This is a genomic window from Blastococcus litoris (genome assembly GCF_003075095.1).
Taxonomy (GTDB): Bacteria; Actinomycetota; Actinomycetes; order Mycobacteriales; family Geodermatophilaceae; genus Blastococcus_B; species Blastococcus_B litoris.
In genome coordinates, this window is sequence record NZ_QCZF01000002.1 from 452,000 (window position 1) to 507,956 (window position 55,957).

At 73.7% G+C, this 55,957-nt stretch carries 57 protein-coding genes (2 of these 57 cut by a window edge); 36 read left to right on the forward strand and 21 right to left on the reverse strand.

All coding sequences use genetic code 11. The annotated features are described in order from the left end of the window. The 6 genes from pcaH to DCS98_RS06610 form a co-directional block, all read left to right on the forward strand. A protein-coding gene (gene pcaH / locus DCS98_RS06585; protein ID WP_116450538.1) for a protocatechuate 3,4-dioxygenase subunit beta crosses the window boundary here: on the forward strand, positions 1–455 show its 3' portion. The gene continues 292 nt to the left of window position 1, outside the view; the window shows 455 of its 747 coding nt (coding positions 293–747); the start codon falls outside the window, past its left edge; it ends in the stop codon at positions 453–455. After that, positions 452–1,102: a protocatechuate 3,4-dioxygenase subunit alpha gene (pcaG, locus tag DCS98_RS06590; RefSeq protein WP_116450539.1), complete on the forward strand. Its 651-nt coding sequence runs from the start codon at positions 452–454 to the stop codon at positions 1,100–1,102. Before pcaH ends, pcaG begins: the two co-directional genes overlap by 4 nt. 22 nt (positions 1,103–1,124) lie before the next feature. Next, positions 1,125–2,450 (forward strand): 3-carboxy-cis,cis-muconate cycloisomerase, encoded by a 1,326-nt coding sequence (gene pcaB / locus DCS98_RS06595; protein ID WP_116450540.1) that lies wholly within the window; start codon positions 1,125–1,127, stop codon positions 2,448–2,450. Then, the gene (gene pcaD, locus DCS98_RS06600; RefSeq protein WP_116450541.1) at positions 2,447–3,226 is read left to right on the forward strand and encodes a 3-oxoadipate enol-lactonase; all 780 of its coding nucleotides are present in this window, start codon (positions 2,447–2,449) and stop codon (positions 3,224–3,226) included. The genes pcaB and pcaD overlap by 4 nt, the downstream gene beginning before the upstream one ends. Then, positions 3,223–3,615: a 4-carboxymuconolactone decarboxylase gene (gene pcaC / locus DCS98_RS06605; protein WP_116450542.1), complete on the forward strand. Its 393-nt coding sequence runs from the start codon at positions 3,223–3,225 to the stop codon at positions 3,613–3,615. Before pcaD ends, pcaC begins: the two co-directional genes overlap by 4 nt. 81 nt (positions 3,616–3,696) lie before the next feature. Next, positions 3,697–5,385 (forward strand): CocE/NonD family hydrolase, encoded by a 1,689-nt coding sequence (locus DCS98_RS06610; protein ID WP_116450543.1) that lies wholly within the window; start codon positions 3,697–3,699, stop codon positions 5,383–5,385. Here DCS98_RS06610 and DCS98_RS06615 read toward each other — a convergent pair. Both DCS98_RS06615 and DCS98_RS06620 read right to left on the reverse strand, forming a co-directional pair. Further along, positions 5,372–6,583 (reverse strand): cytochrome P450, encoded by a 1,212-nt coding sequence (locus DCS98_RS06615; protein WP_116450544.1) that lies wholly within the window; start codon positions 6,581–6,583, stop codon positions 5,372–5,374. The genes DCS98_RS06610 and DCS98_RS06615 overlap by 14 nt on opposite strands. A 45-nt stretch (positions 6,584–6,628) precedes the next feature. After that, positions 6,629–7,606 carry a PDR/VanB family oxidoreductase gene (locus DCS98_RS06620; RefSeq protein WP_116450545.1) on the reverse strand — a complete coding sequence of 326 codons (978 nt, stop codon included), beginning with the start codon at positions 7,604–7,606 and terminating at the stop codon, positions 6,629–6,631. 79 nt (positions 7,607–7,685) lie between these two features. Here DCS98_RS06620 and DCS98_RS06625 point away from each other — a divergent pair, with 79 nt between their 5' ends. Both DCS98_RS06625 and DCS98_RS06630 read left to right on the forward strand, forming a co-directional pair. Next, the gene (locus DCS98_RS06625) at positions 7,686–8,459 is read left to right on the forward strand and encodes an IclR family transcriptional regulator (RefSeq protein ID WP_116450546.1); all 774 of its coding nucleotides are present in this window, start codon (positions 7,686–7,688) and stop codon (positions 8,457–8,459) included. Beyond that, positions 8,456–9,046, forward strand: coding sequence for a 5-formyltetrahydrofolate cyclo-ligase (locus tag DCS98_RS06630; protein WP_116450547.1), 591 nt, complete (start codon positions 8,456–8,458; stop codon positions 9,044–9,046). The genes DCS98_RS06625 and DCS98_RS06630 overlap by 4 nt, the downstream gene beginning before the upstream one ends. Here DCS98_RS06630 and DCS98_RS06635 read toward each other — a convergent pair. From DCS98_RS06635 to DCS98_RS06665, 7 genes are all read right to left on the reverse strand, one after another. Next, positions 9,033–9,899: an alpha/beta fold hydrolase gene (locus tag DCS98_RS06635; RefSeq protein WP_116450548.1), complete on the reverse strand. Its 867-nt coding sequence runs from the start codon at positions 9,897–9,899 to the stop codon at positions 9,033–9,035. The genes DCS98_RS06630 and DCS98_RS06635 overlap by 14 nt on opposite strands. A gap of 79 nt (positions 9,900–9,978) precedes the next feature. Next, entirely contained in the window at positions 9,979–11,475 is a 1,497-nt protein-coding gene (locus DCS98_RS06640) for an aldehyde dehydrogenase family protein (protein WP_116450678.1), read from the reverse strand. Continuing rightward, a complete protein-coding gene (folP, locus tag DCS98_RS06645) occupies positions 11,472–12,401 on the reverse strand; it encodes a dihydropteroate synthase (protein ID WP_241037269.1) in 930 nt (309 codons plus the stop codon). The genes DCS98_RS06640 and folP overlap by 4 nt, the downstream gene beginning before the upstream one ends. Continuing rightward, positions 12,398–13,036 (reverse strand): cyclodeaminase/cyclohydrolase family protein, encoded by a 639-nt coding sequence (locus DCS98_RS06650; RefSeq protein ID WP_116450549.1) that lies wholly within the window; start codon positions 13,034–13,036, stop codon positions 12,398–12,400. Before DCS98_RS06650 ends, folP begins: the two co-directional genes overlap by 4 nt. Then, positions 13,033–14,862, reverse strand: coding sequence for an aminodeoxychorismate synthase component I (gene pabB, locus DCS98_RS06655; RefSeq protein WP_241037272.1), 1,830 nt, complete (start codon positions 14,860–14,862; stop codon positions 13,033–13,035). The genes DCS98_RS06650 and pabB overlap by 4 nt, the downstream gene beginning before the upstream one ends. Continuing rightward, entirely contained in the window at positions 14,852–15,712 is an 861-nt protein-coding gene (folD, locus tag DCS98_RS06660) for a bifunctional methylenetetrahydrofolate dehydrogenase/methenyltetrahydrofolate cyclohydrolase FolD (RefSeq protein WP_116450550.1), read from the reverse strand. The genes pabB and folD overlap by 11 nt, the downstream gene beginning before the upstream one ends. Positions 15,713–15,754: 42 nt before the next feature. Beyond that, a complete protein-coding gene (locus DCS98_RS06665; RefSeq protein ID WP_116450551.1) occupies positions 15,755–16,618 on the reverse strand; it encodes a methylenetetrahydrofolate reductase in 864 nt (287 codons plus the stop codon). A gap of 334 nt (positions 16,619–16,952) precedes the next feature. On the opposite strand from DCS98_RS06665, the gene DCS98_RS06670 reads away from it, so the two are divergent. From DCS98_RS06670 to DCS98_RS06695, 6 genes are all read left to right on the forward strand, one after another. After that, a complete protein-coding gene (locus tag DCS98_RS06670; RefSeq protein ID WP_116450552.1) occupies positions 16,953–18,530 on the forward strand; it encodes a PAS domain-containing sensor histidine kinase in 1,578 nt (525 codons plus the stop codon). Further along, on the forward strand, positions 18,530–19,189 hold the full coding sequence (locus tag DCS98_RS06675) for a response regulator (protein WP_116450681.1): 660 nt from the start codon (positions 18,530–18,532) through the stop codon (positions 19,187–19,189). Before DCS98_RS06670 ends, DCS98_RS06675 begins: the two co-directional genes overlap by 1 nt. A gap of 165 nt (positions 19,190–19,354) precedes the next feature. After that, entirely contained in the window at positions 19,355–20,089 is a 735-nt protein-coding gene (locus tag DCS98_RS06680) for an alpha/beta hydrolase (protein ID WP_116450553.1), read from the forward strand. A gap of 1 nt (position 20,090) precedes the next feature. Continuing rightward, a complete protein-coding gene (locus tag DCS98_RS06685) occupies positions 20,091–20,372 on the forward strand; it encodes a muconolactone Delta-isomerase family protein (RefSeq protein WP_116450554.1) in 282 nt (93 codons plus the stop codon). Continuing rightward, a complete protein-coding gene (gene ligA, locus DCS98_RS06690; RefSeq protein ID WP_206340123.1) occupies positions 20,369–20,725 on the forward strand; it encodes a protocatechuate 4,5-dioxygenase subunit alpha in 357 nt (118 codons plus the stop codon). Before DCS98_RS06685 ends, ligA begins: the two co-directional genes overlap by 4 nt. A gap of 8 nt (positions 20,726–20,733) precedes the next feature. Then, on the forward strand, positions 20,734–21,576 hold the full coding sequence (locus DCS98_RS06695) for a class III extradiol dioxygenase family protein (RefSeq protein ID WP_116450555.1): 843 nt from the start codon (positions 20,734–20,736) through the stop codon (positions 21,574–21,576). Positions 21,577–21,624: 48 nt separating this feature from the next. Here DCS98_RS06695 and DCS98_RS06700 read toward each other — a convergent pair whose 3' ends face one another. Then, complete coding sequence (locus DCS98_RS06700) at positions 21,625–22,983, reverse strand: aminomethyltransferase family protein (RefSeq protein ID WP_116450556.1); 1,359 nt, start codon at positions 22,981–22,983, stop codon at positions 21,625–21,627. Between the two features lie 13 nt (positions 22,984–22,996). Next, positions 22,997–24,262: an MFS transporter gene (locus DCS98_RS06705; RefSeq protein ID WP_116450557.1), complete on the reverse strand. Its 1,266-nt coding sequence runs from the start codon at positions 24,260–24,262 to the stop codon at positions 22,997–22,999. A 343-nt stretch (positions 24,263–24,605) separates the two neighbouring features. Here DCS98_RS06705 and ligM point away from each other — a divergent pair, with 343 nt between their 5' ends. The 12 genes from ligM (at position 24,606) to DCS98_RS06765 (ending at position 36,357) form a co-directional block, all read left to right on the forward strand. Further along, positions 24,606–26,006 (forward strand): vanillate/3-O-methylgallate O-demethylase, encoded by a 1,401-nt coding sequence (gene ligM / locus DCS98_RS06710; RefSeq protein WP_116450558.1) that lies wholly within the window; start codon positions 24,606–24,608, stop codon positions 26,004–26,006. A 280-nt stretch (positions 26,007–26,286) separates the two neighbouring features. Next, positions 26,287–27,042 (forward strand): ABC transporter ATP-binding protein, encoded by a 756-nt coding sequence (locus DCS98_RS06715; RefSeq protein ID WP_206340124.1) that lies wholly within the window; start codon positions 26,287–26,289, stop codon positions 27,040–27,042. Beyond that, positions 27,029–27,739, forward strand: coding sequence for an ABC transporter ATP-binding protein (locus DCS98_RS06720; RefSeq protein WP_116450560.1), 711 nt, complete (start codon positions 27,029–27,031; stop codon positions 27,737–27,739). The genes DCS98_RS06715 and DCS98_RS06720 overlap by 14 nt, the downstream gene beginning before the upstream one ends. 3 nt (positions 27,740–27,742) lie before the next feature. Beyond that, the gene (locus tag DCS98_RS06725; RefSeq protein WP_116450561.1) at positions 27,743–28,624 is read left to right on the forward strand and encodes a branched-chain amino acid ABC transporter permease; all 882 of its coding nucleotides are present in this window, start codon (positions 27,743–27,745) and stop codon (positions 28,622–28,624) included. Beyond that, positions 28,624–29,757, forward strand: coding sequence for a branched-chain amino acid ABC transporter permease (locus tag DCS98_RS06730; protein ID WP_116450683.1), 1,134 nt, complete (start codon positions 28,624–28,626; stop codon positions 29,755–29,757). Before DCS98_RS06725 ends, DCS98_RS06730 begins: the two co-directional genes overlap by 1 nt. Beyond that, positions 29,754–31,016 (forward strand): ABC transporter substrate-binding protein, encoded by a 1,263-nt coding sequence (locus DCS98_RS06735; RefSeq protein WP_116450562.1) that lies wholly within the window; start codon positions 29,754–29,756, stop codon positions 31,014–31,016. The genes DCS98_RS06730 and DCS98_RS06735 overlap by 4 nt, the downstream gene beginning before the upstream one ends. A gap of 118 nt (positions 31,017–31,134) precedes the next feature. After that, entirely contained in the window at positions 31,135–31,776 is a 642-nt protein-coding gene (locus DCS98_RS06740) for a GntR family transcriptional regulator (protein WP_116450563.1), read from the forward strand. A gap of 8 nt (positions 31,777–31,784) precedes the next feature. Further along, entirely contained in the window at positions 31,785–32,486 is a 702-nt protein-coding gene (locus DCS98_RS06745; RefSeq protein WP_116450564.1) for a 4-carboxy-4-hydroxy-2-oxoadipate aldolase/oxaloacetate decarboxylase, read from the forward strand. Beyond that, positions 32,483–33,562 carry a 4-oxalomesaconate tautomerase gene (locus tag DCS98_RS06750; protein ID WP_116450565.1) on the forward strand — a complete coding sequence of 360 codons (1,080 nt, stop codon included), beginning with the start codon at positions 32,483–32,485 and terminating at the stop codon, positions 33,560–33,562. Before DCS98_RS06745 ends, DCS98_RS06750 begins: the two co-directional genes overlap by 4 nt. Before the next feature lie 25 nt (positions 33,563–33,587). Continuing rightward, positions 33,588–34,538: a VOC family protein gene (locus tag DCS98_RS06755; RefSeq protein WP_116450566.1), complete on the forward strand. Its 951-nt coding sequence runs from the start codon at positions 33,588–33,590 to the stop codon at positions 34,536–34,538. After that, positions 34,535–35,314, forward strand: a complete 780-nt coding sequence (locus DCS98_RS06760) for a DUF1932 domain-containing protein (RefSeq protein ID WP_116450567.1) — start codon at positions 34,535–34,537, stop codon at positions 35,312–35,314. Before DCS98_RS06755 ends, DCS98_RS06760 begins: the two co-directional genes overlap by 4 nt. Continuing rightward, the gene (locus DCS98_RS06765) at positions 35,311–36,357 is read left to right on the forward strand and encodes an amidohydrolase family protein (protein ID WP_116450568.1); all 1,047 of its coding nucleotides are present in this window, start codon (positions 35,311–35,313) and stop codon (positions 36,355–36,357) included. Before DCS98_RS06760 ends, DCS98_RS06765 begins: the two co-directional genes overlap by 4 nt. Positions 36,358–36,370: 13 nt before the next feature. Here DCS98_RS06765 and DCS98_RS06770 read toward each other — a convergent pair whose 3' ends face one another. Beyond that, a complete protein-coding gene (locus DCS98_RS06770) occupies positions 36,371–36,991 on the reverse strand; it encodes a putative quinol monooxygenase (protein ID WP_116450684.1) in 621 nt (206 codons plus the stop codon). A 231-nt stretch (positions 36,992–37,222) separates the two neighbouring features. On the opposite strand from DCS98_RS06770, the gene purU reads away from it, so the two are divergent. Further along, positions 37,223–38,095 (forward strand): formyltetrahydrofolate deformylase, encoded by an 873-nt coding sequence (gene purU / locus DCS98_RS06775; RefSeq protein ID WP_116450569.1) that lies wholly within the window; start codon positions 37,223–37,225, stop codon positions 38,093–38,095. Next, positions 38,092–39,303 (forward strand): MFS transporter, encoded by a 1,212-nt coding sequence (locus DCS98_RS06780; protein WP_164704428.1) that lies wholly within the window; start codon positions 38,092–38,094, stop codon positions 39,301–39,303. Before purU ends, DCS98_RS06780 begins: the two co-directional genes overlap by 4 nt. Here DCS98_RS06780 and DCS98_RS06785 read toward each other — a convergent pair. The 4 genes from DCS98_RS06785 to DCS98_RS06800 are packed head-to-tail and all read right to left on the reverse strand — an operon-like array spanning position 39,294 to position 43,073. Further along, positions 39,294–39,752 carry a MaoC family dehydratase gene (locus DCS98_RS06785; RefSeq protein ID WP_116450571.1) on the reverse strand — a complete coding sequence of 153 codons (459 nt, stop codon included), beginning with the start codon at positions 39,750–39,752 and terminating at the stop codon, positions 39,294–39,296. The two genes, DCS98_RS06780 and DCS98_RS06785, sit on opposite strands and share 10 nt — an antisense overlap. After that, complete coding sequence (locus DCS98_RS06790) at positions 39,749–41,296, reverse strand: acyl-CoA synthetase (protein WP_116450572.1); 1,548 nt, start codon at positions 41,294–41,296, stop codon at positions 39,749–39,751. Before DCS98_RS06790 ends, DCS98_RS06785 begins: the two co-directional genes overlap by 4 nt. Further along, the gene (locus DCS98_RS06795; protein ID WP_116450685.1) at positions 41,293–42,156 is read right to left on the reverse strand and encodes an amidohydrolase family protein; all 864 of its coding nucleotides are present in this window, start codon (positions 42,154–42,156) and stop codon (positions 41,293–41,295) included. Before DCS98_RS06795 ends, DCS98_RS06790 begins: the two co-directional genes overlap by 4 nt. A gap of 8 nt (positions 42,157–42,164) precedes the next feature. Beyond that, entirely contained in the window at positions 42,165–43,073 is a 909-nt protein-coding gene (locus tag DCS98_RS06800; protein WP_116450573.1) for an SDR family NAD(P)-dependent oxidoreductase, read from the reverse strand. Between the two features lie 75 nt (positions 43,074–43,148). Here DCS98_RS06800 and DCS98_RS06805 point away from each other — a divergent pair, with 75 nt between their 5' ends. Next, complete coding sequence (locus tag DCS98_RS06805) at positions 43,149–43,577, forward strand: MarR family winged helix-turn-helix transcriptional regulator (protein WP_206340125.1); 429 nt, start codon at positions 43,149–43,151, stop codon at positions 43,575–43,577. Positions 43,578–43,615: 38 nt separating this feature from the next. On the opposite strand, the gene DCS98_RS06810 is transcribed toward DCS98_RS06805, so the two are convergent. Beyond that, a complete protein-coding gene (locus DCS98_RS06810; protein WP_116450686.1) occupies positions 43,616–44,479 on the reverse strand; it encodes a PaaX family transcriptional regulator in 864 nt (287 codons plus the stop codon). Positions 44,480–44,628: 149 nt separating this feature from the next. Between DCS98_RS06810 and DCS98_RS24160 the strand changes: the two genes are divergently transcribed. Genes DCS98_RS24160 through DCS98_RS06840 form a run of 6 tightly spaced genes read left to right on the forward strand, consistent with a single transcriptional unit; the run spans position 44,629 to position 52,568 of the window. Continuing rightward, positions 44,629–46,191: an ATP-binding cassette domain-containing protein gene (locus tag DCS98_RS24160; RefSeq protein ID WP_116450575.1), complete on the forward strand. Its 1,563-nt coding sequence runs from the start codon at positions 44,629–44,631 to the stop codon at positions 46,189–46,191. After that, a complete protein-coding gene (locus tag DCS98_RS06820; protein ID WP_116450576.1) occupies positions 46,188–47,078 on the forward strand; it encodes a branched-chain amino acid ABC transporter permease in 891 nt (296 codons plus the stop codon). Before DCS98_RS24160 ends, DCS98_RS06820 begins: the two co-directional genes overlap by 4 nt. Continuing rightward, entirely contained in the window at positions 47,071–48,219 is a 1,149-nt protein-coding gene (locus DCS98_RS06825) for a branched-chain amino acid ABC transporter permease (protein WP_116450577.1), read from the forward strand. Before DCS98_RS06820 ends, DCS98_RS06825 begins: the two co-directional genes overlap by 8 nt. Beyond that, the gene (locus DCS98_RS06830; RefSeq protein ID WP_116450578.1) at positions 48,216–49,469 is read left to right on the forward strand and encodes an ABC transporter substrate-binding protein; all 1,254 of its coding nucleotides are present in this window, start codon (positions 48,216–48,218) and stop codon (positions 49,467–49,469) included. Before DCS98_RS06825 ends, DCS98_RS06830 begins: the two co-directional genes overlap by 4 nt. Positions 49,470–49,474: 5 nt before the next feature. Next, positions 49,475–51,055, forward strand: a complete 1,581-nt coding sequence (locus tag DCS98_RS06835; RefSeq protein ID WP_116450579.1) for a class I adenylate-forming enzyme family protein — start codon at positions 49,475–49,477, stop codon at positions 51,053–51,055. Positions 51,056–51,107: 52 nt separating this feature from the next. Continuing rightward, a complete protein-coding gene (locus DCS98_RS06840; protein ID WP_116450687.1) occupies positions 51,108–52,568 on the forward strand; it encodes a benzaldehyde dehydrogenase in 1,461 nt (486 codons plus the stop codon). Between the two features lie 98 nt (positions 52,569–52,666). Here DCS98_RS06840 and DCS98_RS06845 read toward each other — a convergent pair whose 3' ends face one another. Next, a complete protein-coding gene (locus DCS98_RS06845; RefSeq protein WP_116450580.1) occupies positions 52,667–53,335 on the reverse strand; it encodes a CoA transferase subunit B in 669 nt (222 codons plus the stop codon). Next, on the reverse strand, positions 53,335–54,120 hold the full coding sequence (locus DCS98_RS06850; RefSeq protein WP_241037275.1) for a CoA transferase subunit A: 786 nt from the start codon (positions 54,118–54,120) through the stop codon (positions 53,335–53,337). Before DCS98_RS06850 ends, DCS98_RS06845 begins: the two co-directional genes overlap by 1 nt. A gap of 134 nt (positions 54,121–54,254) precedes the next feature. Between DCS98_RS06850 and DCS98_RS06855 the strand changes: the two genes are divergently transcribed. Further along, positions 54,255–54,593, forward strand: a complete 339-nt coding sequence (locus DCS98_RS06855; protein ID WP_116450581.1) for a TFIIB-type zinc ribbon-containing protein — start codon at positions 54,255–54,257, stop codon at positions 54,591–54,593. 26 nt (positions 54,594–54,619) lie between these two features. Here DCS98_RS06855 and DCS98_RS06860 read toward each other — a convergent pair whose 3' ends face one another. Further along, on the reverse strand, positions 54,620–55,609 hold the full coding sequence (locus DCS98_RS06860) for a sensor histidine kinase (protein WP_116450582.1): 990 nt from the start codon (positions 55,607–55,609) through the stop codon (positions 54,620–54,622). An 89-nt stretch (positions 55,610–55,698) separates the two neighbouring features. Continuing rightward, positions 55,699–55,957, reverse strand: the final stretch of a protein-coding gene (locus tag DCS98_RS06865; protein ID WP_206340126.1) for an amino acid permease. 1,214 nt of this gene lie beyond the right edge of the window; 259 of the gene's 1,473 nt are visible here — the last part of the coding sequence; the start codon falls outside the window, past its right edge — the gene reads right to left on this strand; its stop codon occupies positions 55,699–55,701.

The following is a 55,957-nucleotide window of genomic DNA, read 5'->3' on the forward strand; positions in this document are numbered from 1 at the left end:
CCGACGCCCTCGTCGAGGTGTGGCAGGCCAACGCCGGTGGGCGCTACCGGCACGTCGTCGACGTGTTCCCCGCGCCGCTGGACCCGCACTTCGACGGGCTGGGCCGGGTGGTCACCGACAGCCTCGGCCGGTACGAGTTCATGACGATCAAGCCCGGGGCCTACCCGTGGGGCAACCACCACAACGCCTGGCGGCCGGCGCACATCCACTTCAGCCTCTTCGGCCGTGCGTTCACCCAGCGGCTGGTCACCCAGATGTACTTCCCGGACGACCCGCTGTTCGGCCAGGACCCGATCTTCAACTCGATCCCGGCCGCGGCGCGCCACCGCGCGATCAGCCAGTTCAGCCTCGAGCGCACCGTGGACAACTGGGCGCTGGCCTTCGAGTGGAACATCGTGCTGCGCGGCACCGACCAGACCCCGTTCGAGACCGAGGACGACGGAGACGTGGCGTGACCACCAACCCCCTGGACGTCCCCGACGTCACCGAGCCCTACCAGCCGCTCCCGGGCCGGAGCCGCACCACCGGCTTCCTCGAGGGGCCGTTGCGGCTGGGCACCAGCCCGAGCGCGACCGTCGGCCCCTACCTGGCCATCGGCCTCAGCTGGCCCGACGGCGAGCTGGCGGCCGCCGAGGGCACCCCGGGTGCCTTCTGGATCCGCGGGCGGATCTTCGACGGCGCCGGCGCGGTCGTCCCCGACGCGATGGTCGAGACGTGGCAGGCCGACCCCGACGGCGGGTTCCCGTCGCCGATGGACCCGCGCGGCGCGGCGTCCTACGAAGGCTTCCGCGGGTATGCGCGGGCGCAGACCAGCACCGGCGAGTACGCCGTGCACACGCTCAAGCCGGGCCGGGTGCCCGACGGCGAGGGCGGCCTGCAGGCCCCGCACATCGACGTCTCGGTGTTCGCCCGGGGACTGCTGGACCGGGTGGTCACGCGGATCTACTTCGCCGACGAGGCCGAGGCCAACGCGGAGGACGTCGTCCTGCGCGGGCTCGACGAGGGGCAGCGCGCCACCCTGCTCGCGGACAAGTCGGACGACGGCTACCGGTTCGACATCTACCTGCAGGGGGACCGGGAGACGGTCTTCTTCGCCGTATGAGCGGGTCCGGTAGGAAGGGCGCGTGAGCGGACTCTTCGACGGCACCTTCGCCCGCGGAGGAGCCTCCGCGGCCGTCTCCGACCCGGCCTGGCTCGACGCCCTGCTCGACGTCGAGGCGGCCCTGGCACGGGCGGCCGCCCGCACGGGGCTGGTGTCCACCACCGCGGCGGACGCCGTCACCGCGGTGTGCGCGGAGCCGGCGGGGCTGGACCTGGCGCGGGTGTTCGCGCAGGCGGCCGACGCCGGCAACCCCGTGCCGCCGCTGGTCCGGGTGCTGCAGGACGCCGTCGGCCCCGACGCCACACGGGCGGTGCACGTCGGCGCGACCAGCCAGGACGTCCTCGACACCGCGATGATGCTGGTCGCCCGCCGCGCCTTGGCCGCGATCGACCGCGACCTCGCGGTCGCCGCCGAGGCCGCAGCCGGCCTGGCGCGCACCCACCGGGACGACGTCGTCATGGGGCGCACGCTCATGCAGCAGGCGCTGCCCACCACGTTCGGCCTCAAGGCGGCCGGCTGGCTGGAGGGGCTCGAGGGGGCCCGTGCCCGTCTGATCGCCGTCGACGACTCCCTGCCGGTCCAGTACGGAGGCGCTGTCGGCACGCTGGCCGCCAGCGACGGGTCGGGCACCGACCTGCGCGCCGCCCTGGCCACCGAGCTCGGGTTCACCACCACACCGGTCGCGTGGCACACGGTCCGCCTGCCGATCGCCGACCTCGCCGGGGCCCTCGGAGCGACGGCGGGCGTGCTCGCCACCGTCGCGCTCGACGTCGTCCTGATGGCGCAGACCGAGGTCGGCGAGGTCAGCGAGGGGGCCGAGGGCCGGGGCGGGTCGTCGGCGATGCCGCACAAGCACAACCCGGTCGCCGCCATCTCCGCCCGCGCCTGCGCCCGCCGTGCGCCCGGGCTGGTGGGCACCCTCTTCGCCGCCATGGAGCAGGAGCACGAACGCTCCGCCGGGGCGTGGCACAGCGAGTGGCCCACCCTCGGTGAGCTGCTGACCGTCGTCGGCTCGGCGGCGGCGTGGCTGGCCGAGTGCCTGACCGGCCTGCGGGTCGACGTCGCCCGGATGGCCGCGGCCGTCGAGGCGGCCGGCGACCCCGAGCTGGCCGGCGCGCTCGCCGACGCCCTCACGCCGTCCCTGGGCCGCGGCGCGGCGCACGACGCCGCCGCGGAGGCGGTTCGCGAGGCCCAGCGCTCGGGTCGGCCGCTCGCCGAGGTGGTCGCGCAGCGGCCGGACGTCGACGTGACCGGACTGCTCAGCGGCGGGCCGGACGTCGGCGAGGCCGCCGAGCAGGTCGACGCCGTCCTCGCCGCCTACGACGCCCGCACCGGAGGAGCCGCATGACCGCCGTCGAGGTCTCGTACACCGAGGACGGCCCGGCCGACGCGCCGCTCGTCGTCCTCTCCAACTCCCTGGGCGCGACCCGGGCGATGTGGGACCCGCAGGTGCCGGCGCTGGCCGAGCGGTTCCGGGTGGTCACCTACGACACCCGCGGGCACGGGGAGTCCCCGGCGCCCGCGGGCCCCTACGACCTCGACGACCTGGTGGACGACGTCGTCGCGCTGCTGGACCGGCTCGGCGTCGACCGGGCGCACGTCGCCGGGCTCTCGCTCGGCGGGATGACGGCGATGCGGCTGGCCGCCCGCGAGCCCAGCCGGGTGCAGAGCCTCGCCGTCCTGTGCAGCTCGGCCAAGGCCGATCCGCAGGGCTTCCTCGACCGCGCGGTCGCCGCGCGGGCGGGAGGCACGGCCCAGTTCGCGCCGACCGTGGTGGAGCGCTGGCTGACCCCGGCGTACGCCGCGGAGCACCCCGACCTGGTCGCCCGGCTCGTCGCGATGATCGAGGGCGCCGACGACGAGGGCTACGCCGCCTGCTGCGAGGTGGTGGCAGGGCTCGACCTGCGCGAGGACCTCGGCCGGATCACCGCGCCGACCCTCGTCGTATCCGGCGCCGAGGACCCGGCCCTGCCGCCCGAGCACCAGCGGCTGATCGCCGACGGCATCCCGGGCGCCGAGCTGCTGACCCTGAGCCCGGCCGCCCACCTGGCCAACCTCGAGCGCACGCTGGAGACCACCGGCGCGCTGCTCGGCCACCTCGACTCGGCAGGAGCGCCCGCATGAGCACGGACGACGAACGGCGCGAAGCGGGCATGCGGACCCGGCGGGAGGTGCTGGGCGACGCCCACGTCGACCGCGCCGTGGCCGCCACGACGCCCTTCACCGCCGACTTCCAGGACTTCATCACCCGCACCGCCTGGGGTGACCTCTGGCAGCGCCCGGGGCTGGCCCGCCGGGACCGCAGCCTGATGACGCTGTCGATCACCATCGCGCTCCGGCACTGGGAGGAGTTCGCGCTGCACGTGCGGGCGGCCAAGAACAACGGCCTGACCGACGAGGAGATCGGCGAGGTCATCCAGCACGCCGCGATCTACGCCGGCGTCCCGGCGGCCAACCACGCCTTCAAGGTGGCGGCGCCGATCCTCGAGGAACTGCGCGGCACCTCCGGCTGACCCGTCGGGTCATTTGTCGCCTGTCAGCCCCGCAGCGGGCTGGCTAGCGTCGAGGGCATCCGACCCTCGACGAGGAGAGCCGTGCCGTCCGACGACGTCGACCTCATCTTCCGCGCACCCCGCAGCACGCCGGAGTCCCGGGCGGGCCGCCCGCCGGAGCACCGGGTCGAGCGCCGTCCGGGCATGCTGATCGAGCGGGACATCGCCGTGCCCTACGGGCCGGACGGCCTCGTCCTGTACGTGGACGTGTACCGGCCCGACACCGAGGAGCCGGCGGCGCCGCTGATCAGCTGGTCGCCCTACGGCAAGCACAACCCCGCGCCGATCGGCGTCATCTACCCGGCGGCGGGGGTGAAGCCGGAGCACACCGGTGAGCTGACCACGTTCGAGGCGCCCGACCCGGAGTACTGGGTGCCGCACGGCTACGCCATCGTGCTCGCCGACATCCCGGGCACCTGGTACTCGGAGGGGCGGGCGACGTACTGCTCCCCGCAGGAGGCGCGGGCCTTCGCCGACCTCGTCGAGTGGGCCGGCACCCAGCCGTGGAGCGCCGGCAAGGTCGGCCTGTCCGGCGTCTCCTACCTGACCGTCTCGCAGTGGCGGGTCGCGGAGCTGAACCCGCCGCACCTGGCGGCCATCAACCCCTGGGAGGGCTGGAGCGACACCTACCGCGAGGTGGCCCGGCACGGCGGCATCCCCGAGACCTCGTTCTGGCCCTACATCTGGGAACGCTGGGGGGCAAGCACCACTGAGGTCGAGGACCTCGAGACCGAGACGGCGGAGCACCCGTTCTACGACTCGTTCTGGGCGTCGAAGAGCGCGCGGCTGGAGGCGGTCGAGGTCCCCGCGTTCGTGGTGGCCAGCTGGTCGGACCAGGGCCTGCACAGCCGCGGGACGCTGGAGGGCTTCCGGCGGATCTCGTCGCCGCAGAAGTGGCTCGAGGTCCACGGGCGGAAGAAGTGGGCCTACTACTACGAGCCCGAGATGGTCGAACGGCAGCGGGCCTTCTTCGACCACTTCCTGCTCGGCCGGGACACCGGCGTCCAGGACTGGCCGCGGGTGCGCGTCGAGGTGCGCGAGGCCTACGACCAGGGCACCTTCCGGACCGCCCGCGAATGGCCGTTGGAGGACGTCGAGTACCGGCGGCTCTACCTGCGGGCCGGGGACGGCTCCCTCGGCTGGGAAGCGCCGGCGGAGGAGGAGTCAGCGGCGTACTCCGGTCTGGGCAGCGGCCTGGCCCCGCGGCGCGCCACCTTCGAGATGCGCTTCGACGAGCCCGTCGAGCTGGTCGGGCACATCACGGCCGCCCTCCACGTGTCGACGACGGAGGGGGACGACATGGACGTGTTCGTCGCGCTCTTCAAGCTCGACGCCGACGGCCGGCAGGTCGGCTTCCCGTACTACGCGCAGTTCGAGGACGGCCCCGTCGCCGTCGGCTGGCAGCGCGCCTCGCACCGCGAGCTGGACCCGGAGCTGTCGACGGACTTCCTGCCCGTCCTCGCGCACCGGCGCGCGCTCCCGGTCGAGCCCGGGGAGCGCGCGCGGCTCGACGTCGAGGTGTGGCCGTCGGGCACCCGGTTCGAGGCCGGCGAGCGCCTGCTGCTGGTCGTGCAGGGCAGCGACATCATGCGGTACCCGAAGCCGCTGACCTACGCCCGTCACGAGGAGACGGTCAACCGCGGGACGCACCGGGTGCACACCGGCGGGCGGTTCGACTCCCACCTGCTGGTGCCCGTGGTCCCACGGGGGGACGACGTCAGTCGAGCGTGATCCGCACCGGGATGCTCTCCCAGGCGCGCAGCGTGTTGTTGTGGTGCCGCTTCGTCGGGCCGTCGAGCTCGATCGTCCGCACCCGACGGGCCAGCGCGGTCACCAGGGTCGCCGCCTCCAGGCGCGCCACGTGCTGGCCGACGCACTGGTGGATGCCCATGCCGAACCCGACGTGGCCCGACGGGTCCCGCGACAGGTCGAAGGCGTCCGGGTCCGCCCAGCGCCGCGGATCGCGGTTGGCGGCGGCCAGGAACATCAGGATCTTGCGGCCCTCGGGAACCACGACGTCGCCGACGCGGACGTCGGTGGTGGCCGTCCGGAAGAAGGTCTGCACCGGCGACTCCCAGCGCACCGCCTCGTCGAAGGCGACCCGGGCCAGGCCCGGGTCCTCGCGCACGCGCTGCCACTGGTCGGGGTTGGTCGCGAAGGCGTAGAGGACGGCGGAGATGCCGTGCACCGTCGTGTCGACGCCGGCGGTGAGCAGCGACCGCACGGCGAGCGGGGCCTGCTCCGGGGTGATGTCGCCGCGGTCGGACGCCGCCCAGATGTCCGCACCGAAACCGGTGGGGTTCAGCACGTCCCGCTGGCACTGCGTGTTCACCCAGGCCGAGAGCTCGGCGACCCTCGGCGCGCCCTTCTGCACGAGGTCGTTGTCCGGCCCGAAGGCGTTGAAGGCGTGGTCGCCGTAGGGGAGCAGGTTCTCCCGCCCCGTCTTCTGGATCCCCACCGCGTCGGGGAAGACGCGCAGCGGGAACGTGGCGGCCAGGTCCGCGACGGCGTCCAGCGTCGTCCCGCGGGCGAGGACCTCGTCGACCAGCGCATCGGCGTCGGCCGCCCAGCCGTCGTGCAGCCGGCGCAGGGCGCGCGGGCCGAGCACCTTCTGCAGCACCCGGCGGGGCGCGTCGTGCTTGGGCGGGTCGGCCTCCAGGACGATGCTCGGCGGCCGCCACGGCTTCTCGTAGCGGAAGTTGGACATCCCGACGCCCGCCGCCGACTGGAAGGCCTGCCAGTCGACCAGCGCCGCGTACGTCTCGTCGTAGCGGGCCACGGCGAAGATGTCGTAGCGGTTCAGGTAGACGACCGGCCCGGCCTCGCGCAGTTCCTCGTGCATCGGGAGGGGGTCCTCGAGCACCTCGTGGCTGAACGGGTCGACGTCGCTCGTCGGCACCGCGGTGGGCGCCTGGGCAGTGGCGGTCATGTTTCCTCCCGGAGGAGGGACTTCCCGTACAGGAAGTCCCGTGGGTCAGAGGTCGAGGACGAGGCGCTCGTCGCGCGAGCGGGAGACGCAGACGTACATGCAGTCGTCGGCCTCGCGCTCGTCGTCGTCGAGCAGGGCGTCGCGGTGATCGGGCCGGCCGGCGAGGACCGTGGTCTCGCAGGTGCCGCAGACGCCGCGGCGGCACGAGGAGAGGACCTCCACGCCCACCCGGTTGAGCGCCTCCAGCACGGTCAGGTCGGGGGTCACCGTCACGGTCGTGCCCGACCGCGCCAGCTCGACCTCGAACGGCGCGGTCCGCACCGGCGCACCGGCCTCCTCCGCGACGAACCGCTCGGTGCGCAGCGTGTGCGGCGGCCAGCCGGTGCAGGTCCGCTCCATGGCCGCGAGCAGGGGCCCGGGTCCGCAGGCGTAGATGCGGACGCCGTCCCGCGGTCCGCCGAGGAAGCCGGCCAGGTCCAGCAGGCCGTGCTCGTCCTCGGGCCGCACCAGGACCCGGTCCCCGTAGCCCTCGAGCTCCCCGAGGAAGGCCATCGAGCCGCGTCGCCGCCCGCCGTAGAGCAGCTGCCAGTCGGCGCCGAGCATCTCTGCCTGCCGCACCATCGGCAGGATCGGCGTGATGCCGATGCCCCCGGCCACGAACAGGTAGCGCTGCGAGGGCACGAGCGGGAAGTTGTTCCGCGGGCCGCCGACGCCCACGAGGTCGCCCACCTGCAGGGAGTCGTGGACGTAGCTCGAGCCCCCGCGGCCGGCCGGCTCCAGCAGCACGCCCACGCGGTAGGTGAGCGGGTCCCACCGGTCGCCGCACAGCGAGTACTGCCGGGTCATGCCGTTGGGCAGGACGAGGTCGATGTGCGAGCCCGGCGTCCAGTCGCGCAGCCGCCCGCCGGACGGCGCGGCGAGGTCGAGGGTGAGCACCCCCTCGGCCTGCATCGTCTTGGCCGTCACGCGCAGCATGGCGACGTCGGCGCCCACCGGGGTCGGAGCGGGGGAGACGGCGGTCATGGGGACCACGGTGGCCCGTCGGAGTGTGATCCGGGAAACATGCTCTCAATGGATGGGAGACCCGTGCCACACTGCTCCCGTGCCTCGTGTCGCGACGGGAGAGACGTCCCTGGCGCGCGCCGTCCGGATCCTCGAGTCGTTCACGCCCGACGAGCCCGAGCTCACCGTGACCGAGCTGGCCCGCCGGGCGGGGCTGCACCTCGCGACGGCCTCGCGCATCGTGGGCCAGCTCGTCGACCACGGCCTGCTCAGCCGGGGCCCGGACCGCGAGGTCCGCGTGGGCATCCGGATGTGGGAGCTGGCCTCGCGTGCCGCGCCCACCCGCTCGCTGCGCGACGCCGCGATGCCCTACCTCGAGGACCTGCACGCCGTGGTGGGCCACCACGCCCAGCTGGCGGTGCTGCACGGCGACGAGGTGATCTTCCTCGAGCGGCTGTCCGCGCGGGACGCCGTCGTCAACTACTCGCGGGTCGCCGGCCGGCTGCCGCTGCACATCTCGTCGTCCGGCGTCGTCCTCATGGCCTACGGCCCGGCCGGGCTGCAGGAGCGGGTGCTCGCCCGGCCGCTCGAGAGCCGGACCCCGGCGACGATCACCGACCCGGCCCGGCTGCGGGCCCTGCTCGACCAGGTGCGGCGCACCGGGTACGCGCTGCTGCCCGGCCACGTGCACCCGGACGCCGCCGGCATCGCGGTGCCGGTCCGGGACGGCCTCGGGGAGGTGGTGGCCGCGCTGTCGGTGATCGTCCCGAACGACGCCGGCGCCGTGTCCGCGGTGCCGGCCCTGCTGGCCGCCGCCCGCGGGATCGGGCGTGCGCTGCGCGCGGCGGGGTCGGTCCCTACGCTGCCGGGATGACCTCCCCCGAGAACCCGGTCGTGGTCAAGGACGAGCTCCGCGAGGGGCTGCTGTTCCGCCGGCGGTCGCGCCCGGCCGCCGAGCGCGCCGCCGCGGCGGAGGCGGTGGCCGCCGCGCTGCTGGCGGGGTTGCGGGGTGCGGGCACGCTGGCCGCCTTCGTCCCCGACCCCTCCGAGCCCGGGGCCGGCACGTTGCCCGACGCCTACGCCGACCTGGGCGCGCGCGTCCTGCTGCCGGTCATCCCCGCGCAGGGGCGCATCCTCGACTGGGCGGTGCACGCCGGCGTGCTGGAGGAGGGCCGGTTCGGCCTGTCCCAGCCGGTCGGCCCACGGCTCGGTCCCACCGCCATCGCCGAGGCCGACGCCGTCGTCGTCCCCGCGCTGGCCGTGGACCGTCACGGCATCCGGCTGGGCCGCGGCGGTGGCTACTACGACCGCGCGCTGGTGCACGCCCGGCCGGACGCCGTCCTCGTCACGGTGGTGTTCGACGACGAGCGGGTCGACGAGCTGCCGCGCGAGGCGCACGACCGCCCGGTGCGCGCGGTGGTGACGCCGTCGGGCGGCTGGCAGGAGCTCAGCGGCCGCTGAGCGCCTCCCGGACGGCCGCGGCGAACGCCTCGGGTTCCTCCAGCGGCACGAAGTGCCCGGAGTCCGGGAGGTGCGTCAGCGTCACGTCGGTGAAGAACTCGTCCAGCCGGTCGGACCACTCGACGGGGAAGAGCGGGTCGTGCGCCGGCCAGAGGGCGTGCGTCGGGACGGGAAGCCTCGCGTCCGGGGCCGGCGCCTGCTCGCCCAGCCCGCGGACCAGGATGCCCGGGCCCTGCCGGTACCAGCCGATCGACGCGGTGAAGGCCCCGGGCGCGGCGTAGGTCTCCGCCAGCCGGTCGAGGTCCTCGGCGGCCGGCGTGTACGCCGGGCCCGACCAGTGGGTCCAGAAGTGCTCGAGGTAGCTGCGCACCGCGTCCCGGTCGCCGTCGAGCAGCTGCTCGGCGAGGTCGAGGCGGTGGAAGTGCTGGTACCAGAACTCGCGGTGGACGTCGGGGCCGAGCAGCCGCTGCCCTGCGCCCGGCAGCGGCGGGGCCACCACCAGTGCACGCACGCGGCCGGGGGACTGCGCCGCGACGACCTGGGCGATGCGACTGCCGATGTCGTAGCCGGCCAGGACGACGTCCTCGAGGCCGAGCTCGTCGAGCAGCGCGGTGACGCTGCGCGCCTGGGCGGCGCCGGTGTACGCCTCGTCCGGATCGACGAGGTGCTTGTCGGACTCCCCGAAACCGCGCAGGTCGGGGACGACGACGTCGGCGGCGCCGGCCAGCAGCGGCCCCACCAGGCGGTAGTCGGAGCGGCCGCCGGGCCAGCCGTGCAGGAGCACGACCGGCGGCCCGTCACCGGTCCGGTCGTAGGCGAGCGAGAAACCGTCGACGGGCGAGCTGCGAGGCATGGGGCACCCAGGGGTTCGAGGGACGGGGACGGACCGTCCGGGCCGGCGGGGGAGCACCCCGCCGGCCCGGACGAGGCGATCAGTGCGCGGAGGCGGCGAGCGCGGCCGCGTCCAGGTGGGCGATCGAGCGGGTGTCCTGGAACGCGCGGATCCCCTCGATGCCCTGCTCGCGGCCCATGCCGGACTGCTTCATCCCGCCGAACGGGGCCCGCAGGTCCAGGCGTGTGGCCCCGTGGTCGTTGACCCAGACGTAGCCGCACGCCAGCTGTGCGCCCAGCCGGGTGGCGGCCTCGGTGTCCGCCGTCCAGACCGAGCCGCACAGCCCGCCCCACGTGTCGTTCGCCTGCCGCACGGCGTCGGCGTCGTCGTCGTAGGGGAGAACCGGGATCACCGGGCCGAACTGCTCCTGCGTGACGACCCGGAGCGACGGGTCGGGGTCGACGACGATGGCCGGGCGCAGGAAGTTGCCCTGGGCGAACTCGCCCTCGGGCAGGTCCCCGAACTCGAGCACGGTCGCGCCGGCGTCCTTGGCCTCCTCGATGATCTCGGAGACGAACGCCTTCTGGGCGCTCTGGTGCAGCGGGCCCATGGTCGTGCCCTCTGCCAGCCCGTGACCCAGGACGACCTTCTCCAACCGCGCCGAGAGCCCGGCCACGACCTCGTCCATGCGCGACCGGTGCGCGTAGATGCGCTTGGCCGCCATGCAGATCTGGCCGGTGGTGTCGAAGATCCCGGCGAACAGGCGGTCGAGGTGCTCGTCGTCGAGGACGGCGTCCTCGCGGATGATCGCCGCGTCGTTGCCGCCCAGCTCCAGGGTGACCCGGGTGAGGTTGCGGGAGGCCATCTCCATCATCCGCTTGCCGCCGTTGACGCTGCCGGTGAAGCAGACCTTGGCGATGTCGGGGTTGTCGATCAGGCCGGCCATCTCGCTGTCCCGGCCGGTCACCACGTTGAGCACGCCCGGGGGCAGCTTCTCGGCGACCCGCTGCACCAGCCGGGTGGTGGCCAGCGGCGTCGTGGGCGGGGGCTTGACGATCGCGGTGTTGCCGGCCAGCAGCGCGTGCGGGAGGGCCGCGCCGAGGATCGCGATCGGCCAGTTGAACGGCACGATGACCGTCACGACGCCGAGCGGCTGGTGGGCGACGGTCGTCTCGACGGGGATGCCCGGGGCCGGGGAGAGGACCTTGGTGGCGTCGACCTCCTCCGCGAGGGAGAGGGCCAGCTGCCACCGGATCTCGAACACCAGCGCGTCCACCCACGCCTCGTGGACGATCTTGCCGTTCTCCAGCGAGAGGATCCGGGCGTCCTCGTCGCGCTCGTCGGCGAGACCCTGGATCGCCGCGGCCATCTGCGCCGCGCGCTCGGTGGCCGGCAGCGCCGCCCACGCCGGGAACGCGGCCTTCGCCGCGGCGACGGCGTCGCTCACGTCCTGGGTCGACGCGGCCGCCGCGTGCCCCACGACGACACCCGGGCGCGCCGGGTCCACGACCTCGAGCGAGTCGTCGGTGGAGCGCACCTCCCCGCCGATGTAGAGCCCCGTCGTCACCGGAGCCGCCGTGTCCAACGTGCTCGTCATGCGGATCGCCACCTCTCTGTGTGTCCTTCGCGGGTGGGGATGCGCAGGCTGGCATCCCCGTCCGGCGCCCTGGGCGCCGAAGTCTGCGGGCGGGGCACCGGTGCCCCCGCGCCGACGGCGGCCACGACGCGCAGGGCGTCGGCGCTGCCGGTCACGTCGTGCACGCGCACTCCCCACGCGCCGGCGCGTGCGGCGAGGACCGACGTCGCCAGGGTCGCGCTGTCACGTGCGGCGGGCGGCCGGGGCGCACCGCCCGGGCCGGCCAGCACGGCGCCGAGGAACCGCTTCCGGGAGGCGCCGACCAGGACCGGGAAGCCGAGGTCGACGATCCGATCCAGGCCGGCCAGCAGGGCCAGGTCGTGCTCGGGCTGCTTCGCGAACCCGAGCCCCGGGTCGACGACGATGCGGTCGGCCGCCACGCCTGCGGTCAGCGCGGCGTCCACCCGCCGGCAGAGCTCCCGGCGCACGTCGGTCACGACGTCGTCGTACACGGCCCTGACGTCCATGTCGCGGCTCTCGCCCCGTCGGTGCATGAGCACCCAGGGCACACCGGCCGCGGCGACGAGCGGAGCCATGCCGGGATCGGCCGTCCCGCCGCTGACGTCGTTCACCATCACCGCACCCGCTGCGAGCGCGGCCCGTGCGACCACCGCCCTGGTGGTGTCGATGCTGACCGCGATCCCCAGCCGGGCCAGTTCCGCGACCACGGGCAGCACCCGCCGGCACTCCTCCTCGGGGGCCACCCGGCCGGCACCGGGCCGCGTCGACTCCCCGCCGACGTCGACGTAGTCCGCGCCTGCGGCCGCCATCCCCGCGCCGTGCGCGACGGCGGCCCCGAGGCCCTCGTGCAGACCGCCGTCGGAGAACGAGTCGGGGGTGACGTTGAGGATCCCCATCACGACGCAGCGGCCCGGCCGGCGGATCACGGGGCGGCCTCCGACCGCATCCTGGCGCGCACCCCGGCCTCGACGTCGTCGGCCCGGCGCGCCAGGTCCTCGACGGCCGCGACGGCCGACACCAGGCGGGCGCGCGCCTCCTCGTCCCGGATGCCGGGCAGGTTGGCCTCGACCGCCAGACGCGCCGTCGTGGCGGCCGCCCGGGCCGCGGCGGTCGCCGCGGCCACGTCGCTGACCAGGTTCGGGTTGGCCACCGGCAGCACCCGCGCCGCCAGCGACATCAGCTCGGCGGCCGCCTCCAGGACGGCCAGCGGCGGGCGGGTCGCGGCCAGCTGCACCTCGGAGAGGCGGCGGGACCGCGCCGCCTTCTCGTCGTCCGTTCCGCGGGGCAGCTTCATCGCCTCGGCCACCGCGGCGAACGCCGCCTCGTCATCGGCGGCCGACCGCAGGCACACGTCACGGAGCCCGTCCGCGGTCGCCACGATCTCGCCGACGACCTCCGCGTGCTCCTCGTCCCTGGTGAACCGGCCCACCATGGCGACCAGCGAGGCCGACAGCGCCGCCTCGACGGCGGCCGTGGCACCGGCGCCCGGCGCGGAGATGCGGGCGGCCAGCTGACCGAGGAAGTCGCCGATCGACTGGCCGTCGAGCTCGTCGCGGCTCACGGGCCACCCACCGGCGCGGGTGCGACCGCGGCCCGGGCCCGGTCGTGCCCGCGGAGGAGCCGTGCCCGCCGCCGGCCGCGCAGCGAGTTGAGCACCACCACCTCCTGGGCGCGGTACAGGTCGGCCACCGTGAGCACGCGCTCGTGCAGCCGGCCGCTCTCGAGCAGCCGCGCCCGCTCGACACCGGGCAGGCAGCCCGACGTCGTGGGCGGCGTCCACCACCGGCCCCCGATGCGCAGGGCCAGGTTCGCCGTGGTCGTCTCGGTCAGCTCGCCGTCCTGGTTCACAAGGATCACGTCGTCGGCCTCCGGGTGCCGGAGGGCTCGCGTCAGGTAGACCTCGCGGCGGGTGGTCTTGTGCTGCAGCCAGGGGCTCGCGGCGTCGACGGGGTCGTCGTCCACGGCGAGGCGGACCGGCCGGGCGACCACGGGCGGCATCGCCTGCAGGTCGACCTCGACCGCACCGGAACGGGACAGCAGGACCCGGACGCGGGCCGGCTCGGTCCGTCCGGCGACCGACCGCTCCAGGCGGGCCAGGACCTCCGCGCGGTCGCAGCGGAAGCCGGCCCAGTCGGCCGAGTCGGCCATCCGCGCGAGGTGCCGGTCGACGTGCCGCAGCCCCTCCCCGGGGACGAACGCCAGCGTCTCGAGGAGCCGGTGCTCGGCCGGGTCGTGCGCCAGCACCGCCGCCTTGGTGCGCAGCTCCGCGCGCTCGTGCGCCGCCTGGGACCCCCACGTGATGCCGCCGCCGGCCCCGTAGACGGCGCTCCCGGTGGCCCGGTGGACGACGGCGGTGCGGATGGCGACGTTGAAGCGGGCCCGGAACGGGGCGGTCGGGGGAGCGACCAGCCCGACGGCGCCGCAGTAGACGCCGCGGGGGGTCGGCTCCAGGTCGGCGATCAGCTGCATCGTGCGGCGCTTGGGGGCGCCGGTGACCGATCCGCAGGGGAACAGCGCGCGGAACAGGTCGAGCAGGCCGGTCCCCGGCCGAACGCGGGCGCTCACCTGCGACGTCATCTGCCACACGGTGGGGTACCGCTCGAGGGCGAACAGGTCGTCGACCGCCACGCTGCCGACCTCGGCCACCCGGCCGAGGTCGTTGCGGAGCAGGTCGACGATCATGAGGTTCTCGGCCTGCTCCTTGGCGCTGGAGCGCAGGCGGCGGCTCTGCTCGCCGTCCTCGGTGGTCGTGCGGCCGCGCGCGGCGGTGCCCTTCATCGGCCGGGTCCGGACGACGTCGCCCGCCCACTCGAAGAACAGCTCGGGGCTGGCGCTGGCCACCACGTGGCGGCCGAGGTCGAGGTAGGCGTTGTACGCACCGCGCTGGGCCAGCGCCAGGCGCGCGTACAGCTCCTCGGGGTCCCCGGCCGCGGACGTGCGCAGCCGGTCGGTGAGGTTGCACTGGTAGGTCTCGCCGGCGGCGATGTGCTCGCGCACCCGGGCGACGGCACGGGCGTGCTCGTCGTCGCTCCAGTCGGCCGGCCACGGGGCCGGCGGCTCGCCGAGCCCCTCCGGAGCCGTCACCGGCTCGACCGCGGTGGGCTCGCCGCACAGGCCGAACCACACCAGCGGCGGCCCGTCGGGCGAGGAGGGCCCGCCGGGCAGCAGCGGGTCCAGACCCGAGGCCGCCTCGTAGGCCACGTGGCCGAAGGCCCAGCTGCCGGCCTCCGTCGCGTCGTGGACGCGCTGCAGCACGTCCGCGACCTCGTCCGGCCGCACCGCCGTCAGGACCTCGCTCGGCGGGGGGCAGAGCAGTGCCGTCCCGGCACGGAGGTCGTCGAACCGAGCCCACGGCCGGGGCACCAGGCCCCCGCCGTCAGTCGCCACGGCCCTGCTGGGCCCTCGCCGCGGTGAGGGTGTTGGCCAGCAGCATCGCGATCGTCATCGGGCCGACACCGCCCGGTACGGGCGTGATCGCCCCCGCGACCTCGACGACGTCGTCGAACTCGACGTCGCCGCGCAGGCCGTTCTCCCCGCGGTGGATGCCGACGTCGATGACCGTCGCCCCGGGCTTCACGGCGTCCGCGCCGACGATGCCCGGGATCCCCGCCGCCACCACCAGCACGTCGGCGCGCCGGCACACCTCCGCGAGGTCGCGGGTGCGCGAGTGGCACACGGTCACCGTCGCGTTCTCGGCCAGGAGCAGCTGGGCCATCGGCTTGCCCACGAGCACCGAGCGGCCGACGACGACCGCCTCGGCGCCCGGGAGCGGGACGTCGTACTCCTCGAGCAGCGTCATGACACCCGCCGGCGTGCACGGGCGCAGCCCGGGCCGGCCCTGCGCCAGCAGGCCGGCGTTGGCGGTGGTGAGCCCGTCGACGTCCTTCTCGGCGGGGATCCGGGCGACCAGCGCGTCGGAGTCCAGGTGCTTCGGCGTCGGCAGCTGCAGCAGGATCCCGGACACCGCCGGGTCGGCGGCCAGCTCGTCGATCAGCGCGGCCGCCGTCTCCTGGTCGACGTCCCCGGGCAGGTGCCGGTGGAGGTCCTGCATCCCCGCCTCGACGGACAGGCGCCGCTTGTTGCGGACGTAGACCTCCGACGCGGGGTCGTCGCCGACGAGCACGGTCGCCAGCCCCGGCGCGGTCCCGCCGGCCGAGACGAGCTCCTGCACGCCGCGGCCGACCTCCTCGCGCACGCGGCGGGCCACGGCGGTGCCGTCGATCAGGCGTGCGGTCACCGGGGACTCCAGGGGCGGCTCAGGATCTCGGGCAGGGTCGTGTCAGGCAAGGTCGCTCAGCATCTGCTGCCGCCACGCCTCGGTCGGGCCGAGGTCGTTGAACGTGAAGACGTGGAAGCCCTCGATGTTGTTGTCCGGCTGGCCCATGTGCGGGGCCAGCCCCTTGATGATCTTGTTCGGACTGTAGCCGCCGGGCACGAAGAACCGCCAGAACAGGTTCTGCTGCTTCTTGAGGAACTTCGCCGACTCGCCGATGCCCAGCCCGCCCGAGACCCGCAGCAGCTTCTGGCGGTGGACGGCGCCCGGGACGCCGACGTGCACCGGCAGGTCGATGCCGCGGTTCTTCAGCTCGCGGGCCCACCGCAGGATGACGGCGGGGTCGAAGACGATCTGGGTCTTGATGTGGGTGGCCAGGGGGGCCTTGTCCTTGAGCGCCTGGAAGAGCGTGTCCTCCGATGCGACCGGGTGGCCCTCCGGGTGGCCGCCGATGCCGATCTCGGTGAACCCGTGGTCGAGCTCGTGCAGCGCCACGAGCAGGTCGTGTGCGTGGCGGAACTCCGTGGGGTCGTCGGTCGGGTCGCCGCCCACGACGAAGACCTCGGTGATGCCGGCCTCCCGGCAGCGGGCCACGACGTCGGCCAGGTGGGCCCGGTCGCGCACCTGCTGCGCCGACAGGTGGGGGGCCACGTTGTACCCGTGACCGACCAGGGCGACGGTCAGGTCGATGGTGGCGTCCTGCCCCTTGGCGGGGGAGGCGGTGACCGTCAGCCGCACGTCCTTCGGGACGTTGTCGAGCACGGCCTGCTCGGTCTTCTTGAACGGGATCACCTCGTAGCCGAGGTGGTCGAACGCCCGCCTCATCGAGGTCCGGCTCGCTGCGTCCCGGAAGGTCAGCGCGCGCTTCACATGGGTCTCCTCTGCACGGGCCGGACGGGGGACCCCCCGCGACGGCCGTCGGTGGCACCCCGCCGGGCCGCCCCGCGGGGCAGGGGCCGGGCGGTGGTCCGCATACCCACCATGGTGACCGGCATCACCCGGTGCTGGGCACGGAGATATGGCCCCGCCGCTCACGCCGGATCGGTCGTCGTCCCTGCGTCAATCGTCGCGGTGTGGTCGACCGGTCCCACCCCGGCCGGGTGGACCGGCCCCTCCGCCCCGCACCGGGCGGCCCCGGCGTGTCAGCATCTGTCCAGGGTGACCGGGACCACCGGTCCGGGGATCGAGCGCCGAGGAGGGCCGGGTGGAACCACGAGGACGGGTCGCCGTGGCCCCGTCGGCCACCTCGGACGACGACGTCGTGCGGCACGCCCCGGACGGCCTCGCGGTCATCGACTCGGGCGGGCGCTTCGTCGAGGCCAACCCCGCCGCCGCCCACCTGTGCGGGCTGGACCCGGCCTCGGTCGCGGGCATCCCCTCGCCGTTCCCCGCTCCGGACCTCTCGGACGCGCAGCGGACCGGTGAGCAGACCGTCACCTGGCGGGAGCCTGTGACCGGCCGGCGGCGCGAGTTCGCCTACGTCCTCGCCTCGGTCCCGGGCACGACGCGGTGGATCGCGTCCTTCCGCGACGTGACCGTGGGCCGGTTGCGGGAGCGGCGGCTGGCGGCGATCGCGAAGGCCGCCTCCGACGTCGCCTCGAAGCGCTCCCTGATCGGCACGCTCGAGGCGCTGGCCCAGGAGGTGGCGCGCACCGACGGGCTCGCCGGCGTCCAGGTCCTGACCGTGAACTCGACCGGGGACCGGCTGCACGTGATGGGCTCCTCCGGCTTCGGCCGCGGGTCGGAGTTCTTCGACAAGCTCATGGCCTGCCGGGCCCGGGGTGCCCGGCTGCTCATGCTCGAGGCGCTCGAGACGCGGGAGCCGCTCATCGCGGCGAACCGGTACGACGCGGTCATGCAGGACCCTGCCTGGGAACCGCTGCACGACGTCATGGGCTCGCCCCTGTGGGACTGGTTCGCCAGCGTGCCCCTCCTCGCCCGCGGGGAGCCGGTCGGCATCCTCAACGCCTTCTTCACACCCGGTCAGGAGGTCGGTGAGAGCGAGCTGGAGTTCCTGCTGGCCATGGCCGAGCAGGCCGCGATGGCCGTCGACCACGCCGCCCTGCTGGAGCGGGAGCGCGACGTCGCCCGCCGCGAGGAGCGCCAGAAGCTGGCCCGCGACCTGCACGACTCGGTCGTGCAGCAGGTCTTCTCGATGATGATGCAGGCCCGGTCGCTGGGGGTGCTCGTCGCCCGCGGGCTGCCGCCCACGCCGGAGAAGGTGGCCCAGGTCGCCGACGACCTGAGCGGCAGCGCCGAGGCCGTGCTCGCGGACCTGCGCGGCATGGTGGTGGAGCTGCGGCCGGCGGCGACCACGGCGAGCGGGTTGTCCTCGGCCCTGCGCTCGCTTGTGGAGACGACCTCCGCCCGCACGGGGATCGACGTCTCCCTCGAGATGGAGGACCCGGCCGACGACCTGTCGGGCCTGGACGCCGACCTGCTCGAGGACGTCTACCGGGTCCTGGCCGAGGCCCTGCACAACAGCGTGAAGCACGCGGGTGCGTCGAGGATCCGCCTCCGGCTCGCCGTGACCGCCCGCGGCCGCCGGGGCCGGCTCGCGGCCGAGGTCACCGACGACGGCCGGGGCATGGGAGCCGAGAGCGTCGCCGGGCCCTCCGGCGGCTCGGGGTCGAGCGGGATGGGGATGAGCGTGATGCGCGAGCGCGCGGCCCGGTGGGGCGGCGTCGTCCAGGTGCGGCAGCCGGCGCGTGGCGGGACGACGGTCCGCATGAGCCTGCCCCTGCCCACCTCGTTGCCGGCCCGGCCGGGAGCGCCGTCGTGATGCCCTCCGGTCCGATCAGGGTGCTGGTGGTGGACGACCACGCCGTCGTCCGCCGCGGCGTCGTCGCCTACCTGGAGGCGCTCGAGGACGTCGAGGTCGCCGGCGAGGCCGGGGACGGCCAGGAGGCGCTGGACCGGCTCGCGAAGGGGGCCGCCCTCGGCGAGCTGCCCGACGTCGTCCTCATGGACCTGCAGATGCCCGGCATGGACGGCGTCACCGCGACAGCGGAGGTGCTGCGCCGGTTCCCCGAGCTCAAGGTGGTCATCCTCACCAGCTTCGGCGAGGCCGAGCGGGTGCACGCGGCGCTGGAGAACGGGGCGTCGGGCTATCTGCTCAAGGACGCCGGCCCGGCGGAGGTGGACGCCGCGCTGCGTGCGGCGGTCCGCGACGAGGTCTTCCTCGACGCGGCGGTGACCCGCCGGCTCGCGCAGGAGATCCGGGCGCCGCGCTCGGGCCTCGGCGTCCTCACCACGCGCGAGCGGGAGGTCCTCGTCCTGGTCGCGGAGGGCCGGTCCAACAAGGACATCGCCCGGCACCTGCTGATCAGCGAGCGGACCGCCCGGTCGCACGTCAGCCACCTGCTCACGAAGATGGGGCTCACCTCGCGGACCCAGGCGGCGCTGCTCGCCGTCAAGGAGGGCCTCGTCCAGCCCCGCTGACGCCCGCGCCGCGGCACGGCCACGACGGATGACGCGGCCGGTTCCTGCCGCTTCGGTGGCGCCGTCGTGACATCGGGCCGATCCCGTCCGCCGTCGGCGTGCCTACGGTGGCGGGGGAGTGGGCACAGGTGTGCCCGGAGGTCCCCGGCGTCGGAGGAGGAGTGCATGACCGCGTTCGTGCTCGTGCACGGCGCCTGGCACGGCGGCTGGTGCTGGGACCGGGTGGCCCCGCTGCTGCGCGCGGCCGGGCACGAGGTGCACGCGCCCACCCTCACCGGGCTCTCGGAGCGGGCGCACCTGCTCTCGCCGCTGGTCGGGTTGGAGACGCACGTCGAGGACGTCGTCCGGGTGGTCGACACCTTCGGGCTCACCGACGTCGTCCTGGTCGGCCACAGCTACGCCGGGCAGGTCGTCACCGCCGTCGCGGACCGCCGTCCCGGCGCCGTCGCGCAGCGCGTGTACCTCGACGCGTTCGTCGGCTCCGACGGCGAGGCGGCCCGCGACCTCCTGCCCGAGACCGTCGAGCACCACTGGGCGGAGTCGGCCGCCGAGCAGGGCTTCGGCTGGCTCGTGCCGGTGCGCAAGCTGTCGGTCCTCGGCGTGACCGAGCAGGCGGACGTCGACTGGCTGACCCCGAGGCTCACCCCGCACCCGTGGAAGACCTACACCGACCCGCTGCGGCTGACCGGTGCGGTCGACGAGGTCCCCGCGGCGTTCGTCGAGTGCGTGAGCTGGATGCGCGTCTTCGCGGGCCAGGCCGACCGCGCCCGCGCGCACGGCTGGCCGGTGCACGAGCTGGAGACCGGCCACGAGGCGATGGTCACCGCGCCGCAGGAGCTGGCCCGCGTGCTGGTCGGGATCGCCGGGACGATCGAGTCGTCCGAGAAGGAAGGTGTCTGACGTGGAGTTCCTCGTCCGGTCGGAGAACCGGCTGCCGGTGGACACCCCGCCGGAGCGGCGGGAGGAGCTGCGGGCGGGTGAGCGCGCCCGGGCGATGGAGCTGCGCGCCGCCGGGATCCTGAAGCGGCTGTGGCGGGTCCCCGGCCGCAACGCGACCGTCGGTCTCTACGAGGCCGAGGACCCGGCCGCCCTGCACGACGCGCTGATGTCGCTGCCGATGGCCCCGTGGCTCGACGTGCACGTCGAGGCGCTGGCCACCCACCCGCAGGAGCGGCAGTCGTGACGGCGGGCCGCCGGGACCTGCCGGGCACCCCCATCTTCGACGGCGACAGCAGCCGGCGGGGGCTGCGCATGAACAAGCTGTTCATGAGCCTGCGCGACGCCGCCGCCCGGGAGCGCTTCCTCGCCGACGAGGCCGCCTACTGCCAGGAGTTCGGGCTCACGGCCGAGCAGCAGCAGGCGGTGCTGGACCGCGACTGGCAGGCGATGATCGACCTCGGCGGCAGCATCTTCTACGTGTACAAGCTGGCGATGATGGACGGCCGGTCGATGCAGTACCTCGGCGGTGTGTTCACGGGCATGGGCGAGGAGGACTTCCTCGCCGCGATGCGAGCGGGAGGACGCAGGGATGGCTGAGGTGTCTCGTGGCTGAGGTGATCTGGGGTCTGGCGACCTCGCACGTGCCGTCGATCGGCGCGGCGATGGACCGCGGCAAGACCGACGACCCGAACTGGAAGGCGCTGTTCGACGGCTACGCGCCCGCGCGGGCCTGGCTGGCCGAGCACCGGCCGGACGTGGCGATCGTCGTCTACAACGACCACGCCAACGGCATCGACCTCGACTTCGTGCCCACCTTCGGGCTGGGCACCGCCGAGCGGTACGAGGTCGCCGACGAGGGCTTCGGGCGCCGTCCCGTGCCCGACGTGGTCGGCCACCCCGAGCTCTCCCTGCACCTGGTCGAGAGCCTGATCGACGAGGAGTTCGACCTCACCGTCTTCCAGGAGCTGCACGTCGACCACGGCTTCACCGTCCCGCTGTCGGTGTGGACCCCCGACCCCGGGGACTCCTGGCCGTGCCCGGTCGTCCCCCTGCTGGTCAACGTCATCCAGTACCCGCAGCCCACGGCGGCCCGCTGCTGGGCGCTCGGCCAGGCCCTCGGGCGGGCCATCCGCAGCTTCCCGGAGGACATCACGGTCGGCGTGCTCGGCACCGGCGGCATGTCGCACCAGCTGGCAGGGGCGCGGGCGGGCTTCATCAACCCCGACTTCGACCACATGTGGATGGAGACCATCCAGACCGACCCGGCGAAGCTGGCCGCGCTCTCCCGCGAGGAGCTGATCACCCAGGCGGGCTCGGAGGGGATCGAGCTCATCATGTGGCTGGTCATGCGCGGGGCGATGAACGACCAGATCACCAAGGTGCACTCGGACTACTTCGTGCCCGCGTCCAACACCGCGGCCGGCATCGCCCTGTTCGACAACCGCTAGGAGGAACCCCCGGACGGGTCGTCCGGGGGCCCTTCCTGCGTCCGCGGGTCAGCCGGCCCGGTAGGTGTCCCGCGCGTCGTAGGGCGCGGGGGCGACCACGGCGCGGATCTGCACCTGCACGTGCGGCTCGACCGCCGGCTTCGCCGACACCGGGTCCTCGCCCCACACGACGGTGACCTCGGTGCCCGGCTCGGCCAGCGCCGTGTCGACGGTCGCGAGGGAGACCATCTGGCGCTCGTTGGCCAGGTACCCGCAGTCCAGCGAGATGCCGACCCGCTGCCCGTCCACGAGCACCTCGTCCTCGTGGTGGGTGGCGTACCGGGCCTTGGGCATCTCGATGTACTTGGCGCCCGGGCCCGGCCGGTAGAGCGAGCCGACGGCGGCGGTGACGTCGTCGGCGTCCCAGACGAGGGTGACCTTGGTGCGCGGCGGCGCGCTCCGCCCCATCTCCTCGAGGGCCGCGCGGCCGACGAAGTCGTGGTCGAACCTGATCGTCTTGCCGTAGCCGACGTCGTAGGGGGTCAGGTAGTAGTCGGCGATGTCGGGGGAGCCGAGGCTGCCGCCGAGGGAGCCGACCTTCCCGAGGGGCAGCCAGTCGCGGTACTCGGCCAGCAGCGGGTCGTCGCCGAAGATGGCCGGCAGGGGCGCCGGCACCCAGCCGGAGCCGAGGTTCGCCGTCGAGTAGGCCTTGGCGCCGACGCGGACGAGCCCGTGGTCGGCTCCGGCCCCGACCAGCGCGTCGAGCACCGCCTCGCCGTCCTCCCAGGGCCCGAACAGCTCGAAGCCGGGCTGGCCGGCCATGCCGTGCCGCAGGGCCCGGGCCCGCCGTCCGGCGATGGTGAACTCGGCCATGCTGAAGAACCGCGCGTCCGGGACGGGGGATCCGGAGACCTGCTCGAGGAGGGCGAGGGACGTCGGCCCCTGCAGCTCGTAGCGGTAGAGCTTCGGCGGACCGGACCGCCGGACGATGGAGTTGTCGTCGCGCTCGGCGCGCGCGTCGTAGCCGCCCCGCTCGAGGTGGAAGGTCACCCAGTCGATCGCCATGGGGTGGCCGACGAGGTCGAACGACCCCTCGTCGAGGTGGAAGAGGATCGCGTCGCCGATGAGGTGGCCGTCGGGGCCGACGGCGACGAACTGCTTGGCCTTGCCCGGGCCGAAGCCGGCGAAGGTGTTGACGGCGAGGTCGCTGAACAGCCGCAGTGCGTCCGGCCCCTCGACGAAGAGGTCGGTCATGTGGTGCGACTGGTCGAGCAGCGCGCAGCTCTCCAGCCACGCCCGCTGCTCCGACCGCCAGTTGGTGAACTCGGGCCTGACCGGGAAGGTGCTCGGCGGGAAGGCGAGGTTCCGGAGGAGCTCCACCGGGCTGCCGGCACGGGCGAGGGCCGAGGCCAGGCTCTCGGAGGACATGTCGGACGACCTTTCATCGGAGGGGCGGACCGGCAGGCGCGCTGCCGGGAGACGAGGGCCGGCCGGCGCGCGCGGCCCGGGGGAGGAGCACGGCCCCGGTCGCGACGAGCCCGGTGGCGCACACCAGCAGGGCCGACTGCGGGGTTCCCCGTGCGAGGGCCGCCCCCACGGCGACCACCACGGGCGGACCCAGCAGCTGGCCGACGGCCGAGCCCTGGGTCACCAGGCCGATCGACGCACCGGCCTTGTCCGTGCCCGCCGAGACCGCGGCCAGGGCGGCGAAGAGGGCGGACGGGACCAGCCCGGCCACGAACGAGAAGGCCACGGCCGACGCGACCCGCACCCCGAGGGGGAGCGCCGGGTCGAGCACCCCCCACACGGTCACGGCCATGCCGGCGCACCCGGTGAGGATCACCCGCCGCAACGGCGCCCCGCGGTGCAGCAGGTAGGCGCCGAGCAGGTTGGCGGGCGCGTTCACCAGGAAGACGACGGCGCCGATCACCCCCGCCGTGGCGACCGACAGCCCGTCGTCGGCGACCAGGGCGGCGGGCAGCAGGCCGACGACGGCGAGGTACTGGGCCGCGTAGAGGGCGAACACCACCGTGATGACGACGACGGACGGCGTGCGGAACGCGCCCACCAGCCCCTGCACCGACGGGCGCCGGCGCGCGGAGGCCGACGGCACCCAGCGGAGGACGACGAGGAGGACCGCCGCGGCGAGGCAGGCGTCGGCGACCGACGCGCCCCGCCAGCCGACGAGGCCGATCGCGGCGGGCACGAGCAGCGCTGCCAGCCCCGAGCCGACGGGCATGTACGCGCCCCACGCGCCGGCGACGAGCCGCCGGTGGGCCGGGCCGGACACCTCGGAGAGCAGCGGTGGCGCCGCGAGGATCACCATCACCAGGCCGACGCCCTCGCCGACCCGGGCGACCAGGAGACCCGCCAGGGAGTCCACGGCCGCGCCGCCCAGGTCGGCCAGGACGATAGCGGCCAGGCCGAGCCGCACCTGGCGGCCGAAGCCGACCGTCTGGCCCAGCCACCCGAGCAGCACGCCGCCGATCGCGCCGAGGGCGCTCACCGTCGAGAGGTACCAGGCGGCGGTGCCCGGGCTCAGCCCGAACTCCTCCCGCAGGACCGGCAGCGCGGCCGCGGCGCCCCCGATCTGGGCCGCGGCGACCACCCCGGCACCCATGAGGCCGGCGACGGCGCCCCACGACGTCGCGCCGGGGGAGACCGGGGTCCGGGCAGGGGACGTCGAGCCTCCCGGCCGACGCGCCATCGGCTGCCCCCTCTCGCGGTCGCGACCCCGCCACTCTGTCCGATGCCCAGGCCGTCCCGGAACGCGTCAAATGACCCGGAGAGGCCGTCATCCGACGCACGCCGAGCGGCCGGAACGGTGTGCGCAGGGTGACGGATGCCCGTGTGCCGGAGCACATCCGCCGCTCTACGCTGCAATCGACGATGTGGCGTGGGCCACTGGACAGGGCACGTCCGTGGTCTGCCGCGCACGACGGCGGAAACCGGCCTCCTGGGCCGGCCCGCCGCCGCGCGGCGGCCACCGGTCAGGCCACGGACCGGCTCCGCCGGCCCGCGGAAGGAACACCCGACGAGAACGGACGGACATGACTGCCAAGAACCTCCAGGAACTGCTCGACCAGACCGGCGACACCGTCGGCCTCCTGCGCAACTCCCAGCTGGGTGCGTACATCTACCCGGTCGTCCCGTCGGAGTTCACCAACTTCCGCCGGGAGCAGAAGGCATGGCAGGAGACCGCCGTGCTCTTCGACCAGACGCACCACATGTTCAACCTGTTCATGAAGGGTCCCGACGCCCTCAAGCTGATCTCGGACACGGGCATCAACAGCGTGGCCAACTTCCCGGTGGACATGGCCAAGCAGTTCGTCCCGGTCACCCCTGCCGGCAACGTCATCGGTGACGGCATCCTCTTCCACCTCGCCGAGGACGAGTACGTCTACGTCGGCCGCGCGCCGGGTGCGAACTGGCTGCAGTTCAAGGGCGAGACCGGCGGCTACGACGTCGAGATCCGCAACGACCCGCGCTCGCCGTCGCGGCCCTACGGCAAGGCCGTCACCCGCGACCTGTGGCGCTTCCAGATCCAGGGCCCGAACGCCTGGCCGATCATCGAGAAGCTGCACGGCGGCGACCTCGAGCAGCTCAAGTTCTTCCGCATGAGCACGATGAACATCGCGGGGGAGACCGTCCGCACGCTGCGCCACGGCATGGCGGGCGCGCCCGGCCTGGAGATCTGGGGCCCGTACGAGAGCTACGACCGGATCCGCGAGGCGATCCTCGAGGCCGGCCGCGAGTTCGGCCTGGAGCCGGTGGGCTCGCGCGCCTACTCCACCAACACCCTCGAGTCCGGGTGGATCCCCTCGCCCCTGCCGGCCATCTACACCGGCGAGGAGCTCCGCCCCTACCGCGAGTGGCTCGGTGCCGACAGCTACGAGGCGACCAACGCGATCGCCGGCAGCTTCGTGTCCGACGACATCGAGGACTACTACACCAACCCGTGGGACCTCGGGTACGGCTCGTTCGTGAAGTTCGACCACGACTTCATCGGCCGGGACGCCCTCGAGGCCCTCGACAAGGACGCGCAGCGGCGCAAGGTCACCCTGGAGTGGAACTCAGAGGACCTCGCGAAGCTGCTGTCCTCCCCGGTCGAGGGGGCGAAGTACCAGTTCTTCGACCTTCCCAACGCCAACTACGGCTCGTCCAACTTCGACAAGGTCATCGACGCCGACGGCACGGTCCTCGGCGTGTCCATGTTCACCGGCATCTCGGCGAACGAGAAGAAGGGCCTGTCGCTGGCCACCATCAGCCCCGACGTGCCCCACGGCGCCGAGGTCCGCGTGGTCTGGGGCGAGCCCGACGGCGGGAGCAAGAAGACCACCGTCGAGCCGCACGAGCAGTTCGAGGTCCGCGCGATCGTGAGCCCGGTCCCCTACGCGAAGATGGCGCGGGAGACCTACCAGGGCGGCTGGCGGACCGTCGGCAAGGCCTGACAGGGCGGGAGCTGTGGCCGGGCGACGCACGCTCGTCGCCCGGCCACAGCTGCGTCCGTCCCGGGACGCCGGGTTCGGGTGTATCGCCGGCCCGCGCGGCCGATGACCGAACGGCGGCCTCCGACCGGCCGTTGATGACGGTCGCGCAACTTTCCCACCAAAATCGTCGACAATCTGTGACGCGCTGCATAGGTTCCCCCGGGCGGGCAGCGGCCCGGTCACCCGAGCAACGGAGCAACGGGAGTGGCAGTCCATGGCGGCTGAACTGACCTTGCAGGACGTGAGCCTGCAGTTCGGTGGCATCAAGGTGCTGCAGGAGGTGAGCTTCTCCGTCGAGCCCGGCCAGATCTTCGGCCTGGTCGGCCCGAACGGAGCCGGCAAGACCTCGCTCTTCAACTGCATCAGCGGGCACTACAAGCCGACCTCCGGCACCGTGCGGATCGACGGCACCGAAGTCCAGGGTGCGCGTCCGGCCACCCTCGCCAAGCACGGCCTGGCCCGGACGTTCCAGCACCCGGCGCTGCAGCTGCACGCGACGGTGCTGGAGAACGTCCTGCTCGGGGCCCACACCCGGCTGCCCGGCGGCGCGCTCGAGTGGGCGGTGCGGACGCCGCGCACGCGGCGCAGCGAGAAGCAGCTGCGGGCCGAGGCGCTCGACCTCCTGGAGCGCAACAGCCTCGGCTGGGCCGCCCACCTGCCGGCCGACGAGCTGTCGCACGGCCTGCACAAGGGCGTGGAGCTGTGCCGCGCGCTGCTCATGCGGCCGAAGCTGCTCCTCCTCGACGAGCCGGCCGCCGGCCTGCCGCACGCGGAGGTGGAGCACCTCATCGCCACCGTCCGGCGGCTGCGCGCCGAGGACGACATCACCGTCGTCATCGTCGAGCACCACATGGGCCTCATCGCGGCGCTCACCGACCGCGTCGTCGTCCTCGACCACGGGGCGAAGCTCATGGAGGGGACGGCCGCCGAGGCCCAGTCCGACCCCCGCGTCATCGAGGCCTACATCGGGAAGGACGCGGCCGATGACGCTGCTTGAGCTCGAGGGCGTCACCGCCTCGTACGGGCCCGTCCAGGTGCTCGACGAGGTCTCGCTGAGCGTCCCGGACAACGGCGCGGTCGGCATCCTCGGCGCCAACGGCGCCGGCAAGACCACCACCCTGCGCGCGATCAGCGGCTCGGTCCGGGCGGGCGGGCGCATCGTGTTCGACGGCACGGACATCCGTGGCCTGCGGCCCGACCAGGTCGCCGCGCGCGGCATCGCGCACGTGCCGGAGGGCCGCGGCACGTTGGGTGACCTCACCGTCCGCGAGAACCTCATGGTCGGCGCCTACCTGCGCAAGGACCGCAAGGCCGTCGACCAGGACGTCGAGTACTGCCTGGACCTGTTCCCGAACCTGCGGGACCGGATCACGTCGAACGCCTCGGCGCTGTCCGGCGGCGAGCAGCAGATGCTCGCCGTGTCCCGCGCCATCATGTCCAAGCCGCGCCTGCTGCTGCTCGACGAGGCCTCGCTGGGTCTCGCCCCCAGCACCGCGAGGAACGTCTACGACGCGATCCGGCGGCTGCGCACCGAGTCCGGCATCGCGATGCTCGTGGTCGAGCAGAACGCCAACCTCGCCTTCACCCTCGTCGACAGCGCCACGGTCCTGGAGACCGGCCGGAACGTGCTCACGGGCACGTCCGCGGAGCTCAGGGGCATGGACGAGATCCGTCGCGCGTACCTAGGAGGCTGACCCGTGGGAGAGTTCGTCCAGCTCGTGGTCGACGGCCTGTCGACCGGCTCGGTCTACGCCGCCCTCGCCCTGGCGATCGTGCTGGTGCACTCGGCGACCGGGCTGATCAACTTCGCGCAGGGCGGCATGGCCGTCCTGGCCGCGTACGTCGCGTGGGTGCTGACCAACCAGGGCGTGCCGCTCGTGCTCGCCATCCTGGGCTCGATCGTCTTCTCGTTCGCCCTGGGGGCCGTGCTCGAGCGCTACCTGATGCGGCGGTTCGAGCGGGGTGACCCCGACACCGCCGTCGTCGTCACGGTCGGTCTGCTGACGCTGATCACCGGGATCGCCGGCTGGCTCTGGTCGTACAACAACCAGCAGTTCCCGTCGCTGTTCCCCCTCGACACGGTGGAGTTCCTGGGGGTGGCGATCAGCATCCGCTCCATCGGCACCACCCTGGTGATCGTCGCGGTGATGATCCTGATGCAGCTGCTGTTCGTGCGGACGAAGCTCGGCCTGGCGCTGCGGGCGGTCGCGATCAACCCGCAGTCCGCGGCCTTCTCCGGGCTCCCCGTCGGCCGGCTGCTCATGGTCGGCTGGGGCCTCGCGGCGGTGCTCGGCGCCGTCGCCGGCGCGCTCGTGGCGCCGCAGCTCACGCTGACGCCGGGGATGCTCGACAGCGCCCTGGTGTACGCGCTGGCCGCGGTCATCCTCGGCGGCCTCACCAGCCCGATCGGCGTGGTCGTCGCCGCCTGGATGATCGGCATCCTCGAGAACCTGGCCGCTGTCTACGTCCCCTTCATCGGCCACGACCTGAAGATCGCCGTGCCGTTCATCCTGCTGTTCGTCGTCCTCATCGTCCGACCTCAGGGCCTGTTCGGCCGGAAGACCGTGGTGCGCGTGTGATGGCCTCCTCGAAGACCTCGTCCTCGGCGACGTCCGCCTCGGCGACGGCCGCGGGCTCGCCCGCCGGCCCGCCGGCCGCGTCGTGGCGGCAACGCCCGTGGGTGCGCTGGGGGACCCCGCTGCTGATCGTCGCCGTGCTCGCCGTGATCCCCCTCCTGGGGACGGAGTTCCAGAACGAGACGATGGCCCGCATCGGCGTCTTCGCCGTCGCGGTGCTGGGGCTCAACGTGGTGATGGGCTACACCGGCCAGGTCTCGCTCGGCCAGATCTTCTTCCTCGGCTTCGGCGCGTACGTCACCGCGTACGGGGTCCAGCAGGAGTGGAACATCGTCCTGGTCTTCGTGCTGGCGACCCTGCTCCCGGCCGTGGCGGGCCTGCTCGTGGCGCTGGCCGCAGCGCGCCTGGGCGGGCTCGCGATCGCGATGGTGACGATCGCGCTGCCCATCGTCGGCGTACCGCTGGCCAAGCGGCTCAGCGACTACACCGGCGGCTCGCAGGGCCTCTCGGCGCGCTTCGCCGAGTCGCCGGAGGGCAGCGGGCTCTACGACGACCAGTGGCAGCTCTACCTCGTGATCGCCATCGGCGGGGTGGTGTTCCTCCTGACGTACTTCCTGGTCCGCGGGAAGTACGGCCGGGCGTTCGCCATCGTCAAGGGCAACGAGAACGTGGCCGCCTCGATGGGCATCTCGCCCTACCGGTACAAGGTGCTCGCCTTCACCATCGCGTCGGCCATCGGCGGCGTGAGCGGCTTCCTCTACATGCTCGTCATCCAGTACACGTCGCCGGAGACCATGAGCTTCGGGCACTCGATCGAGCTGCTCGCCGCCATGGTCATCGGCGGCGCGGGCAGCATCGTGGGATCCCTGCTCGGCGGGGCCTTCTACGTGCTCGTCCCGCAGCTGACGAACCAGGTCGACGCGAGCCTCACGGCGCTGCTCCAGGGCGCGATCCTGCTGGTCGTCCTGTTCGTCCTCCCCGGCGGCCTCGCGTCGCTGCCCCGCGCGCTGGGCCGCGGACGCCGGCGCCTGCGCGCCGGCCGCGGCACCGCCGCGCCACCGACCACTCCGTCATCGACCCCCGGGTCGGGCACCGCGGCGGAGCAACCCGAGACAGAGAGGCAAGGTCACGCATGAACAGGCACTTTCGATCGCGCAGAGCGGTCGGCATCGCCGCGGTGTCGGCGCTCGCGCTGACGATCACCGCGTGCGGCGGCGGGGACGACGCCGGTCGCGGCGGCGACGCCGCCGAGGGAGCGCCGAGCCCGGGCATCACCGACGACTCGATCACGCTGGGCATCACCACCCCGCTCAGCGGCGCCACCGCGGGACCGGGCACCTGCACCGTCGCCGGCGTCAAGGCGTACTTCGGCATGAAGAACGCCGAGGGCGGCGTCGAGTTCGGGGACGGGAAGACCCGCACCGTCGAGATCGAGGCGCTGGACGACACCTACGACCCGCAGCAGGCCAAGGCGAACTACGACCAGCTCAAGGACGACGTCTTCGCCATGACCGCGGGGCTGGGCACGCCCACCAACCGTGCGTGGCGCGAGGCCGCCATCGCCGACGAGGTGCCGCAGGCGCTGATCATGACCGGTGACCCGATCTTCAGCGACGCCGAGGAGAGCCCGTGGCAGCTCGGCTTCGTGCCGATCTACCAGAACGAGGGCCAGGCCTTCGGTGAGCTCCTCGCGACGTCGTCCGGGGACCACAAGGTCGCGATCCTGTCGCAGAACGACGACTACGGAGAGGGCTACGTCGAGGGCTTCAAGCGCGGCATCGAGGGCGCCGACAACATCGAGATCGTCGACGAGCTGACCTACGAGGCGACCGACACCTCCGTCGACGCGCAGATCACCGAGCTCGCCAGCAGCGACGCCGACATCTTCTTCAACGCGATGTCGGTGACCCCGCTGATGATCTCCGCGCTGCAGAAGGCGCAGCAGGTGGGCTGGACGCCGAGCTGGTTCCTGCCGTCGAACACGTCGAGCCCGGGGGCCATCCTCGAGCCCGGCGGCGCGGCTGCCTACCCCGGCATCTTCTCCGTGGCGTTCTCGAAGACGCCGCAGAGCCCGGCCTTCGCCCAGGACGAGGACGTCGTCGAGTACCTCGCCGCCCTCAAGGAGTACGGCGACTACCCGGACCCGCCGGCGTTCCCGCACTGCCAGTGGAGCTGGATGGTCGGCGCGACGCTCGAGCAGGCCTTCCAGAACATGGAGGAGCCGACCCGCGACAGCTTCATGGAGGCCCTGCGCTCGATCGAGGACTTCCAGGCGCCGCTCATGCTGCCCGACACCGCGGTGAACACCACCGAGGACGGTCAGCCCGCGGTGTCGTCGGTGGTCGTGCAGAAGTTCAACGGCCGCGGCTACGACACGGTCGAGACCTTCGAGTGACCCGCAGCTGATGCGGAGGGGCGGCCCGTCCCCGGACGGGCCGCCCCGTCTCCCAACCCCGCCCCGGATTGACGACAGGATTGTTGGCAATCCGGGGCGCCTGGGATAGCGTGCCGGCATGGCTTCCGCAGCTCAGGCGACAGCGGAGCGGGCGCTCCGCGAGGCGATCCTCCGGGGGGACATGCCGCCCGGGTACCGGCTGGTCGAGGCCGAGCTGGTGGCGCTGACCGGCGTGAGCCGCAGCGCCGTCCGGCTGGCGATCGACGCGCTCGCGGCCGAAGGCCTGGTCGAGCGGATCCAGAACAAGGGCGCGCGGGTGCGGGTCGTCTCCACCGAGGAGGCCATCGCCATCACCGAGTGCCGGATGCCCCTCGAGGGCCTGCTCGCGCGCAAGGCCGCCGAGCGGCTGACCGACTCCGAGGCCGACCGGCTCCGCGCGCACCTGCACACCATGGTCGCCGCCGTCGACTCCGGCGACGTCCTCAAGTACTCCGCGCTCATCCAGCAGCTGCACGGCATGGTCGGCGAGGCCGCTCGCCACCCGATCGCGGCCGATCTCGTCGGCCGGCTGCAGGCCCAACTGGTCCGCCACCAGTTCCGGCTCTCGCTGCGGCCCGGTCGTCCCCGCGTGAGCCTGGGAGAGCTGAGCGAGCTGGTCCACGCCATCACCGAGCGCGACCCCGACCGTGCCGAGGCCGCGGCGACCTCCCACTTCCGCAGCGTCATCACGGCGCTGTCCGAGACGGCCCCGGAATCCTGAGGAGCAGCGTGAGAACCGTCGTCGTCACCGATCCGCCCCGCGCCGACGCGGGCGACGCCGAGACCCTCGGCGCGTTCGGCGTCGCCACCGTGCACGAGGCGCTGGGACGGATCGGCTACCTCGGCCCCGAGTTCCGGCCGGCCTGGTCCGGCGCGCGCACCGGCGGCACGGCGGTGACGGTGCTCTGCTGGCCCGGCGACAACCTGATGATCCACGTCGCCGTCGAGCAGTGCCGGCCCGGCGACCTGCTCGTCGTCGGGACCAACTCGCCGTCCACCGACGGGTTGTTCGGCGAGCTGTTCGCCACGGCCCTGGCGCGCCGGGGTGTCCGCGGCGTGGTCCTGGGCTGCGGCGTGCGCGACGTGGCCGAGCTGCGCGAGATGGGCTTCCCGGCCTGGTCCCGGGCGGTGAGCGCGCAGGGGTCGGTCAAGGCGACGGCCGGCGCCGTGAACGTGCCGATCGTGCTCGGCGGCCAGACGATCCACCCGGGAGACGTCGTCCTGGCCGACGACGACGGCGTGATGGTCGTCCCGCGCGCCGACGTGCCGCGCGCGCTCACCGCGTCGCAGGCGCGCATCGACAAGGAGGCCGCCAGCCGGGCCGCCTTCCAGCAGGGCGAGCTGGGCCTGGACCGGTACGGCCTGCGGGACCAGCTGCCCGCTTTCGGCATCGAGTACGTCGCCTACGAGGAGTGGATGGGGGAGCGGTGACCTACGACGAGACGGGCGTCCGCGCCACGATGCTGCGCGGTGGCACGTCGCGCGGGCTGTTCCTCGAGGCGGGGGACCTGCCCGCCGACCCCGCGGAGCGCGACGACCTGCTGCTGCGGCTGATGGGCACCCCCGACCCGCGGCAGATCGACGGTCTCGGCGGTGCCACGACGCTGACCAGCAAGGTGGCGGTCGTCTCGCCGTCCGACGACCCGGACGTCGACGTCGACTACCTGTTCCTCCAGCTGGGCGTCGACGAGGCCACGGTCAGCGACCGGCAGAACTGCGGCAACATCCTGGCCGGCGTCGGCCCGTTCGCCGTCGAGCGCGGTCTCGTCCCCGCCGGCGGGGACGAGACGAGCGTGCGGATCCGGATGGTGAACTCCGACAGCGTCGCCGTCGCGACCTTCCCGACCCCGGGTGGGCGGGTCGAGTACCGCGGCGACGTCGCGATCGCGGGCGTCCCGGGGACGGCCGCCCCCGTCGTCCTCGCGTTCACCGACACCGAGGGGTCGGCCACCGGCGCCCTGCTGCCGACCGGGAACGTCCGCGACACCGTCGAGGGCATCGAGGTCACCTGCGTCGACAACGGCATGCCGGTCGTCCTCGCGACCGCGGAGTCCTTCGGCCTCACCGGCCACGAGTCCCACGAGCAGCTGGCCGCGGACGCCGCGCTCCTCGACCGGATCGACGCCTTCCGCCGCAAGGCCGCCCAGCTCATGGGCATGGGTGACGTCTCCCGCGCCTCGGTACCCAAGACCGTCCTGGTGGCCCCGGCTGCCGACGGCGGGCAGGTCAGCACCCGGTCGTTCATCCCGGTGCAGCCGCACACCTCGATCGGCGTCCTGGGCGCGGTCAGCGTCGTCACCGGGATGCTGCTGCCGGGTGCCGTCGGCCACGAGCTCACCGCCGGCTGGCCCCGGGACACCTCGCAGGTCGACGTCGAGCACCCCACGGGGCACCTGCTCGTCGACGTCGTCGTCGACGGCTCCGTCACCCCGCCGAGGGTGGTCCGCTCCGGGGTCGTCCGCACCGCCCGCAAGCTCTTCGACGGCACCGCCTACCCCCGCGCCTGACCCCCTCGACCCCAGGAGACGCCCCGTGCCCCCGCTGCACGACATCGCCCACCTCGCCCACATCGAGCTGCTCACGCACAAGCCGGAGGAGAGCCTCGACTTCTTCGTGCGCTACCTCGGGATGACGGAGAACGGCTCGTCCGGCGACTCGGTGTTCCTGCGGGCGTGGGACGACTACGAGAACACCACCATCAAGCTGACGGCGGCCGCGCAGCCCGGCGTCGGCCGGACGAACTTCCGCGCCAGCACCCCCGAGGCGCTGCAGCGCCGGGTGGCCGCGATCGAGGCGACGGGGCTCGGCAAGGGCTGGCAGGACGGCGACCCCGGCTACGGCCCGGTGTACGTGTTCACCGACCCGGACGGCCACGAGATGGGCGTCTACTACGAGACGGAGTGGTACCGGCCGGAGGGCGCCCTGAAGCCGGCGCTGAAGAACCAGGCCCAGGCGTACCCGGGCCGTGGGGTCAGCGTCCGGCGGATCGACCACATCAACTACCTCGGCGTGAACCCGCAGGAGAACCGCGACTTCTTCGTCGACACCCTCGGCGCCATGACCACAGAGCAGATCGTGCTGGACAGCGGCGAGGTCGCCGGCACGTGGACGACGTTCACCAACCAGGGCTACAACGCGGTCTGGACCAAGGACAAGACCGGCACCGCCGGCCGGCTGCACCACATCTCGTTCGCCGTCGACAGCCGCGACGACATCATCCGGGCCGCCGACCTCGCCCTCGAGCACGGCATCCACATCGAGACCGGGCCGCACAAGCACACGATCCAGCAGAGCTTCTTCCTCTACGTCTGGGAGCCCGCCGGCAACCGGATCGAGCTGGACAACCCCGCGGCCCGCCTGGTGTTCGCCCCCGACTGGCAGCCGGTCGACTGGTCCGAGGCCGAGCGCGCCAAGGGCCAGGCGTGGGGCCTGCAGACCATCTCGACGTTCCACACGCACGGCACGCCGCCGGTCGAGCAGTGACCCCCCGCATCGCCGTCCTCGGGCTCGGCGAGGCGGGATCGCTGATCGCGGCGGACCTCGTCGCGGCCGGGGCCGACGTGCGCGGCTTCGACCCCCTGGGGCACCGCGTGGCAGGGGTGGCGCCGCGCCGCAGCGAGGCCGACGCCGTGGCCGACGCGGACCTCGTGCTCAGCGTCAACAGCTCGCACGACGCCATGACCGCGCTGGAGAACGCGCTGCCGTCGCTCTCCGCCGGCACCCTCTGGGCCGACCTCAACACCGCCAGCCCCGGCCTCAAGGGCGCCCTCGCCGACCGCGCGGCCGGTTCCGACGTCACGGTGGTCGACGTCGCGCTGATGTCCCCGGTGCCGGGCAAGGGGCTCCGGACGCCGATGCTGGTGTCGGGCGGGGCCGCCGACCGGTACGCCGAGCTGCTCGCCGCCCTCGGAGCCGACGTGGAGGTGCAGCCCGGCCCCGTGGGCACCGCCATCTCGCGCAAGCTGTTGCGCAGCGTGTTCTACAAGGGCCTGGCGGCGGCCGTGGTCGAGGCGCTGCGCGGTGCCGAGGCCGCCGGGTGCGCGGACTGGCTGCGGGGCAACATCGCCGCGGAGCTCGCGAGCTTCGACGAGCGGACCGTCGACCGGCTGGTCGACGGCACCCACACCCACGCCCGCCGGCGCGCCGACGAGATGACGGCGGCCACCGAGCAGCTGGAGGAGCTGGGGGTCCCGGCGCGCGTCGCCTCCGCCGCCCGCGACCTCCTCGTCGAACTGAGGGACGGAGCAGCACAACCGTGATCATCGACTGCCACGGCCACTACACGACCGCCCCGGCCGCGCACACGGCCTGGCGGGAGCAGCAGGTGGCTGCCTGGGAGGCGGGGACGACGCCGCCGGCCTACCCCTCGATCAGCGACGACGAGATCCGGGAGACGATCGAGTCCAGCCAGCTCCGGCTGATGGACGAGCGAGGCATCGACGTCACGCTGTTCTCGCCGCGCGCCTCGGCCATGGCCCACCACGTCGGCGACGCGGCCGTCAGCCTCGAGTGGTCCCGCCGCTGCAACGACCTGGTGCACCGCGTGGCGACGCTCTACCCGGGGCGCTTCGTCCCGGTGGCGCAGCTGCCGCAGTCCCCGGGCGCCGACCTGCAGGCCTCCATCGCCGAGCTGCGCCGCTGCGTGGAGGAGCTGGGCTTCGTCGGCTGCAACCTCAACCCCGACCCCAGTGGCGGGTTCTGGACGTCGCCGCGCCTGACCGACCGCAGCTGGTACCCGGTCTACGAGGCGATGGTGGAGCTGGACGTGCCGGCGATGGTGCACGTGTCGGCCTCGGCGACGCCGGTGTTCCACGCGACCGGGGCCTACTACATCAACGCCGACACCACGGCCTTCATGCAGCTCGTCCAGGGCAACCTCTTCGGCGACCTCCCGGAGCTGCGGCTGGTCATCCCGCACGGCGGGGGAGCGGTGCCCTACCACTGGGGCCGCTACCGGGGGCTGGCCGACATGCTGGGTCAGCCGGCGGTCGAGTCCAACGTCATGGGGGCGGGCATCGCGGGCGGGGTCTTCTTCGACACCTGCGTCTACCACCAGCCGGGGATCGACCTCCTGCTGGAGGTGGTGGACACCCGGAACGTCCTCTTCGGCTCGGAGATGGTGGGTGCGGTGCGCGGCAAGGACCCGCGGACGGGCGAGTACTACGACGACACCCGCCGCTACGTCGAGGCCGCCGTGGAGAAGGGGCTGCTCGACGACGACGGGCGCACGGCGGTGTTCGAGGGCAACGTCCGGCGGGTGTACCCCCGCCTCGAGGCGGCCCTGGCGGGCGCCGGGCGGTGACCCGGAGCCGGGGTCAGGTCGTCTCGGGCACCCGCAGGTGGGCGAGGGCGACGTCGAACTCCGCGGTGTCGAGCACCTCGATGCCCATGGCCGGCGCGAACTCCTCGCGGAACTCCCGCGCGCCCTCGCCGGCCCGCTCGAGGTGCTCGCCGCTGTCGTAGGAGATCGCGGCGACCGTCAGTCCCTCCGCGCGGCGCACCATGATGCTGACGCTGCAGAACCCCGGGAGGTCGTCGAGCTTCGGCATCAGCGACAGCCGGACGGCGTCGACGGCGCGGGGGACGGCGTCCGGGGCGGTGCGCAGCCACGTGACGCGGGCCCGCGCTCCGGCGGGCGCCTCGAGCACCCGGTGCATGGCGGCGATCTCCCACTCCTCCAGCTCAGGCGTGCCGCCGAGGAGTTCCGCGGTGCGCTCCGCGGCCGACCGGACGCCTTCCCGGCTGGCGTCCATCGCCGCGGCGTCCTGCCAGGACGTCGTCACGATGCACCGGCCGGTGCCGGCGTCGGCGAGCATCGACAGGCCCACGCAGCCGTCCATCGCACGGACCTGCGGCATGACCTCGTCGCGGACGAAGGCGGTCGTCGCGGCCACCGATCCCGGTGTCCCCTGGATCGTCGTGGATCGGGCACGCATCTCGGCCACTCGTCCTCCCGGTGCTAGGTGCGGCCGGCGGCGGTGCCGGCTGGCCACAGGGTGCACGGGTCGGGCAGGAACCGCCACCAGATCGCCGGGGTGCGCGTCGATTGTCGCGGCGGACGTCGTCCTGCTGACGCGGCGACGTGGTCATCTGTGGGATGCGGCACACCCACCGCCGCACGTAGCTTCAGCGACGGCACTGCTCCCTTTCCCGAACGAGGAGGCACGATGACGCGCCCCGCCGACGCCCAGCACGGCGTTCTGGTCCTGTCCTGCCAGGACGCTCCCGGGATCGTGCACGCGGTCTCCGGTCTGCTCGTGCAGGAGGGGTGCACGATCATCGAGAGCCACCAGTTCGACAGCCTGACCAGCGGCATGTTCTACATGCGGGTGGAGTTCGCCCACTCCGACGGCTCGCCCCTGGACTTCGGCCGGCTGTGCGGCGCCTTCGAGGAGGTCGCCCAGCGGTTCGAGATGAACTGGCGCATCGCCGACGCCGCCGAGCGGCAGCGTGTGCTGATCATGGTCAGCCAGTACGCCCACTGCCTCAACGACCTGCTGTTCCGCAACTCGATCGGCGAGCTGAACCTCGACGTCGTGGCCATCGTGTCCAACCACCCGGATCTGAAGGGCATCGCCGACTTCTACGGCGTCCCGTTCCACTACATCCCGGTGACCAAGGAGACCAAGCCCGAGGCGGAGGCGGCGCTGCTGGAGATCGTGCGCGCCGAGCGGGTCCAGCTCGTCGTCCTGGCCCGCTACATGCAGATCCTCACCGACGACCTGTGCCGGGCGCTCGAGGGCCGGGCGATCAACATCCACCACTCGATGCTGCCGAGCTTCAAGGGCGCCCGTCCCTACCACCAGGCGCACGCCCGGGGGGTCAAGTTCATCGGGGCGACGGCGCACTACGTCACCGCCGACCTGGACGAGGGCCCGATCATCGAGCAGGAGATGCTGCGGGTCAGCCACTCGCTCAGCCCGGAGCAGCTCGCCGCCCGTGGCCGGGAGGCCGAGACCCGGGCGCTGGCGCACGCGGTGCGCTGGCACACCGAGAACCGCGTCGTCATCCACGGGAACCGGACAGTCGTCTTCGAGTGAGCCGCCGGGGGGCACCACCCGGCGAGCGCGCCCGGGTGGCCGCGGTCCTGCTGGTCGCCCTCAACCTCCGCGGCGCCATCGCGGCGGTCGGGCCCGTGCTGCCCGAGCTGCGGAGCGACCTCGCGCTGTCGGCGACGACGGCCGGTCTGCTGACCGCCCTCCCCGTGCTGTGCTTCGCCGCCCTCGCACCGGCGGCGGCCTGGGTGGGCCGGCGCCTCGGCACGGGGGCGGCGCTCCTGGGCAGCCTGGTCGCCCTCGCCGCGGGCACCGCGCTGCGGGTGCTCGACGGGGCGTCGGTGCTCCTGGCCGGGACGTTCGTCGTCGGGGCGGCCATGACGGTGGGCAACGTCCTGCTGCCGGTGGTGGTGAAGGGCGGGTTCGGTCCCCGCGCGGGGGCGGTGACCGGGCTGTACACGGCCGCGCTCGCGGCGGGTGCGGCGCTGACCGCCGCGCTCAGCGCCCCGGTGGCCGAGCTGGGTGGCTGGCGGCTCGGCCTGGCGGTCTGGGCGCCGCTGCCGCTGCTCGCGGCGGCGGTGTGGATGGCCGTCGGCCGCTCGACGCCGGGCGCCGACGGTCGCCCGGAGCCCGTGCCCGCACCGCCCGGCTCCGCCGCGCTGCGCGTGTGGCGGGCACCGGTGGCGTGGGCGGTGAGCGTGGTCCTCGCCCTGCAGTCGGCCCTGTACTACGCGCTGACGACGTGGCTGCCGAGCCTGCTCACCGAGGACCTCGCACTCACCGCCGGCACCGCGGCGCTGGCGGCGTCGGCGTTCCAGGTGCTGGGCATCCCGGGCGCCGTGGCCGTGCCGGCCCTGCTCGGCCGGTGGAGGAGCCAGGTGGGCCTGGCGATCGCGGTGGCGGCCGGCTGGGCCGTCGTCCCGGCGGGGCTGCTGCTCTGGCCGGCGGCGTGGCCGGCGTGGGTGGTGATCGGGGGGCTCGCCCAGGGGGCGGGCATCTCGCTGGCGTTCGCCCTGGTGGTCCTGCGCTCCGCCGACGACGAGGTCGTGCGGCGCGTCTCGGGCATGTCCCAGCTGGTCGGCTACTCGGTGGGTGCGGCGGCCCCGCTGGCCGTCGGCGGCCTGTACGCCGTCACCGGCGGGTGGGGCGCGCCGCTGCTGCTCCTGGTGGGGGTGGCGGTCGCTCTCGGCGTCGCCGGATCGGTGGCCGGGCGCCCCGCCGTCCTGGGGGGCGCCCGGGCCGGTCAGCCGTAGAAGCGGTACACCGGCTCGGCGATGCAGACCGGCTTCGCGGCGCCCTCGGCCTCGATGACCGCGGTGGCCGTGAGCTGCAGGCCGCCGGGGATCTCCTCGACGTCCTTGAGCGTGGCGGTGAGCCGCAGCTTGGAGCCGACCGGCACGGGGGAGGGGAAGCGCACCTTGTTCAGCCCGTAGTTGACGCCCATCGTCATGTCGGTGACGACCAGCACCTCCGACCACATCGGGATGAGCAGCGACAGCGTCAGGTAGCCGTGGCCGATCGGACCGCCGAAGGGGCTCTCCGCCTTGGCGCGCTCGACGTCGACGTGGATCCACTGGTGGTCACCGGTGGCGTCGGCGAAGAGGTTCACCCGCTCCTGGGTCACCTCGACCCAGTCGCTGGTGCCGAGCTCGGTCCCCTTCAGGGAGGGCAGCTCGGCGAGGGTGGTGGTGGTGCTGGTCATGCGGAGGGCTCCTCGGTGGTGACGTAGCGGTGGCGGAGGTCGGGCTTGCGGATCTTGCCGGTGGCGGTCTTGGGCAGGGCGTCGGCGAACTCCACGAGCCGGGGCACCTTGAAGCCGGCGAGCCGTTCGCGGAGCGCGGCGCGGAGGGCCTCGGGGTCCCGGTCGGCACCGGGCGCGGGGACGACGACGGCGAGCCCGACCTCGCCCCACTTCTCGTCCGGGACGCCGATGACGGCGGCCTCGACGACGCCGGGCAGCTCGAGGAGCGCGGACTCCACCTCGGCCGGGTACACGTTCTCCCCGCCGGAGATGATCATGTCCTTGTAGCGGTCGCGGATGTAGAGGTAGCCGTCCTCGTCGGTGGAGCCGGCGTCCCCGGAGTGGTACCAGCCGTCGACGATGGCGGCGGCCGTCCCCTCCGGGTCGTCCCAGTACCCGGCCATGATGTTCGGCCCGGAGAGCACCACCTCGCCGATCTCGCCCGGCGCGCACTCGGTGCCGTCGGGGCGGACCACCCGCACGTCGACGAAGAACTGCGACTTCCCGGCCGAGCCGACCTTCGCGACCGCGTCGGCGCTGTCCAGCGCGGTGCCCGCCGGTGCGGACTCGGTCATCCCGTAGGCCTGCTGCACGGTGATGCCGCGGTCGAGCCAGGTGCGCAGCAGGGGGAGGGGCAGCGGGGCCCCGGCGGCGCCGATCGTCCGCAGCGCCGACAGGTCGACGGTGTCGAAGTCCGGCTGCCGGCTGATCGCGTCGAGCATGGTCGGGACGGCGAAGAACGACGTCACCCGCTGCTCGACGATGACCCGCAGCGTCGCCGGCGGGTCGAAGCCGCGGACCAGGACGACGCACCCGCCGCGCAACAGCGTGGGGTTGAGCGTGCCGTTGAGCCCGCCGATGTGGAACAGCGGCGCAAGGCCCAGCGTGCGCTCGTCCGGGGTGAAGTCGAACCCCAGGACCTGGTTGATGCACGACCAGGTCATGTTCCCGTGGGTCAGCGTGGCGCCCTTGGGGCGGCCCGTCGTCCCGGACGTGTACATGATCAGGCAGTGGTCGTCGAGGGTGACCGGCTCGTCGCGCAGCACCGGCTCGCCGTCGGCCAGCAGCTGCTGCCAGTCGAGGGAGTCCGCGCCTCCCTCCAGCGGGGTCTCGGCGGCCACCCAGTGCCGGACGGCCGGCACCTGCGCCCGCAGCGCGTCGGCCGTCGCCCCGTGCTCGCGCCCGTGGACGACGACGCTCGCGCCGGAGTGCTCGAGGACGTAGCGCGCCTCGGGCACGGTGAACCGGGCGTTGACCGGGACCCACACGGCGCCGAGCTGGCCGCAGGCGTAGAGCACCTCGAGCGCGGTGGGGTGGTTGGCGCCGAACCAGGCGACCCGGTCGCCCCGCTGCACGCCGAGCGCGGCCAGCGCGGACGCGGCCCGGCGGACGCGGTGGGCGAACTCGCCGTGCGTCGTCGTCGTCCCCTCGAACCAGATGGCCGGCTTGTGCGGCGAGATCCGCAGCCGGCGCTCGGGCCAGGAGCCCAGGCCCGCGTTCCTCACCGCAGCCCCAGGGCTGTGATGGCGTTCTCCTTCATGATCAGCGGTTTGACCTCGGGCTTGATGTCCAGCTGCTCGAAGTCGGCGATCCAGCGCTCGGGGCGCAGCAGCGGGTAGTCCGAGCCGAACAGGACCTTCCGCTTCAGCAGCCCGTTGGCGGCCTTGACCAGCTGCGGCGGGAAGTACTTCGGCGACCAGCCGGACAGGTCGATGTAGACGTTCGCCTTGTGCGTGGCCACCGAGATGGCGGCGTCCTGCCAGGGCACCGACGGGTGGGCCATGATGATCGTGAGCCCGGGGAAGTCGGCGGCGACGTCGTCGATCAGCATCGGGTCGGAGTAGCGCAGCTTGATGCCCCGGCCGCCCGGGAGCCCGGCCCCGATGCCGGTCTGGCCGGTGTGGAACAGCGCCGGGACGCCGAGGCTCTGCAGCTCCTCGTAGAGCGGGTAGACCTTGGGGTCGTTGGGCTCGAAGGCCTGGATCGACGGGTGGAACTTGAACCCGCGGACGCCGTGGGACTCGACCAGCTTGCGGGCCAGCCGGATGCCCGACTTCCCGCGGGCGGGGTCCACCGAGCCGAACGGGATGAGCACGTCGGGGTGCTCGCCGGCGAGGTCGGCGATCTCCTCGTTGGACAGCGCCGGCTGGCCGGTGGCCATCTCGGTGTCCACGCTGAAGACCACGGCGGCCATGTTCTTGGCCCGGTAGTCCGCGGCGATGTCGGGCACCGTCGGGTCGTACGGGTCGCCCTTGAAGTACTTGCTGGCGGCCGCGGACAGCTCGTCGTCCAGCGCCATGTGCCCGTGGGTGTCGGCGTGCACGTGGGTGTGCACGTCGATCGCGACCAGGTTGTCGAGGTCCAGCCGGAGCGTCACTTCGGGGGCTCCGGGAACTGCTGGCCCACGGTCTGCTGCGACGCGGCGAACTGCGCCGGCCACACGTCGGCGATCGCGTCGGCCGACCAGCCGGTGCCGTCGGCGAACTCGACCACCACCTCGCTCGGGTGCGACCAGAGGGCGAGGCGGTCACCCCCGATGCCGATGGCCTGGCCGGTGATGCCCGCGGCGGCGTCCGAGGCGAGGAAGGCGACCAGGCCGGCGGCGTCCTCGGGGGATCCGAAGGCCAGCTCCCGCCGGGCGTAGGGCGGCAGCGGCTCGCCGGCCTGCAGCGCGTCGACGTAGGGCTTGAGGAAGGGCACCGTCTCGGTCATGCCGGTCGCGGCGACCGGGACGACGGCGTTCACGGTGATCTCCGCGCGGGCCAGCTCCATCGCCCAGGTGCGGACCATCCCGACGATGCCCGCCTTGGCGGCCGCGTAGTTGGTCTGCCCGAAGTTGCCGACCTGGCCGGTGGGGGAGCCGATGCAGATGATCCGGCCGCCCTCGCCCTGCTCCCGGAGCCGGATGGCCGCGGCGCGCGTGCACGTGAAGGTGCCGCGCAGGTGCGTGGTGATGACCGCGTCGAACTGGTCGTCGGTCATCTTCCAGAGCGTGGAGTCGCGGAGGATGCCGGCGTTGTTGACCAGGACGTCCAGCCGCCCGAACTCCTCGACCGCGCGGTCGACCAGGGCCTGGGCCGCCTCGCTGGTGCCCACCGCGGCGACCTCGGCGACGGCGCTGCCCCCCGCGTCGGTGATCGTGCGGACGGCGGCCTCGGCCACCTCCGGGTCGACGTCGTTGACGACGACGGCGGCGCCCGACCGCGCGAGTTCGGTGGCGTAGGCGAGGCCGAGGCCCCGTCCGGATCCGGTGACGACGGCGACCTTGCCGGTCAGGTCCACGGCTGCTCCTCATCCTGGGGGTGGTCCAGGCAACGTAGGTCGGTATCGTGGAGGTTGTCAACGATGGAGGTGGGTATGGGTCGACCCCTTGCCGACGACCTCGGCTTCCTGCTCTCGCGCGCCAGCGGGCAGGTCGTCCGGGTCACCAACGCCGCCCTCGCCGACCACGGCCTGCGCGTGCGCCAGTACTCGGTCCTGGCGCTGGCCTGCGAGACCGAGGACGGCATCAGCCAGCGCGAGGTGGCGGCCGTGCTCGGGCTCGACCCGTCCCAGGTGGTGCTCCTGGTCGACGAGCTGGCCGCCGCCGGGCTGGTCGAGCGGCAGGCCCCCGAGGGGGACCGCCGCACCCGCCTCGTGGTCGCGACGGCGCGCGGCCGGGGGGTCCGCGAGGCCGCGCGGCAGGACGCCGACGCCGCCGTGGAAGGGCCGCTGGGGCTGATCGGCGAGGCCGAGCGGGAACGGCTGAGGGACGTGCTGACCCGCATCTGGACGGCGGGCGGCTGATCCGGGGCCGGCCGCCGGGGGGAGTGCCGGCGGCAGCCTCAGGCGAAGCGGCCGGTGGCCCGGAGGCTGCGTTCCAGCGCCGCGCGGGCCGCGGGCTCGAGGGCGTCGAACACCCGCCGGTAGACGGCGGCGCTCGTGCCGGCCGGCCAGTCCTCGCCCAGGTGGGCGGCGGGCAACCCGGGATCGGTGCGCAGCAGGGACAGCCAGTCCGCGCCCAGCAGGGTCAGCTGGGCCAACGAGCCGGAAACCCGGGGCGGGCGGCTCCACGTCCCGATGAACCAGCCGTGCGCCTCGCGCACTGCCGGGACGTCCCAGGCGCGGTGGACCAGCCGGTCCAGGTCGGTCCCGGGCAGGGGGCGGGCGGCGAAGGCGTCGGCCAGCCCGGCGGCGTCCGCCAGGTCCGACCGGCCCAGGACGGTGGCGACGTCGACCGTGCCGGGTGCGATCCACAGCCCGTCGCGGAGCCCCCCGAAGCCGGCCCAGGTCAGCCGTGCGCGGACGCGGTGCCGCAGGTCGCGCCGGCTCTCGGGCACCGAGTAGCTCAGCAGGGTCCACTCGCCGTCGGGGTGCTCGAACGGAGCCGGGGAGGCCACCCGGTCGCGGGCCTGCCGCAGCACCGACTCGGCGTGCTCGGTGAGCGCGTACTCCGCCGTCCGGCCCACCTGACCGCGGGCCAGCAGCCCGCGCTGGGTCATCCGCTTCAGCGTGGCGCGGGCGGCCGCCTCGCTCACCCCGAGGTCGGCCAGCAGGTCCAGCAGGATCATCGACGGCAGCGGCGGCAGCGGGCTGTCCAGGACGAGCGCGCCCAGGAAGCTCAGCAGGAGCGACTGCGGCCGGTGGGGCGCCGGTCCGAGGCCGGGCCCCAGGTCGGTGCCGGCGTCCTCCACCGTCAGTGCGCTCATCGGCATCCCTCTCGGCGGATCGGTCTCGATCCGGGTATCAAACTAGACAACTCCTTGACGGCCGTCGGCGACGACTCTAGCTTTTGCGTGACCTGGACCACCAGCAACTGCCTCCATGGGGTTCACCGGCCGAGCCACGAAGGGCGCCGATGTCACAACCGCTGCTGAGCGTGGAGCACCTGGACGTCTCCTACGACGGCGCCGTCCAGGCCCTGGAGGACGTGTCGCTCGAGGTCGCCCCCGGATCGGTGGTGGCGGTCCTGGGGTCCAACGGCGCCGGGAAGTCCTCGCTGCTGCGGGCGATCTCCCGGGCGCTGGGTCCCTACGGGGGCGCGGTCACCGGCGGCACCATCCGGTACCAGGGCGCCGACCTCGCCGGTCTGGACGCCTCCGCGGTGGTCCGCAGGGGCGTCGTGCAGGTGCCCGAGGGACGGCGGGTGTTCCGCGACCTCACCGTCGAGGAGAACCTGCAGGCCGGGGGATTCACCGTCCGGGACGCCAAGGCCCGGAACGAGGCGCGCGACCGCGTCTTCGACCTCTTCCCCGTCCTCGCCGAGCGGCGCACCCAGCTGGGCGGTCTCCTCTCCGGCGGCCAGCAGCAGATGCTGGCGATGGGCCGGGCACTCATGACCTCGCCCGGGCTGCTCCTGCTCGACGAGCCGTCCCTGGGCCTGGCGCCGCTGCTGGTCGACCAGATCGGCGAGATCGTCACCCAGATCAACGCCCAGGGGACGGCGGTGCTGCTCATCGAGCAGAACGCCGTCATGGGCCTGCGGGTCGCCGACCGGGCCTACGTCCTGGAGGTGGGCCGCGTGACCGCGTCGGGCAGCGCCGACGAGCTGGCGGCCAGCGACGACGTGCGTGAGCGCTACCTCGGGGTCGCCGTCCCGGTGCAGACCGCCGACGTGGTGGTGACCGAGCCCGCGATCCCGACCGCCGAGGCGCCGAAGCGGCTCGCTGTCGAGAACCTGACCGTGCGGTTCGGCGGCATCGCCGCGCTCTCGGAGGTCTCGTTCTCCGTCGAGCCCGGCACGGTGCACGCGCTCATCGGGCCGAACGGCGCGGGCAAGTCGACCTGCATCAACGTGCTGGGCGGGGCGTACCGGGCCACCGAGGGCCGGGTGACCTACGGCGACGACGTGCTCACCTCGCTGCCGGCGCACCGGACCGCCGGGCTGGGCGTGGCGCGCACCTTCCAGAACATCTCCCTGGCGCTCGAGGACACCGTCGAGGACAACCTGCTGGTGGGCCGGCACCGGCTCATGCGCTCCGGCGTGCTGACCGGTGCCCTGCGGACGCCGCGGGCCCGCCGGGAGGAGCGGCAGCACCGGCAGACCGTCCGCGACATCGCGGAGCTGCTCGGCCTGACGCGGCTGCTGGGTGCCCCGGTGCACAGCCTGTCCTACGGCAACCGCAAGCGCGTCGAGATGGGCCGCGCGCTGGCCGCGCGGCCCTCGCTGCTCCTCCTCGACGAGCCGGTCGCCGGCATGACGCACGGGGAGTCGCAGGAGATGGCCGAGACGATCCGGCAGGTCCGCCGCGACCTCGGCCTGTCGATCCTGCTCGTCGAGCACGACATGCCCTTCGTCATGGGCCTGGCCGAGCAGGTCACGGTCCTCGACTTCGGCAAGAAGATCGCCGAGGGCACCCCGGCGGAGGTCCAGCAGGACCCCGAGGTGCTCCGCGCCTACCTCGGAGCGGCCGCCGTATGAGCTACTTCCTGACCCAGGTCCTCAACGGCCTGTCCTACGGGCTGGTGCTGAGCCTCATCGCGGCGGGCTTCGCGATCGTCTTCACGTCGACCGGCGTCCTCAACTTCGCGCACGGGTCGATCGTGCTGCTCGGCGCCTACCTGGTGGCGGTCACCCAGCCCACCATCGGGTTCTGGCCCGCCGTGCTCGTCGGCATCCTCGGCGCCGCGCTGGTGGGCGTGCTCGTCAACGCCCTGCTGGTGCGCAACCTCGCCGATCCCAACCCCGGGACCGCGGCGATCCTCATGCTGGGCGTCGACATCATCCTGCTCACCGAGCTGACCCGCAGGATCGGCAACCGGGTGCTGCCGCTCGGGGCGCCGTGGGGCAACGACGTGGTCCGCTTCGGCGGCATCGCCCTGCCCGCCGGCCGCGTGCTGGCCGCCGGTGTCGCGGTCGTCGTCTTCGCCGGGCTCTGGTTCCTCTTCGCCCGCACCCGCGTGGGAGTCGGCATGCGGGCCGCGGCGGCGGACGGCCCCACCGCCTCCCTGATGGGCATCCGCCTCTCGCGGACGGGCGCCGCGGGCTGGGCGCTGGCCGGCGTGCTCGCCGCCCTGGCGGGGATCTTCCTGACCTCGTTCCCGTCGCCGGGGGTGTCGCCCCCCGTGGCGCTGTCGGCCTTCCTCGCCATCCCCGCGTGGGTGCTGGGCGGCTTCGACTCGGTGCCGGGAGCGGTCCTCGGCGGCCTGGTCATCGGCCTGGTCACCGCGCTGACCGTCGGCTACGAGAGCGACCTGCACTTCCTCGGCAGGGGCTTCGGCGACGTCGTGCCCTACGTGGTGATGATCGTCGTCCTGCTGGTACGGCCGCAGGGTCTGCTCGGCAGCAAGGAGGCCGTCCGTGTCTGACCTCGTGCGCCGGATCGCCGGCGCCGTCCTCCTCGTCGTGGCCGTCGCGCTGCCCGTGGTGCTCGAGGACTTCTGGCTCCAGCTCGGGCTCTTCGTGATGGCCACCATGGTCGGCGCCGTGGGGCTCACGCTGCTCGTCGGGGTGGCCGGCCAGCTCTCCCTCGGGCACGCCGCGTTCGCCGCCATCGGTGCCTATGTCTTCGTGTGGGCGACGTCGGAGTCCACGCCGACGCTCTCCGGAGCCGGCCTGCCCGCCGTCGTCGGGCTCGTGATCGCCGTCGCGGCGGCCGCGCTCGTCGGGTTCGTCTTCTCCCCGGTCGCGAGCCGGCTGAGGGGCATCTACCTGGGCCTGGCGACCCTCGGCCTGGTCTTCCTCGTCCGACACCTGCTGCTGAACCTGGACACCTGGACCGGGGGCTTCAACGGCCGGTCGGTGGAGCCGTTCACGCTGGGCGGCTTCAGCTTCAGCAACCGCGACCCCGACTACCTCGCCGTCGCGGGCGTGGAGTTCGAGGGCCTGCACCGCCTCTGGTACCTGTTCCTCGTCCTCACCCTGGCGGCCTGCTGGCTGGCGGCCAACCTGCGGTCCAGCCGGACGGGCCGGGCCTGGGCCAACGTCCGCGACAGCGAGACCGCGGCCGCGGCCATGGGGATCGGCGTCGGCCGCCACAAGGCCTCGGCGTTCGTCGTGTCCTCGGGCTACGCCGGGCTCGCCGGCGCCCTGCTCGCCCTCGCCTACGGCCGCCTGGCGCCCGACGTCTTCACGCTCACCGTGTCCGTCGACTTCCTGGTGATGATCGTGATCGGCGGGCTCGGGTCGGTGGGCGGCGCGATGGTCGGCGCGCTCTTCGTGACCGCGCTCCCGCTCGTGCTCACCCAGTACAGCGACGCGCTGCCCTTCATGGCCGCACCGGGCTCGGGCGGGCTGGACCCGGCGACGACGTCCCGGCTCCTCTACGGGCTGGCCATCATCGCCGTCCTCATCTTCCTGCGCGGCGGCCTGGCCGGCGCGTTCCGACGGCTCACCGGTCGGGGGGCGGCGTCCGGCCCCCCGGACGACACACCCCGGCCCACCACCCCCATCGACCCCGGCCACGAGGCCGGGGACAACCCCTCGAGGTCGAAGGAGACCGCTCGATGAGGAAGACCCGCCCAGCCCTGGTCGCCGCTGCAGCCTGCATGTTCGCGGTCACGGCCTGCTCCACCACGGAGCCGGAGGCCACCGGCGGCGGTGGCTCGGGGGACGTCGAGACCGGCAACGGCGTCACCGACTCCGCGATCAACATCGGCGTCCTCACCGACCTCTCCGGGCCCTTCGCCGCCGGTGCCGCCGTGCAGGTGACCGAGTTCCAGGCCTACTGGGACCAGGTGAACGCCGACGGCGGGGTGTGCGACCGCGACGTGGAGATGCAGGTCCAGGACCACGGGTACGACCCGCAGAAGGCCGTCTCGCTGTACCGCAGCATGTCCTCGGACATCGTCGCGCTGCAGCAGGTCCTCGGTGGTCCGACGAGCGCCGCGGTGCTCCCGCTGGCCCAGCAGGACAGCATGTACGTGGGCGGCGTCGGCTGGGCCAGCACGGCGCTGGAGTACGAGAACAACCAGCTGCCCGGCGCCAGCTACAGCATCCAGGGCGCCAACGCCATCGACTACCTGGTCGACGAGCTGGGCCTCTCCGAGGGCGACTCCGTCGGCGTCGTCTACTTCGTCGGCGACTACGGCAGCGACGCCCTGGCCGGCGCCCAGCACGCCGCCGAGGAGCGGGGTCTGACCATCGTCCCGCAGGAGATCACCCCTGCGGTCACCGACCTCTCCGCGCAGGCCTCGGCGCTGGTGCAGGAGGGCGTCCAGGCCGTCGTCCTCGCCGCCGCCCCGGCACAGCTGGCGTCGCTGGTCGGCGTGCTCTCCGCCCAGGGGGCCGACGTGCCGCTGATCGGGATGAACCCGACCTTCAACCCGGCGCTGCTGGACACCCCGGCCGCCGACGCGCTGCTGGCCAACACCTACAGCATCACCAGCGTCGCCCCGTACGCGAGCGACGCGCCCGGCGTGCAGGAGGCGAACGCCCTCTACACCGAGGCCGACCCCGACGGGGCCCTCGGCTGGGAGGTCCCCCTGGCCTACGGGCAGGCGCAGCTGCTGCGCACCGCGCTCGAGGACGCCTGCGAGGCCGGCGACCTGACCCCCGAGGGCGTCGTCGCCGCGGTCGCCGAGGCCGACGACGTGGACACCGACGGGGTCTTCCCCGACGGTCTGGACTTCACGCAGGTGGGCGAGTCCCCGACCCGCACCGTCTTCGTCTCCAAGGTCAGCGACACCGCGGAGGCCGGGCTGGAGGTCCTCGAGGACGCGTACGAGGGCCCCAGCGCGCAGAGCTACACCTTCGGCTGACCGCCGTGCTGGAGCGCAGCGAGCTGCTGGCCGCTCCGGTCCCGGGCCCGGTGGGGGGCGTCCTCGGCGACGTCCTCCACCGGGCCGCCCGGGAGGCCCCGGACGACCTGCTGCTGAGCACGCCGGCGACGGGGGAGACCTGGACGGCGGCGGAGCTGCTCGCCGAGGCACGTGCGGTCGCGGGCGGTCTGCTCCGCGACCTGGAGCCTGGCTCGCGCATCGCCACGTGCCTGGGCAACGGCCCCGAGCCGGTGCTGCTCCAGCTGGGGGTGGCGCTGGCCGGGATGACGCTCGTCCCGGTCAACCCCCGCTCCCGCCCGGCCGAGCTCGAGCACGCGCTCCGGCTGTCGGGGGCGGTGCGCCTCTACGCCGCGGTGGATGTCGCCGGGAACCCGGTCGCCGACCTCGCGACCGCGGCCCTCGACCGGCTGCCCGCGCTGCGGGAGGTCCGCCGCTGCGACGGCGACCGGCGGGACGCGATCGACCTCACCGAGCCCGCCGACCTCCCGGTGGTCGACCCGGAGAGCCTCGCGCAGGTCCAGTTCACCTCCGGCACCACGGGCCGGGCCAAGGGCGTCCGCATCACGCACTCCGGCATGGTCACCACCGGCCGCGCGTTCGCCGACCGGCTCGGCGCCACGGCGGGACGGGTGTGGGTGAACCCCATGCCGCTGTTCCACACCGCCGGCAACGTGCTCGGCGTGGTGGGGGCGCTGTCGGCCCGGGCGGAGCACGTCGTCCTGCCCTTCGCCCCCGCGCCCGTGCTCCGGGCGATGGCCGACCGCCGGGCCACCCTGCTGTCTGCGGCGCCCACGCTGCTCGACCTCCTCGCGGCCCACCCGGACCTCCCGGCGACCGACCTGAGCGCGCTGCAGGTGCTCTTCACCGGTGGCATGACCGTCACCCCGACGTTCGTCGACCGCGTCGAGTCGTTGTTCGGGGCCCGGCTGTCGATCACCTTCGGCATGACGGAGACCTGCGGCGCCGTGCTGCAGACCGCGCCGACCGACCCCGACCCGGTCCGGCGGGAGACCGTCGGTGCGCCGCTGGCGGGGACCGACGTCCGCATCGCCGGCCCGGACGGCGAGGCGGTCCCGCCCGGCACCGCCGGCGAGCTCTGGGTGCGCGGGGCGCGCATCACCCGCGGCTACCTCGACGACCCGGCCGCCACGGCCGAGGCCATCGACCCCGACGGCTGGCTGCACACCGGCGACCTCGCCGAGATGGACGCAGACGGTGCCTGCCGCGTGGTCGGGCGGATCAAGGACATGATCAAGACCGGCGGCGAGAACGTCTCGCCGGTCGAGGTCGAGGAGCTGCTCGTGCAGCACCCGGCCGTCGACCGCGCGGCCGTCGTGGGCGTGCCCGACGAGCGGTGGGGCGAGCTCGTCGTCGCCTTCGTCGTCCCCGCTGCGGGTCGGGAGCCGGACCCGGCCGAGCTGACCGGGTTCTGCCGCGAGGGGCTGTCGCCCTTCAAGGTGCCCCGGCTGTGGCGCGTCGTCGACGACCTGCCCATGACGGCCTCGGCCAAGGTGCAGCGCGCCGAGCTGCGCCGGATCGCGGCGGAGGACCCGGCGCCGCGCTGATCCCGGCCGACGGGGGATGCTTGTCCGGACGGACGTGACGAAGGAGGACGACGTGGCACTTCTCGACGACGGCGCATGGCAGGGCAAGGTCTGGACCGGGGCGTGGACCGACGGCAGCGGCGGTACCTACGACGCGCTGGAGCCGGCGACGGGCGAGGTGCTCGGCTCGGTGGGGAAGGCGACCCCGGAGGACGTGCACGAGGCGGCGGTCCGCGCGGTCGGGGCGCAGAAGGCGTGGGCGGCCCTGCCGTTCGAGCAGCGCGCCGCCGTGCTACGCAGGGCCGGTGACGTGCTCTCGGCCCACGCGGACGAGATCAAGGGCTGGCTGGCCCGCGAGTCCGGCGCCATCCAGCCGTTCGGCGACTTCCAGGTCCACACGTCCGCGCAGGAGTGCTACGAGGCCTCCGCGCTGCCGTCCCACCCGTACGGCGAGCTGCTGCGGACCGGCTCGCCGCGGCTGTCGTTCGCCCGCCGCGTGCCCGCGGGCGTCGTCGGCGTCATCGCCCCGTTCAACGTGCCCACGATCCTGGCGATCCGCGCCGTCGCACCGGCGCTGGCCCTGGGCAACGCCGTCATCCTCAAGCCCGACCCGCGGACGGCGATCAGCGGCGGCGCCATGTTCGCGCGCGTCTTCGAGGAGGCCGGGCTGCCCGCCGGGGTGCTGCAGGTGCTGCCGGGCGGTGCCGACGTCGGCGAGGCGCTGGTCGTGGAGCCCGCCGTCCGGGTCATCGCCTTCACCGGATCGACGCGGGCCGGGCGCTCCGTCGGCGCGCTGGCCGGCCAGCACCTCAAGCGCGCGCACCTGGAGCTGGGCGGGAACTCGGCGCTGATCGTGCTCGGGGACGTCGACGTGACCGCGGCCGCCTCGGTCGGCGCGTGGGGCACGTTCGCCCACCAGGGGCAGATCTGCATGGCCACCTCGCGGCACCTGGTGCACGAGTCGATCGCCGAGGAGTACACGCAGATCCTCACCGAGAAGGTGGAGAAGCTGCCGGTCGGTGACCCGTTCCGCGACCAGGTGGCGCTGGGGCCGCTGATCGACGCCGGCCAGCGCGACCGCGTGCACGGGCTGGTCACCGCCTCGGTCGAGGGCGGGGCGACGGTGCGCACGGGCGGTACCTACGAGGGGCTCTTCTACCGGCCGACGGTGCTGGGCGACGTCCCGGTCGAGGCCCCCGCCTACCAGGAGGAGATCTTCGGGCCGGTCGCCCCGGTGACGCCGTTCTCGTCGCTGGACGAGGTCGCCGAGCTGGCCGCGGGCACCGAGTACGGCCTGTCGCTGGGCATCCTGACCCGCGACGTGTACGCCGGCCTGCAGCTGGCCGAGCGGATCCCGTCCGGGCTGGTGCACATCAACGACCAGACGGTCAACGACGAGGCGGTGGCACCCTTCGGCGGCGTCGGCGCGTCGGGCACCGGGTCCCGGCACGGCGGTCCGATGGCCAACATCGAGGCGTTCACCGAGACCCAGTGGGTCACCCTGCGCGGCGACCTCCCCGCCTACCCCTTCTGACGGTCCGCTGGGACCGTTGTCCCTCGGGCAGCCACTCCGGAGCCGGAAGTGGCCGGCCCAGGGACAACGGTCCCCGGCGGCCGTGACGCGGAAGGGCGTCAGACGGTGGTGGGGAGGGGCATCTCGCGGAGGTCGTCGGCGACGGTGAGCGGCGCGCCGGTGGCGGCCACGACCTCGTCGGCGGAGACGCCGGGCGCGGTCTCGAGCAGCACCAGACCCCGCTCGGTCACGTCGATGACGGCGAGGTCGGTGATGATCCGGTCGACGCACGCCTTGCCGGTCAGCGGCAGCGTGCACTCCTCGACGATCTTCGGTGACCCGTCGCGGGCGACGTGCTCCATCATGATGATCACGCGACGTGCGCCGTGGACGAGGTCCATCGCGCCGCCCATGCCGTTGACCATCTTCCCGGGGATGAGCCAGTTGGCGAGGTCGCCGCGGGTGTTCACCTGCATCGCCCCGAGGATCGCGACGTCCAGGTGCTTGCCGCGGATCATCCCGAACGACTCCGACGAGTCGAAGAAGCTCGCCCCGGGCAGGAGCGTGACGGTCTCCTTGCCGGCGTTGATCAGGTCCGGGTCCTCGTCGCCCTCGAAGGGGTAGGGGCCGACCCCGAGGATCCCGTTCTCGGAGTGCAGGACGACGTGGACGCCGTCGGGCACGTAGTTCGGCACCAGGGTCGGCATCCCGATCCCGAGGTTCACGTACTGGCCGTCCTCGAGCTCGAGGGCCACGCGGGCGGCGAGCTGCTCACGGTTGAGGGACATCAGGCGGTGGCCTCCTCGCCGGCGGCGGCCGGGGTGTCGGAGCGGTCGCTGCGCGGGCGGGTGGTGCGCTTCTCGATCGGCTTGCGGTCTCCGCCCACCACGACGACGCGGTCGACGTAGACCCCGGGGAGGTGCACGTGCTCCGGGGTGAGGTCTCCGGGCTCCACCAGCTCCTCGACCTCGGCGATCGTGATGCGGCCGGCCATCCCGGCCAGCGGGTTGAAGTTGCGCGCCGACTCGTGGAAGTAGAGATTGCCGTGCCGGTCGCCCATGAGGGCGTGCACCAGGCCGAAGTCGGCGGTCAGCGCGGTCTCCAGCACGTACTGCTGGCCGTCGAACTCCCGGACCTCCTTGGGCCGGCTGGTCTCCACGACGTTCCCGTCGGCGTCGTACCGGACGGGGATGCCGCCGTCGGCGACCAGCGTGCCGACCCCGGTGGGCGTGTAGAACGCGGGGATGCCGGCACCCCCGGCGCGCAGCCGCTCGGCGAGCGTGCCCTGCGGGGTGAGCTCGACCTCCAGCTGCCCGGACAGGTAGAGCCGGGCCAGCTCCTTGTTGCCGCCGACGAACGAGCTGATGGTCTTGCGGATCCGGCCGGCGTACAGCAGCACGCCGAGCGCCGCGTCGTCCACTCCGCAGTTGTTGGAGATGGTGGTCAGCTCGGCGGTGCCCTGCTCCAGCAGCGCGTCGATCAGCGCGAAGGGGACCCCGCAGAGACCGAACCCCCCGACGGCGAGCGTCGCGCCGTCGGAGATGTCCGCGACGGCCTCCCTGGTGGTGGCCACGACTTTGTCCAACACGAGCTCCCATCGGTCCGGGCTGCGGGCTCCCAGTATCCATTCCGGCCCCCGTCGCTCCGACCTGCGGCATCCACTGGGTGGAACGGGAACTCCCCGTCGGTGACCTCCGTTGCGCGGACATGGAGCTGACCTGTCCGAAGTGCCACGGGACCATGCGCACCTACGAGCGCAACGGCGTGCACGTGGACCAGTGCGCCGACTGCCGGGGGATCTTCCTCGACCGGGGTGAGCTCGACCGGTTGATCGACGCCGAGAACGCCTGGCACGGCGGGGGGCGCGCGACGCAGACCCACCAGTCCTCGGACCACCAGTCCTACCGGTCGTCCGGCGACCAGCAGGGCGGTCTCGGCGGGGTGGTCGGCGAGGTGCTCCGTCAGGTGCAGAGCACCAAGCACTCGTCGCACTCGTCGACCCACCGGCGCAAGAAGGAGTCGTTCCTCGGCGACCTCTTCGGCTGACCGGGTTCGGCTGACCGGGCTCCGGCTCAGCCGAGGCGGACGGTGAGCCGGACGCGCGTGCCCTGGTCGTCGGAGGAGAGGTCGACGTGGTCGCACAGCTGCCGGGCCAGCCACAGCCCCATGCCGCCTCGGGAGAGGTCGTCGCCGTGCGCCGGGCCGTAGCCGGCGAAGGGATCGGTGAGGCCGGGGCCTCCGTCGTCGATCGAGCAGACGATCCGGTCGTCGCCGACCCAGAGCCGGAGGCCCACCGGCGGCCTGCCGTGGCGGACGGCGTTGGACGTCATCTCGTCGACGGCGAGCAGGTAGTCCTCGACCAGGTCCCGCGGCGCGTCCACGGTCGCGAGCTCGGCGGCGACGGCGTGCCGCAGGCCGATGTAGTCCTCGACGTCACGGGCCCACAGCCGGGGCGCGGTGGCCTCCAGCGGGTCCACCGGGACCGGCAGCTCCGCGAGGTACCGGGCCGGCGGGACGAAGTCGGGGTTGGCCGAGCGCCCCGCCGGCGTCACGAGGGCGGTGTGGGTGCGCAGCGCCGACTCCAGGACCGGGTCGGGGAGCGCCTGCGTGTCGAACACGCACAGCCCCCACAGCGGCCAGTCCGCCAGCGCCTTGTTGATCACCGACTCGTAGCGCATCCACTCCAGCCAGTCGCGCTCGGTGGCCCCGTAGTCGACCTCGCCGATCACGCGGACGCGGCGGGCCCCTCCGGCGGAACGCTCGTGGGCGACCCGGCGGAAGGTGGTGATCGCCGTGGGCGTGCGGGCGCGGTAGACGTCGCCCCGCTCGAGGATGTGCACGCGGGGGTCGCCGTCGAGGGCGTCGCGGAGAGCGGCCGACGTCTGTTCCCCGGCCGCCACCACCGCGGCGTCACCGGCCGCCAGGCCCTCGAGCAGGAAGGGCACGGCCACGTCGACCAGCTGCGCCCGGTCGTCGTAGAGCAGGGCGTCGTGCAGGTAGGCGCGCGGGGTGTGCAGGTGGTCGGGAGCGGGCGCCGCCCCCTCCGATCCCCACCCAGTCATCGGTCCACCCCGGAGATGTCAGTTGCCACCCGACATCGGGGGCTTGCCGGTCCCACGGTAGGCCAGTTGCGGCTGCGCGGCCGGATGTCCTACGGGGCGACGTCGGGCACCCGGTCGCGCATGCGCGAGTTCCGGTAGCCGTAGACGGCGTAGACGACCAGGCCCAGCAGCAGCCAGGCGAGGAACCGGAGCCACGTCTCGATGCTGAGGTTGACCATCAGGTAGAGGCAGGCCACCGCGGACAGCACCGGCACGGCGGGGGAGAAGGGGACGCGGAAGGGGCGCCTGAGCTCCGGCCGGGTGCGGCGCAGGACCGGGACCGCGGCCGACACCAGCACGAACGCGAAC

Excerpts from the sequence above, each read along its gene's own strand:
- pcaD (WP_116450541.1), top strand. The coding sequence starts at position 2,447 with ATGACCGCCGTCGAGGTCTCGTACACCGAGGACGGCCCGGCCGACGCG.
- pcaC (WP_116450542.1), top strand. The coding sequence starts at position 3,223 with ATGAGCACGGACGACGAACGGCGCGAAGCGGGCATGCGGACCCGGCGG.
- DCS98_RS06615 (WP_116450544.1), bottom strand. The coding sequence starts at position 6,583 with ATGACCGCCACTGCCCAGGCGCCCACCGCGGTGCCGACGAGCGACGTC.
- DCS98_RS06620 (WP_116450545.1), bottom strand. The coding sequence starts at position 7,606 with ATGACCGCCGTCTCCCCCGCTCCGACCCCGGTGGGCGCCGACGTCGCC.
- DCS98_RS06630 (WP_116450547.1), top strand. The coding sequence starts at position 8,456 with ATGACCTCCCCCGAGAACCCGGTCGTGGTCAAGGACGAGCTCCGCGAG.
- DCS98_RS06635 (WP_116450548.1), bottom strand. The coding sequence starts at position 9,899 with ATGCCTCGCAGCTCGCCCGTCGACGGTTTCTCGCTCGCCTACGACCGG.
- DCS98_RS06640 (WP_116450678.1), bottom strand. The coding sequence starts at position 11,475 with ATGACGAGCACGTTGGACACGGCGGCTCCGGTGACGACGGGGCTCTAC.
- DCS98_RS06675 (WP_116450681.1), top strand. The coding sequence starts at position 18,530 with ATGCCCTCCGGTCCGATCAGGGTGCTGGTGGTGGACGACCACGCCGTC.
- DCS98_RS06680 (WP_116450553.1), top strand. The coding sequence starts at position 19,355 with ATGACCGCGTTCGTGCTCGTGCACGGCGCCTGGCACGGCGGCTGGTGC.
- DCS98_RS06700 (WP_116450556.1), bottom strand. The coding sequence starts at position 22,983 with ATGTCCTCCGAGAGCCTGGCCTCGGCCCTCGCCCGTGCCGGCAGCCCG.
- DCS98_RS06705 (WP_116450557.1), bottom strand. The coding sequence starts at position 24,262 with ATGGCGCGTCGGCCGGGAGGCTCGACGTCCCCTGCCCGGACCCCGGTC.
- ligM (WP_116450558.1), top strand. The coding sequence starts at position 24,606 with ATGACTGCCAAGAACCTCCAGGAACTGCTCGACCAGACCGGCGACACC.
- DCS98_RS06720 (WP_116450560.1), top strand. The coding sequence starts at position 27,029 with ATGACGCTGCTTGAGCTCGAGGGCGTCACCGCCTCGTACGGGCCCGTC.
- DCS98_RS06730 (WP_116450683.1), top strand. The coding sequence starts at position 28,624 with ATGGCCTCCTCGAAGACCTCGTCCTCGGCGACGTCCGCCTCGGCGACG.
- DCS98_RS06735 (WP_116450562.1), top strand. The coding sequence starts at position 29,754 with ATGAACAGGCACTTTCGATCGCGCAGAGCGGTCGGCATCGCCGCGGTG.
- DCS98_RS06740 (WP_116450563.1), top strand. The coding sequence starts at position 31,135 with ATGGCTTCCGCAGCTCAGGCGACAGCGGAGCGGGCGCTCCGCGAGGCG.
- DCS98_RS06770 (WP_116450684.1), bottom strand. The coding sequence starts at position 36,991 with ATGCGTGCCCGATCCACGACGATCCAGGGGACACCGGGATCGGTGGCC.
- purU (WP_116450569.1), top strand. The coding sequence starts at position 37,223 with ATGACGCGCCCCGCCGACGCCCAGCACGGCGTTCTGGTCCTGTCCTGC.
- DCS98_RS06785 (WP_116450571.1), bottom strand. The coding sequence starts at position 39,752 with ATGACCAGCACCACCACCACCCTCGCCGAGCTGCCCTCCCTGAAGGGG.
- DCS98_RS06805 (WP_206340125.1), top strand. The coding sequence starts at position 43,149 with ATGGGTCGACCCCTTGCCGACGACCTCGGCTTCCTGCTCTCGCGCGCC.
- DCS98_RS06810 (WP_116450686.1), bottom strand. The coding sequence starts at position 44,479 with ATGAGCGCACTGACGGTGGAGGACGCCGGCACCGACCTGGGGCCCGGC.
- DCS98_RS24160 (WP_116450575.1), top strand. The coding sequence starts at position 44,629 with ATGTCACAACCGCTGCTGAGCGTGGAGCACCTGGACGTCTCCTACGAC.
- DCS98_RS06820 (WP_116450576.1), top strand. The coding sequence starts at position 46,188 with ATGAGCTACTTCCTGACCCAGGTCCTCAACGGCCTGTCCTACGGGCTG.
- DCS98_RS06830 (WP_116450578.1), top strand. The coding sequence starts at position 48,216 with ATGAGGAAGACCCGCCCAGCCCTGGTCGCCGCTGCAGCCTGCATGTTC.
- DCS98_RS06845 (WP_116450580.1), bottom strand. The coding sequence starts at position 53,335 with ATGTCCCTCAACCGTGAGCAGCTCGCCGCCCGCGTGGCCCTCGAGCTC.
- DCS98_RS06855 (WP_116450581.1), top strand. The coding sequence starts at position 54,255 with ATGGAGCTGACCTGTCCGAAGTGCCACGGGACCATGCGCACCTACGAG.
- DCS98_RS06860 (WP_116450582.1), bottom strand. The coding sequence starts at position 55,609 with ATGACTGGGTGGGGATCGGAGGGGGCGGCGCCCGCTCCCGACCACCTG.